This window comes from Comamonas endophytica (genome assembly GCF_023634805.2).
Taxonomy (GTDB): Bacteria; Pseudomonadota; Gammaproteobacteria; order Burkholderiales; family Burkholderiaceae_C; genus Comamonas; species Comamonas endophytica.
This window is the reverse complement of the sequence record NZ_CP106881.1, coordinates 288,358-344,872: the sequence shown is the minus strand read 5'-3', so window position 1 is coordinate 344,872 and position 56,515 is coordinate 288,358. Positions and strand designations below refer to the sequence as shown.

Here is a 56,515-nt window from a genome sequence, read left to right as displayed (position 1 = left end):
GTACTGGTTGTACTCTTCGTCCATGCAGACATACATCGGGTCGGCGAAGTAGGAGTAGGTGCACTCCTTCTTGTCCAGGATCACGTTGTCGATCTTGTCGTCGGCCTTGAACACGTTCTCGGTGCCCATGTTGCCCAGCAGGGCCTTGAGCTTCATGCGCACGGTGGCTGCGCCGCGGCCGCCGCGGGCGTATTCGGTCTTCAGGACGATCATCGGGTCCTTGCCGAACATGATCACATTGCCGGCGCGGATTTCTTGGGCGATTTTCATAGCTAGATTGCTGGAGGTTGTGCCGCTCAACGCGTCCAGCTGCCGCGGCCGGATGGCCTGCTGCATTGAAACATGTTCCGCGGCGGGGGGAGATACGAAACGCTGGTGTGGTCCAGCGGGAAACCGGTATTTTAGCTTTTTTCTGCCACAAACTGCTGCAGTTGGCTGATCAGATCGGCCACGACCCACCCGCGCGCGCGGGCGGATCGGGCGCAGTCGCGCCAGTCGGCCAGCATTTGCGCCGTCAGCACCGGCAGGCTGCCGTGCGTCGGCATGCCGTTCCAGTGGTGGTGGAACAACCGTAGCGACGGCGGGGCCTCTAGCCAGTCGAGAAAGGCTTCGAGCTTGGCATGGTGGGCATTGTCGTGCTGCGGGTAGATCTGCCAGACGAAGGCCTCGCCGGCCCAGAGCGCGCGCACCAGCGAGTCCTCGCCGCGCACCAGGTTCAGGTCGCTGGCCCAGAGCATCTCGTCGAAGGCAGGCTGTGCGCAGGGAGCGAGCCAGGTGATCGGGAGGGGTGCAGAAGGCGGCAGCGCGGCACGCACGGCTTCGGTGGCGCGCCCGGGCGTGACCAGAAGATGGCTGGGATCGCCGGACTGCAGTTGCGCAAGCAGTTGCGGCAGCGCTGGCGGCTCATAGCAAAACAGCGAGACCAAACGCGTGGAGGAGTCGATGCCGCGCGCTGTGCGCCAGGCCTCGCGGTCAAAGGCCGACTGGCGCTGGTCGAATGCGGCTTCACGCAGCAGCCCGCCGGTGCGCGGCGTGAAGCCGGGGTAGAAGAACCAGCGCGTGAGCCCCGCCGCGGGGCCGCTCATCAGCCGCGAGGGCAGGCGATGGCAACGCTCCACATAAGCCTCGGCGCTCAGGTATTCGAGGTTGATCCAGACCGGCGACTGCGCACCGCCCAGGGCCTGGCGCGCATGCCGCTGGGCAATCAATGCGAGAAACGGCTCGGGCAGCGTGCAGCCGAAGGCCTCGATCACGACATCGCCCGCGCCATCGGCGGGCAGCAGCGCAGGCTGGCCGGGCCAGGCATGTACGTTCAGGCCTGCCGGGTGGGGCGCAGGTGCCATCCAGGCCAGCGCGCTGGCGTCGTCAAGCCACAGCCGCACCTGCTCGCCGCGCGCGGCCAGCTCGGCGGCGGCGCGCCAGCAGACGCCCACATCACCGAAGTTGTCGATCACCTGGCAGAAGATATCCCAGCGGAGGGGGCGATTCGCGGTCATGTGAAGGCGGGCAGGGGCGGGGCGCCGATCGTACCGCTTTCGGTACGCCGATACGGGCACTTGCAAAGCTTGCCCTCGGCACGCGCCAGGCCCGCCACAATAGCGCCATGTCTGAAATGCATTCCGATGAATTGCTGGCCCAGGTCGCGGCCCTCCCTTCGCTGCCTGGCGTCTACCGCTACTTCGATGCCCAGGGCGGGCTGCTGTACGTAGGCAAGGCGCGCAACCTCAAGCGCCGCGTCGCCAACTATTTCCAGAAGAACCATGGCGGCACGCGCATCGGCCACATGGTCAGCAAGATCGTGCGCCTGGAGACCACCGTGGTGCGCTCCGAGGCCGAAGCGCTGCTGCTGGAAAACAACCTGATCAAGACCCAGCATCCCAAATACAACATCCTGTTTCGCGACGACAAGAGCTATCCCTACCTGAAGATCACCGGGGTGGCGGCGAACGACGGCGAGGGCGAGCCGCCCGGCCAGCGCTTTCCGCGCATGGCCTACTACCGCGGCGGCGTGGACCGCAAGAACCGCTATTTCGGGCCCTATCCCAGCGCCTGGGCGGTGAAGGAAACCATCCAGCTGCTGCAGAAGGTGTTCCGCCTGCGCACCTGCGAGGACACGGTGTTCGCCAACCGCTCGCGGCCCTGCCTGCTCTATCAGATCAAGCGCTGCACCGGGCCCTGCGTGGACCTGATCTCGCCCGAGGCCTATGCCATCGACGTGCGCAATGCCGAAGCCATGCTGCGCGGCGAGACCCAGTCGCTGCTCAAGCAGCTCGAGGAACGCATGCTGGCGCATTCGGAGGCGCTCGAGTTCGAGCAGGCGGCGGAGGTGCGCAACCAGGTGACGGCGCTGTCGCGGGTGCTGCACCAGCAGTCGATCGAGACCACCTCGGACAAGGACGTCGACATCCTCGCGGTGCGCGTGCAGGGCGGGCGCGCCTGCGTGAACCTGGCGATGGTGCGCGGCGGCCGCCATCTGGGCGACCGGCCGTACTTCCCCTCGCAGCTGGGCGATGCCGCGGCGGTTCAGGACGCCGAGGACGATGGCGAGGCGGCGGTGCAGCGGCCCGTCGAGGTACTGGTGCTCGAGGCCTTCCTGGCGCAGCACTACACCAGCGTGCCCGTGCCGCCGGTGCTGGTGCTGAGCCACCCTGTCGACAAGGCGCTGGTCAAGGCGCTGTCGGATTCCACCGGCGTGCGCGTTTCGGCGCTGCACCAGCCGCGCGAGCAGCGCCGCGCCTGGCTCGACATGGCGCAGCGCAATGCCGAGCTGCAGCTCGCGCGGCTGCTGGCCGAGGAGGGCTCGCAGCAGGCGCGCACGCGCGCGCTGGCCGAGGCGCTCGACCTGCCGACCCACGATCTCGACAGCCTGACCATCGAGTGCTTCGACATCTCCCACACCTCGGGCGAGGCGACCAAGGCCTCGTGCGTGGTGTTCCACCACCACAAGATGCAAAGCAGCGAATACCGGCGCTTCAACATCGAGGGCATCGTTGGCGGCGATGACTACGCGGCCATGCGCCAGGTGCTGATGCGCCGCTACGGCCGCGTGGCCGAGGCCCAGCGCGAGGCCGGCGGCGCCGAGCCGGCCGCGGGCCAGGCGCGGCTGCCCGATCTGGTGCTGGTCGACGGCGGTGTGGGCCAGGTCAGCATGGCGCGCGAGGTGTTCGAGGCGCTGGGGCTGGACCTGTCGCGCATCGTTGGCGTGGAGAAGGGCGACAAGCGCAAGGTGGGCCTGGAGGAGCTGGTGTTCGCCGACGGGCGCGAGAAGGTCTATCTGGGCAAGGATTCCGCGGCGCTGATGCTGGTGGCGCAGATCCGCGACGAGGCGCACCGCTTTGCCATCACCGGCATGCGCGCTGCGCGCGCCAAGGTGCGCATCGGCGGCGGCCAGCTCGAGGAGATCGCCGGCGTGGGCCCGAAGAAGCGCGCGCGCCTGCTGCAGCGCTTTGGCGGCGTGCGCGGCGTGGCCGATGCCAGCGTCGAGGACCTGATGAAGGTCGAGGGCATCTCGCGCGAACTGGCGGACACGATCTACAGGGCCCTGCACTGACCACGATGCCCATCAAGACCTTCGCCGCATGACACAATCGCGCTATGTTTCTGACCATCCCCACCTTGATGACCTGGACGCGCATCGTCGCGATACCTCTGATCGTGGGGGTGTTCTACACCCCCATGGATCCAGGGCTGCAAAACCTGCTGGCCACGGTCATGTTCGTGGTGTTCGCGGCAACCGACTGGCTTGACGGCTACCTGGCGCGCAAGCTCAACCAGACCTCCTCCTTCGGCGCCTTTCTCGACCCGGTGGCGGACAAGTTCCTGGTCTGCGCCTCGCTGCTGGTGCTGGTGCACCTGCAGCGCGCCGACGTGTTCGTCGCGCTGATCATCATCGGCCGCGAGATCGCCATCTCGGCGCTGCGCGAGTGGATGGCGCAGATCGGCGCCAGCAAGAGCGTGGCGGTGCACATGCTGGGCAAGCTCAAGACCACCGCGCAGATGGTGGCCATTCCCTTCCTGCTGTATGACGGGATGCTTTTCGGCGTGATGGACACCGGCGTCTGGGGCCATGTGCTGATCTGGATCGCGGCGGTGCTCACCGTGTGGTCGATGGCCTACTATCTGCAAAAGGCCGTGCCCGAGATCCGCGCGCGGGTGCAGCGCTAGGCAGCTGTCGCCCCGGGAAAGCCCTGCCGGGCGCGCGCCACAAAAAGCGCGGCCTGCGGCGGGAGGCCCCCCAATTGCAGCTAGAATCGCTGCTGCCGCTGGGATTGCAGCGGAGAACATTGACACTTGGAAGGTCGATGGCAGGCGCCGCAATGATGGGTTGCGCGCCGTCCATCCACCATTTCTCGAGAGGCCTGTTGTGAATAAGACCGAACTGATTGAGCACATCGCGAACAATGCCGACATCTCCAAGGCCGCCGCCGCGCGCGCTCTGGAATCGACCATCGAAGCCGTGAAGAAGACCCTCAAAAAGGGTGGTACAGTATCGCTCGTCGGTTTTGGAACCTTCACCGTGGGTGAGCGTTCCACGCGCACCGGCCGCAACCCCCGCACCGGCGCCACGATCGAGATCCAGGCCGCCAAGGTGCCGAAATTCCGTCCGGGCAAGGCATTGAAGGATGCGTTGAACTGACAAACAGTTGCGATGGGTGCTTAGCTCAGTCGGTAGAGCGGCTCCTTTACACGGAGTAGGTCGGCGGTTCGATCCCGTCAGCACCCACCATCAAACTCAATGAAAACAAGCACTTGGAGAGATCCAGGTGCTTTTTTCTTTTGTGTTGTAGCTTCCTGTGCAGCCAAGTCCGGTGAAAAGACTGGCCTGCCGTCGTGGTGAATAGCGCGCGAGGGCAGGTTCCTATACATTTTCATGAAAGCCGAATGCATGATTCGTAGATGTGAAGGAATGCATATGACAGAACCTGTCGAGCGCAAGTTGCATGGGGTGACTTTGCGCCCACTTGAACACTTTCCGCCCAAAGTACCGGTTGGTGAGAAAACGGCAGCACAGAAGGAAGAGATGTTGCGTGCCGTTCGCTTGGTGATAGCCAGGCACTGGCAAGTGCTGGAGGCATTGAAGAGCCGCTGATGCTCGACCCGGATTTCGTCATTTCCACCCATGACGAAATCATTGCCCGGTCGGGTGGACTTGCAGGATTGGCGCAGGCTGGGCACGGAGGAGTCGAAGCGGCGCTTCATCGAATAGCGCAGCACGTACATTACGCAGGGCTTGACAATGTCTTTGGCATCGCATCGCTCTACGGAGTTGCCATTGCGCGCGGTCATATATTCAATGACGGAAACAAGCGTACTGGACTTACCTGTACGCTTGCCTATCTTGAGCAAGAGGGATTCCACATGCCTGCTTGCGCGGCATTCGAGGAGGTCATGGTGGAGATCGCTCTAGGAAAGCTCGGCCCATCAGAGTTTGCGGTGTTCCTGTACAGCGCATGGCATCAGTCTCAAACAGCGCGCGTGGGCCAGCCATCATTTCCGCAATCGGAGGCGGTCGAACCTGCCCCTAAGCCGACCAAGACTTCAGGCATGAGGCGCTCAAGGCGCTGAAAGTGCGCGCTTGGCTTTCTGGCCCCATTGCGCAGTGGCGAGGCACAGTTGCATTTAGCAGCGTGCCGCCAGGGGCCATCGGGCGCAGCAGTTAGAATCTTCGCAGTTTCCTTCACCAAGGGGCTGGGTTCGTTGGCGGGCATGCGTTGGAGCGTTCAACAAGGGAATTCAAACCCTTTCTAGACACAATTCCACTGTCGGGCGTCGTTGGCACCGGCACCGTACTAAGGCGAACCCGGGTTCGCCTTTTTTCTTGCTTCCACAGAAAGATCGACTATGTTTGAAGCCATCCGCAAGCACTCCAGGTTCGTGATGATCTTGTTGTTCTTGCTGATCATTCCCTCGTTCATCTTCGTGGGCATCGACCAGAACTACTTCTCGGAATCCAGCCCGACGGTGGCGCGGGTCGATGGCCACGATATCAAGCAGTCCGACTGGGACAACGCGCACCGCATGGAAAGCGATCAGGTGCGCGCCGCGAACCCGGAAGTCGATGCCAAGCTGCTGGATTCGCCCCAGGCGCGCTATGCCACGCTCGAGCGCATGGTGCGCGACCGGGTGCTGGTGGCCGCGGCGCAGAAGATGCACCTGGTGGCCAGCGACGCGCAACTGGTGCGTAGCCTGCAGCAGATCCCGGCCATCGCGGCGCTCAAGCGCGCCGATGGCACGCTCGACGCCGAGGCCTACCGCGCCCTGGTCGGCGCGCAGGGCATGACGCCCGAGGGCTTCGAGGCCAATCTGCGCAACAACCTGTCGCTGAGCCAGGTGATGGGGCCGGCCATCAACTCCTCCTTCGTGACCGACAGCCAGCTCAAGCTGGCGATGGACGCGCTCTACCAGCGCCGCGAGGTGCAGGTGGCGCAGTTCCTGGCGCGCGATTTCGCGGCCAAGGTCGAGGCCACGCCCGAGGCGCTGCAGGCCTATTACAAGGCCCATCCCGACAAGTTCCAGCAGGCCGAGCAGGCCAGCGTGGAATATGTGGTGCTGGATACGGCGGCCGTGTTGTCGACCATGGAAGTCAACGAAGATGACCTGCGCACGTACTACCAGGAAAACCTGAGCCGCCTGGCGGGCCAGGAAGAGCGCCGCGCCAGCCACATCCTGATCAACGCCGGCAAGGACGTCTCGGCCGACGACCGCATGAAGGCGCGCGAACAGGCGCAGGCCCTGCTGGCGCAGCTGCGCAAGGATCCGCAGTCCTTTGCCGCGCTGGCCAAGCAGTCCTCGCAGGACAGCGGCACTGCGCAAAGCGGCGGCGACCTGGGCTTCTTCGCCCGCGGCGCCATGGTCAAGCCTTTCGAGGATGCAGCGTTTGCGCTGAAGAAGGGCGAGATCAGTGAAGTGGTCGAAAGCGATTTCGGCTTCCACATCATCCAGCTGACCGACATCAAGACCCCGCCCCAGCCGAGCTTTGCCGAAATCCGCCCGCGCCTGGAAAAGGAGCTCAAGGAGCAGCACGCGCAGCGCCGCTTCGCCGAAGTGGCCGAGCAGTTCGCCAATGGCGTCTACGAGCAGGCGGACAATCTGCAGGGCGTGGCCGACAAGCTCAAGCTGACGGTGCAAAAGGCCGACCGCGTGACGCGCGTCCCTAGCCCCGAGGCGCAAGGCGCGCTGGCCAACCCGCGTTTCCTGGAAGCGCTGTTCGCGCCTGAATCGATCGAATCCAAGCGCAACACCGATGCGATCGAGATCGGCTCCGGTGTGATGGCCGCCGGCCGCATCACCGCCTACTCGCCGGCCCACACGCTGGCCTTCGAGGAAGTGGCCGACAAGGTGCGCGCGCTGTATGTGGCGCAGCGGGCCGCGGAACTTGCGCGCGAGCAGGGCCAGGCACAGCTCAAGGCCTGGAAGGAACAGCCTGCTGGCGCGTCGCCTGGCGCCGCGCTCGGCAGTGCCGTGGTGATCGGCCGCGACGAGACGCAGAGCCTGCCGCGCGAAGTCATCGATGCCGCGCTGCACGCGCCCGTGAACGCGCTGCCCGCCTGGAGCGGTGTGGACCTTGGCAACCTCGGGTATGCCATCGTCAAGGTCAATGCCGTGGTCGAGCGCCCGGCCCAGGACGCGCAGATCGTTGCCGCACAGAAGCAGCAACTGGCCCAGTGGTGGTCGGGCGCCGAGGGCGCGGCCTACTACGAGATGCTCAAGTCGCGCTTCAAGGTGCAGATCAAGGTCGACCGGCCCTGAGATTTCATGCCGCCCGATGGACGAATTCGTGATCGGGTGGCATTTTCTCGGTTACAATGGATGCTTCTACGGTGGCTGTAGCTCAGTTGGTAGAGTCCAGGATTGTGATTCCTGTTGTCGTGGGTTCGAGCCCCATCAGCCACCCCAAATATTGAAAACGCCCCGAATGCAGGTTCGGGGCGTTTTTGTCTTGGGCGCATGCTTCATGGCATGCGCCGGTTCCTATTGAAGCGTGGCGAGAAACGCCGCCATGTCCTGCGCATCCTCGGGCGAGACGCCCAGCTGGGGCATGGCGGTGCCGGGCTTGACCTCTTGGGTATGGGTCAGCCAGCGGGCCAGGTTCTGCGGTGTGTTGGCCAGCGTGCCGGCAATCAGCGTGCGATTGCCAATGCCCTTGAGCGGCGGGCCCACATAGACATCCGATCCGGTGATGCCTGGAATGCTGTGGCAGGCATTGCACGCGTATTGGTGCAATGCCTGGCGGCCGCGCTCCACATCGGGGGAGAAGTCGGGCGCGGGCCGTGCCTGCGCCGCAGCATTGCGCTGGCCGCCGGCCGGGGCAGTGGTGGATTGGGTCCACTGGGCGTACTGCGTCGCATCGAGTTGCGGCAACTTCTGCATGAAGGCCACCAGCTCCCAAAGCTGTTCGTCGGGCAGACGGTATTGCCAGGCCGGCATGCCAGTCATCTTGATGCCGTGGCGCACCACCCAGTAGAGCTCGCGCGGGCGCCAGTGCTCCCGCGCATCGACCAGCGGTCCGGGCAGCGGTTGCATGCTCAGCCCGATGGCGGACTGTGCCACGCCCGGGGCCCCATGGCACTGCACACAGTTGCTGTGATAGCTGGCCGCACCGCGCAGCGCCATCTGCGGGTCGGTGAGCGGCGGTTCGTCGATGTTGCGGGCTTGGCGGCGCACCGACTGGCGCATCGCGGTCTCCATCAGCGAGTGCGTGAGCTGGATATGCTGGCGGGTGGCGGAAATATCATAGATTCCCGCATAGACCACCACGGCGGCGGTGAGGGCGGCTGTAAGACCGATTCCAATGGTCGTGACGGCAATGATCAGTAGCAGCTTGTTTTTTCGCATTTGCTGCGATTTTGCGTCAGTTGCACGCATTAGTGCGACAGAATGGATCAATGAGCCGCAAGTATGCCTTTTCACCTACGTTGCTGCCAATGCTGCTCGCGGGTCTTGCCTGTGCCTGCGCGGCAGCGCAAGGGCAAGACCGATCGACACCCGCGCCCGAGGCGCGCATCCTGATCGAGCGCGGCAAGGCGTTGCTGGGGCAGTACCAGTGCGGCGCCTGCCACACCATTCCCGAAGTGCCCATTTCCCGCGGCCCGGTGGCGCAGCCACTCGATGCCTGGAGCCAGCGCAGCTATATCGCGGGGCGGATCCCCAACACGCCGGCGATGCTGGCGCAATGGATCATGGCGCCGCAGGCGCTGGTGCCGGGCACTGCCATGCCCGACATGGGCGTTTCGGCAGAGGATGCCCGGGCCATGGCCGCTTTTCTCTTTTCGCTGGAATGAAGTCGGACGGCATGTTTTTTTCGGTGGGCGACGCCGCGCAGTCCATCGAGACCGTCACCTGGGTGCTGTTTGGCGGCGCGCTGGTGATCTTCACCGGCGTGATGCTGCTGCTGGCCTGGTCGCTGCGCAAGCGGTCGGGCGCGCTGCGCCCGCGGCTGTGGGTGCTGGGCGGCGGCGTGGTCTTTCCCGCCGTGGTGCTGGCGGCGCTGTTTTTCTGGCTCGTGCCGCGCATGCCGGCCTGGAAGCCCATACCCCCGGCCGACGCGCTGATCGTCACGGTGAAGGCGCACATGTGGTGGTGGGAGGTACGCTACCGCGATCCCGCGACCGGAGCCGATGTCATGGCGGCCAACGAGATCCGCATTCCCGTGGGCCGGCCGGTGTACTTCGCGCTGACCAGCGCCGATGTGATCCACAGCTTCTGGGTGCCGCAGCTGGCCGGCAAGATGGACATGCTGCCCGGGCGCATGCAGCATCTGCTGGTCACGGCCACCGAGCCCGGCACCTGGCGCGGCCAGTGCGCGGAGTTCTGCGGCGAGCAGCATGCGCAGATGGCGCTGCACGTGGTGGGGCTCGAGCCAGCCGCGTTCGACGCCTGGCTCGCGGCGCAGGCCCGGCCCGCGCCGGCGCCCGCCACGCAGCTGCTGCTGCTGGGGCGCGAAAGCTTCCTGGCCCAGCGCTGCAGCGCCTGCCACACGGTGCGCGGGGTGAGCGAGGAGGGCCGGCTCGGCCCCGATCTCACGCATTTCGGCAGCCGCCTGCACCTGGGCGCGGGCATGCTTGCCAACACACCCGAGGGCCGCGAACGCTGGCTCACGCATATACAGCAGATCAAGACCGGAGCCCGCATGCCTTCCTACGACCGCCTGGAACCTGAAACGCTCGAGGCGCTGGGCGAATGGCTGGGGTCGTTGCAATGAGCGAAACGACCGCAGATACGCTGCCCAATTCGCTGCCCCGGCCCGAGGGCGAGCTGCAGGCGCTGCAGCGCGCCTGGGAGCCGCCCAAGGGCTGGCGCCGCCTCTCGGCGGTGAACAACAGCCAGATCGGCGTGTATTACCTGGCGACGGCGCTGCTGTTTTTCGTGCTGGCCGGCATCCTGGCGCTGATCATGCGCGCGCAGCTGGCGCTGCCGGACGGCACCCTGGTCGATGCGAACCGCTACAACCAGCTGTTCACCATGCATGGCTCGGTGATGATGTTCCTGTTTGCCGTGCCGGTCGTGGAGGCGGTGGCCGTCTGGCTGCTGCCGAACATGCTGGGGGCGCGCGACCTGCCATTTCCGCGCCTTTCCGCCTACGCGTTCTGGGCCTATGCGATCGGCGGCTTGGCGTTCTTCATCACCATCTTCTTCGGCGCCTCGCCCGATGGCGGCTGGTTCATGTACCCGCCGCTGACCAGCAAGGAGTTCTCGCCGGGCATCGGCGCCGACTGGTGGCTGCTGGGCATCGGCTTCATCGAGATCTCGGCCATTGCCGGCGCCATCGAGCTGATCATCGGCATCCTGTTCACGCGCGCGCCGGGCATGCGGCTGATGCAGATGCCGATCTTCGCCTGGGCGGTACTGGTGGCGGCGCTGATGATCATCTTCGCGTTTCCGGCGCTGATCGCGGGCACGGTGCTGCTGGAGCTCGAGCGTGCCTTCGACTGGCCCTTCTTCATTCCCGCGCGCGGCGGCGACCCGCTGCTGTGGCAGCACCTGTTCTGGTTCTTCGGCCATCCCGAGGTCTACATCATCTTCCTGCCGGCGGCAGGCATGGTGACCATGATGGTGCCGGTGATGGCGCGCACCTCGCTGGTGGGCTATCGTGCGATCGTCTGGGCGCTGGTGGGCGTTGGCGTGATCAGCTTCGCGCTGTGGATGCACCACATGTTCACCGCCGGCCTGGGGCCGCTGGCGCTGTACGTGACCTCGATCGCCAGCTTTGCCGTCGCCATTCCGAGCGGCGTGCAGGTGTTTTCGTGGATCGCCACTTTCTGGAAGGGCCGCGTGCAGTCGAACGGGCCCTCGCTGTTCCTGCTGGGCTTTCATTTCATCTTCGTGCTGGGCGGGCTCACGGGCGTGATGCTGGCGGTGGTGCCCTTCGACTGGCAGGCGCACGACAGCTATTTCGTCGTGGCGCACCTACATTACGTGCTGATCGGCGGGCTGGTGTTTCCGCTGTTCGCGGGCATCTACTATTGGGCGCCGATCTACAACGGGCACCGGCTTTCGGAACGTGTGGCGCGCTGGAGCTTCTGGCTGATGTTCGGCGGCTTCAATCTGGCGTTTTTCCCCCAGCACATTGCGGGCTTGGCAGGCATGCCGCGGCGCGTCTATACCTATGCGGATGGGCTGGGCTGGACGCTGTGGAACCTGTTGTCCACGGCAGGCGCCTACGTGTTTGCCGCCGGCGTGCTGTGCTGCCTGGTGGATCTGGTGCGCACCTTGCGGCGGGGCGAGCGCGAACATGGCAATCCATGGAATGCCGATTCGCTGGAATGGCTGCCCCAGGGCGACTATGGCGTGCGCAGCATTCCGCAGATCGCGGCGCGCTCGCCGCTGTGGAAGCAGCCGGCGCTGGTGGAGGAGGTCCAGGCCGGGCGCCACTGGCTGCCGAACACGGTGTTCGGCGGGCGCGAAACGCTGGTCACGAGCCCGGTCGATGCACGCATCCGCCACATGCTGCGGCTGCCCGGCGATGGCTGGCCGCCCTTCATCGCGGCCGCGGGCACGGCGGGTTTCTTCCTGCTGCTGACGGTGTCCTGGATCATTCCGGCCTTGGTCTCGGCCGTGATTTCCCTGGCGGCCATGGTGTTCTGGCTCTGGGGCTCGGACCGGCCGCCGCAGCAGGCCACGGCCGAGATCGGCGAGGGCGTGAGCGTGCCCACGCTGGCCACCGGCCGCGCCTCGCATTCCTGGTGGGCGACGCTGATCCTGCTGGCCGTCGATGCCACGGTGTTTGCATCGTTCGGCTTCGCGCATATCCATGTGTCGATGGCGCTCGACGTCTGCCCGCCGCCGGGCGCGAGCCTCCCCGTGGGGCGGATGTGGCCCGCGGGGCTGCTGCTGGCCGCGTCGGCGCTGATGGTGTGGGCGCAGCGCAGCCTGGGCCGCAAGCCGCAGGCCCGGCTGCGGCTGATCGTGGCGCTGGCGATGTGCGCGGCGATCGGCGCCATCGGCCTGGATCTGGGCATGCATCTGCAGGAGGGGCTTTCGCCACGCGCCGATGCCTGGAGCGCCACCGTGGCGGCGCTGGTGTCGTGGCAGTGCTTCCACGCGCTGGTGCTGCTGGTCATGGGCAGCTATGTGCTGGCGCGCTCGTGGGCCGGCTGGCTGCGCCCCGACGCGCGCGCGACGCTCGACAACACGGCGCTGATGTTCCACGGCACGGTGGCGCAGGCCATCGTCGGCATGGCGCTGGTGCGCTGGCTGCCGAGCTGGATGGGAGGCTGACGGCGGGGCGGCAGGGCGCTGTTCCGGGCGCGATGTCATGAGGGTTAAATGTGCGCGGAACACCATGCGTGCTTTGCAACATCAAAGGCGACCCGTGAAACGCGTTCCCTACGTCCTCTCCCTGGGTCTCATCGTGTCCGCCGTGCTGACGGCTTGCGGTGGCGGCAATGGCGACGCCGTGGCCCCCGGCCCCGCACCGGCGCCAACGCCAAGCCCGCAGCCGATGGAACTCACCATCCTGCACATCAACGACCACCATTCCAACCTCGACAGCAAGAGCAAGACGCTGCAGCTCAGGACCACCGCCGGCGCCGCTGCCAGCGCCGTGGTGGCCGATGCCGGCGGTTTCCCGCGCGTGACGGCGGCCATCGAGGCGCTGGCCGCGCAGTCGGCCAATGTGCTGAAACTGCACGCCGGTGATGCGCAGACCGGCACGCTCTATTTCAACCGCGCCGGCGCCAATGGCGAAGCCGATGCGGCCATGATGAACACGGTGTGCTTCGACGCGTTCACGCTGGGCAACCATGAGTTCGACAAGGGCGACAGCAGCCTCAAGGGCTTCATCGACCTGCTGCACAAGGGCGCCTGCAAGACGCCGGTGCTCAGCGCCAATGTGAACTTCGGCGCCAATTCCGCGCTGCTGCCGGCCAAGGCGCCAGGCTACGTCAACAAGTCGACGGTGCTGCAGCGCGGCGGCCAGTCGATCGGCCTGGTCGGGCTGACCATCGCCGGCAAGACCAAGACCTCGTCCAGCCCGGACGCGGACACCCGCTTCGAGGACGAAACCGTGGCCGCGCAGCGCGAGATCGACGCGCTGCGCGCCCAGGGCATCAACAAGATCGTGGTCATGAGCCATATCGGCTACGACTACGACAAGACCGTGATCTCCAAGCTCGGCGGCGTGGATGTGGTGGTGGGTGCCGACTCGCACACGCTGCTCGGCCCCGCCAGCCTCGCGGCCTATGGCGTGGGCACGCCGGCCGGCGCCTACCCGACGCAGCTGACGAACAAGGACGGCAAGCAGGTGTGCCTGGTGCAGGCCTGGGAGTACAGCCAGGTGGTGGGTGAACTGAAGGTGTCCTTCGACGCCAACGGCGACGTGACGCGCTGCGCCGGCACGCCGCACGTGCTGATCGGCGACAGCTTCACCGTGGCCGGTGCGGCCGCCACCGAAGACCAGAAGGCCAGCATCCTGGCCGACGTGAACGCCAGCGGCTTCCTGCGCGTCACGGCGCCGAGCGCGGCTGCCGCAGCGGTGCTCAAGCCCTTCAAGGACAAGATCGACGTGTTCAGCAGGAGCCGGGTGGCGACGGCGCCGCAGGAACTGTGCTCGCGCCGCGTCCCGGGCGGCGCCGGCACCACCGACTACAGCCGCTCCAGCGCGGCCTGCAACGCGCAGGGCGACGTCAACGTGCATGGCGGCGACATCCAGCAGCTGGTGGCCCAGGCCTACCTGGAAGTGGCCAACGCGAACTACGGCGGCGCCGACATCACGCTGCAAAGCGGCGGCGGCGTGCGCGTGCCGCTCAGCGGCAACGTCACCGCCGCCAATGTCATCGAGGTGCTGCCCTTCGGCAACATGCTGTTCCGCCTCGACGTCACCGGCCAGGAAGTCAAGAGCATGCTGGAAGACGGCATGCAGGCGGTGTACGGCCCGGGCGGCACCACCGGCCCCTATCCCTACACCGGCGGCATGCGCTTCGATGTCAATGCCGGCCTGGCGCGCGGCAGCCGCGTGTCCCATATCGAAGTGCGCGACGCGGCGAGCGGCACGTGGAACCTGCTCGACATGGCGAAGACCTACAGGCTGTTCGTGCTGAGCTTCAACGCCACCGGCGGTGACGGCTACACGACGCTGGCCTCAGTGCCTGCCGCGCGCCGGCTCGATATCGGCGTGCTGGACGCCGACGTGTTCCAGAGCTACATCGACAGGCAGGCCAAGGATGCGTCGAGCGGACTGCCGGTGCTGCGCAAGCTCGACAAGTCGCTGTACAGCACCAGGTCGTACGTCCAGCCCTGAGCGGCCGCGGCGCCAGGCGTGTCCGCGGGCACGCCTGGCCGATCCTTGCTTCCGTCGACGCCCAGGGCGTCGATTTTCGTTTCCGAGGGCCGGACGCAGAGCTTGCGGTTGCGGCCTACAGCGGCGCCCGAAAGCGCCCCTCCATACTCGGCGCATGAACAAGCAAGCCCTCCCTCACTCCCTGCACTGGCTGAGCCTGCTGGCCCTGGCCGCCGGCATGTCCGCGGCCTCGGCGCAGCAGATCACCGGCCCTGGCCTTGGCGCCAACCCGCAGCTGCCCGCGCCGGACAAGGGCGGCCTGCTGCCGACCGTCAACATCGCCCCCGCATTGGGGTGGAACGAGGGGCAGATGCCGGTTGCGCCCGAAGGCTTCAGGGTCACGGCGCTGGCCGCGGGGCTGGACCATCCGCGCTGGCTGCATGTGCTGCCCAACGGCGACGTGCTGGTCGCGGAGAGCAACAAGCCCGAGCCCGAGGAGGGCGCGAAGAACGTCCATGCCGATGGCTTGCGCGGCAAGGCCATGGGCATGGTGCAAAAGCGCGCGGGCGCAGGTACGCCCAGCGCCAACCGCATCACGCTGCTGCGCGACGCCGATGGCGACGGCGTGGCGGAAACGCGCAGCATCTTCCTGCAGAATCTGGTCTCGCCCTATGGCATGGCGCTGGTGGGCAAGCAGCTGTTCATCGCCAATGCCAACGCCATCGTGAAGGTGCCCTACGAGACCGGGCAGACCACGATTTCGGCCACGCCGGTGAGGGTGACGGATCTGCCGGCGGGCGCCAACCACCACTGGACCAAGAACATCATCGCCAACGCCGACGGCAGCAAGCTCTACGCGACCGTGGGCTCCAACAGCAACATCGGCGACAACGGCATGGCCGCGGAAGAGGGCCGCGCCGCGATCTGGGAGGTGGACGTCGCCAGCGGCGCCAAGCGCCTGTTCGCCAGCGGCCTGCGCAATCCCAACGGCCTGGGCTGGGAGCCGCAGTCCAAGACGCTGTGGACCGTGGTGAACGAGCGCGACGAACTGGGCAACGACCTGGTGCCCGACTATCTGACCTCGGTCAAGGACGGCGCCTTCTATGGCTGGCCCTGGGCCTACTGGGGCCAGCATGTGGACGAGCGTGTGAAGCCGGCCAATCCGGACATGGTTGCCAAGTCCATTGCGCCCGACTACGGCCTGGGCTCGCACGTGGCGCCCCTGGGCATGGCGTTTTCCGACAGGCGCATGCCCGCGCCCTATGCCGAGGGGGTCTTCATCGGCCAGCATGGCTCGTGGAACCGCAAGGAGCTCGTGGGCTACAACGTGGTGTTCGTGCCCTTTGCCTCGGGGCGTCCTTCGGGGCCGCCGGTGCAGTTCCTCGGCGGCTTTCTCAACGACGAAGGCAAGGCGCGTGGCCGACCGGCGGGCGTGGCGCTCGATGCCAAGGGCGCGCTGCTGGTGGCCGACGATGTGGGCAACACCATCTGGCGCGTGGTGCGCGCCAAGTGAAGCCCTAGCGCAGGCGCCAGGCCTGCAGGCGAAAATCGAGCCAGAGCGCAGCCAGTACCGCCGCGCCGAACACCCAGGCGCCGAGCGCACCCGCCATGCCGCCCGACAGCAGCGTGCCGATGGTGCAGCCCAGTCCGGTCATCGCACCCCAACCGAGCAGCGTACCACCGATGATGCCGCGCAGCGCGTCGCGCCCTGTAGGCCGGCGCGGGGTGAATTGCCGGCTGGCCAGGGAAGCGACAAAGGCGCCGCCCACCAGCCCCGCCAGCACCAGCGCATTGGGCGTGGCCCAGCTTTCCTGCGGCAAGGTGGCGCAGCCGGCAAAGCCATCGAGGCCATCGAGCCGCTCGGGCACCCAGCCGCGCTGCTGCAGCGCGCCGCGCACCTGGCTGCCCAGCGTGGCCGTGACGCCGAGCGGGCGCATGCGCACGATGGTGGCGACGCTGATCAGGCCGACCAGCGCGCCGCCCAGCGCATAGTTCCATCTTCCTGTCCACAGTGACTGCCACAGGCTGCGCAGATCGCGTGCTTTTTGCGGCTGCATTGCAGGCGCGCCCGCGGACCGGCGTTGGACATGGCGCTGCCAGATCCACGCACACCACAGGGCCAGCGCGCCCAGCTGCAAAGCCAGCGCGCCGCCATAGCCCAGGTGCTGCGGCAGCCAGACGACCGGGGCATCGGCCACCGCAGCGCTGTACAGCGGGTTCCAGGTGTGAAAGCCGATGGCAAAGCCCAGCCCGGTGCCCAGCAACGCAAATGGCGCCACGGCCGAGCCCTCTGCCAGCCGGTACCAATGCGCGCTGATGCATGATCCAGAGACTGCCATGCCGGCGCCGAAAGCCAGCCCGGCCAGCACCAGCACCCAGCTGACGGGACCAATATGCATCTCCGGCGGCAGCTGGCCGGCCTGCGGGTTGGCGACCCAGCTGCTTTGAACGACGGTCATGCCGACCACCCCGATCGCCAAGGCCAGCGCGATGGCCAGGATGCCGCGAGGGTCGTCGCGCTGCAGCCAGTCGCGCGCATGGCAGTAGAAGCAAAAGCGGGTGCGCTGGAGCACCACGCCCAGGGCAATGCCTATGGACAGGGCGAAGACCAGGGTGCGGCCGGTGGGGAGGGTTTGGGCATGTTGGGAGAGGAGCCAGAGTCCGGCCAGCACGAAGGCTGCGGCCAGGGGTTGCCAGGTGGTGGGGATCATTGAGAAGGGCATGGGGAAAGCTTGAGGCCAGGGAGTCCATGGTTCGAGCCTTCGACAGGCTCAGGAGCAGCACGAACGCAGGAGGGCGACGGGCTTATCGGAAACCCGTCTTTACCGGTCGCCCTGAACGTGTCGCAGGGTGTACGGCTCCTCGATCCGACAGTTGCAGGTCTGCATTGCTCAAGAACAGGCCGCCGATGTTTCGAACGGCCCGGCCTTGTCACGAACAGCAGATCTACTTCGCCGCCCAGACCGTGCCCGCCGGGTTATTGATCGGCACCCCCACCGCATTCCCATACTCCGTCCACGACCCGTCATAGTTCTTCACGTCGTACCCCAGGATCTTGGACAGCGCGAACCAGGTGTGGCTCGAGCGCTCGCCGATGCGGCAGTAGGTGATCACCGGCTTGCTGCCGTCGATGCCCACGCCCGCGTAGAGCTTGCGCAGCTCTTCCTTGGGCTTGAAGGTGCCATCTTCCTGCACCGCCTGGCCCCAGGGCACGTTCACGGCGCCCGGAATATGGCCTGCACGGATCGCAAGTTCAGGCACGCCGGCCGGGGCGAAGATCTTGCCCTGGTATTCGTCGCCCGAGCGGATGTCGATCAGCTTTGCCTGAGACTTGCCCTCGGCCACCGCCAGGGCGTCGCTCAGGCGCGCGCGCAGATCGAGATTGACCTTGCCCACGCGGTAGTTCGTCGCCGCGTACTCGGCCGCGCGGTTGTTCAACGGGCGGCTCTCGGCCTCCCACTTCTTGCGTCCGCCATCGAGCAGCTTGACGTTCTTGACGCCATAGATGTCGAACACCCATGCGCCCCAGGCGGCAAACCAGTTGTTGGTGTCGCCATAGAGCACCACCGTGGTGTCGTCCTTCACGCCGGCCCTGGACAGCAGCTTCTCGAACTCCTGCTTGCCGACGATGTCGCGGCGTAGCTTGTCGTTGAGGTCGTTGTGCCAGGAGAGATTCACCGCGCCCGGAATGTGAGCGCGCTCGTAGAGCCCGGGGTTGACGCTGACCTCGATGACACGGATATCGCCGCGATTGAGGTTCTGCGCCAGCCACTCGGTAGTGACCAGCGGGCCCGTGGCCGCGCCGCCGCTGGCGGTATTGCCCAGTGCCGCGCCGGCGAGTGTGGCCAGCAGCACCGTGCTGCCCAGACGGATGGCAAAGGCGTGCAGGCCGGATGCAGGAACGGTCGTCGTCATGAGGGTCCTTGAAGGGTGAGGGCAGAGCTGCCGGAAAGATTCTTCGCGCCGGCTTCATGTCCGGCGCTTGCCAGCGAATGTAGAAGCGCCGGTTGCCGCGCCCAAGTGAGTTTTTGAAGCATGGATATGCGGCGCGCGCATAGGTATGCGCCCGGCTGCCTGGCGCCGCAGCGCGACTTCATGCAACTTGCCTTTGCAGATCGAAAACCACGCTATAATTCGAGTCTACGGTGGCTGTAGCTCAGTTGGTAGAGTCCAGGATTGTGATTCCTGTTGTCGTGGGTTCGAGCCCCATCAGCCACCCCAGACAAGAAAAAGGCCCTTGAGAAATCAAGGGCCTTTTTTCGTTGGCGAATGCGTCATTCGCTCCAGGCGAAGCGCTCGGTACCGCTCTTGCGCAGCATCATCACGCGGTCTTTGCTGGCCTTGCAGATCCATTCCTGGCGCGAGCGCTCGAGTTCGGCGGAGTCGGCAAACAGTGCATTGGGAGTCAGCACTGCTGCGAGCGCGCAGTGCGGCGCCCGCACCGATTCGTAGCGGATCCACTCGATGGAGGCTTCGATGGCGGCCTGCGCCAGTTGCTGGGTGGCGCTGTAATCCGCAGGGTGTTTCCACAGGGCGGAGCATCGCACCCAGGGCTCGGCCATCAGGTCGATGGCGTGCCCGCGCACCGAGGCATGGTAGAAGGTATGTTCCGTCACCAGCTCGCCATCCGCCACCAGACCCGCGCTGTCCTGGATGAAGCGCATGCGCCAATAGGCGATTTCCGAGCATGCGCCTTCCAGCGTGGAGGCGCCGTACCAAAGGCCGCTGCGCTGGCCCGGCCTGAAGCGCGAGGCATGCGGCGGGAAATAGCGAAACGGGCTGAGCAGCAGGTAGTGCCTGGCGCCCGGCACGCCCGGCGGCTTGCTGCCTTCGAGCAGCAACTCCAGCAGTTCGTGTTCCTGCAGCGTATCCACCAGCTTGAGGGAAGCCGCGATGTATTGCGTCTCGACGCCGCGCCAGGCAGGCGCCATGCCCAGTTCGGCCGCGTGCTGCATGAGCCACGCCGGCTCCCAGGCCGGTGCGCTCATGTGGCGGCACGCATGCCATCCAGGTAGGCAAGCGTCCGGACCAGGCCGTCGGCCTTGCGAATCAACTGGTGGGGCTGGCCCAGCAGCGCCTGGTTGTAGCTGGTCATCCAGTTCCTGCGCTTGCGCTCGTCGCCTCCCGTCAATGGGTCCAACGACCGAAAAACACGGATCAGCATCAATGCCAGCTCGCCTTCCTTGGAAGTCGGGCTGATGGGCCTGCCATTGGCTTTGAGACGGGATACCGTGGCCTCGCTGATGCCGATCACCGCTGCCAGTTCCGCGTTGTTCAGGCCCAGCTGTTCGGCCGCGCGCAGTGTGGCTTTGGTCAAGACAACGGCGGCATCAGGGGTAGGCTTGAGTGCGGGAAGCATGGGCTTTCTCCTGCCCTGACGGTCCAGGGCTTGCGCGAATGATAACAAAGTCTCGGAAATAGCAGTCATTTGAAAGGAATGACTGCATATCTTGCATTTGATGCCAAGCGCTACTTCTTCTTCAACCACCGGTCCGTGATCTCGCTGGCCTTCTTTTCCGTGCGCCGGTTGATTTCCGCGATTTCCTGCGGGCTGCGCGCGGCGGTCTGGCAGCGTTCGGCAACGCGGGGAAAGCGCTGGCGGCATTGCTGGGCCTGCTGCCTGGCCTTGTCCCAGCCCTCGGTTTCGCCATAGAACTTCACCGCATAGGGCATGCTCTCCTCGGCCTGCGCGAATTGCTGCATGCCGCGCTCGAGCACCCGCTTGGCGGCATCGCGCTGGCCGCTCTCCTTCAGGCGTGTGCTGCGTTCGGTGTAGAGCGCCCAGGCGCGGTCCGTGTCGGAGGCGAAGTTGGCCTCGAACAGGCTGCCCAGGTCGCGCGGCAGGCCGCGCACGGCGCCGGGCTGGGCGTGGGCGGCGGTATAGAGCGCGAACAGCGGCACGGCGTGGGTGGCGGTGGGCCCGGAAGCCGCCTGGCGCGCGAGCGCCACGGCACCTGGCGACTGGGGCGCCTCCATCGCCTGGTACGCGGCCTGGTAGTTCTTCAGGATGGCCTGGGTGCGCTTTTGCGCCAAGGCCGACTGCAGCGGGGCCTGGGCCGGTGTGCGCTCCTCGGCAATGGCCGGGTATTGATCGGCAAGCTCGGCCAGGATGTCCTGGCGCTTGACGGTATCGGGGTGGGAGCTGGTGAACTTGCCCAGCCAGCGGCCCAGATCGAAGCTGGCCTGGCTCACGCCGACGTTGAGCCCGGCCTGCAGATTGGCGCTGGCATCGTTGAGCGCCGCCGAGACCGCATTGTTGCTCTTGGGCGCCTCGCGCGCGACGCGCTCGCGGGTGCTGGCCTGGATCGCCTGCTTCAGCGCCTCCTGCTTTTGCAGCTCCAGCGCCTCGTTTTGCTGCTCCCAGCCGCCCAGCCGTTCGAGAAAGGCCTTGGTGCCATGCTCGTAGCTGTAGCCCAGCCGATGCGTGATGTGCAGCGCGAAGCGGTCGGCCGCGCTTTCCTGCGTCTGGCCATACAGCGCCGTGGTCAGCGTCTTGCCCAACGCGTACGAGGCCTGCAGCGTGTCGACCTGGTTCCAGCCCTGGGCCTGCGCGGTCTTGTAGGCAATGCCCAGGCCCAGCGAGGCAAAGCCGGCGGCCGTGTCGGCGCTGGCGATCGCGCCCTCGAGGCTGTGATAGTGCAGATAGACATGGCCGAACTCATGCGCCAGCAGCGCCACCAGTTCGTCCTCACTCTGCACCGATTGCAGCCAGGGCAGCGAGACATAGATGTTGCCGGCGCCGGTGGCGTAGGCGCTGAGCGAGGACTGCGCCAGCAGGTGCACCTCGCCGGGCCACTCGGGCACCAGCGCCGCGGCCTTGATGCGCGCCAGCAGGCCGTTGAGATAGCGCTGGGCCTCGGGCGCGTGCACCAGGCCGAAGCCACGCGCGCGCTGGTTCATCACGTCCTGGGCGGGATCGGGCCAGGCGCGGGCCTCGGGTGCGGGCAGGGGATCGAGCGGGCTGGCGGGTTTTTGCGCCAGGCCGGAGACGCCGGGCAGCTGGCTCAAAGCCGGCGGCATGGTTTCGCAGCCGGCGAGCAGCGCGGCCAGCAAGGCAAGGGGCCAGAGACGGCGGCGGGCATCACTTGCAGGCATTCTGTCCCACTCCGGGCGTGGCGATGGTGGGCTGGCTGTCCACGCGCTGGGTGGCGCAGCCGCCCTCGGCGCCGCGCAGGATGCGCACCTGCACGCCCTTGATCCAATGGTCCTGGCCGCCGACCGCCACGCGGTGGAAGCTGTTCTTCGATTCCTGGATCGTCAGCGGCAGGCCCAGTTCGGCCACCGCTGCCTGGCGCACCGGGGCCGCTGCGCCCGCGGAGGCAAACAGATCGACCGCCGCACGGCTGCTGGGGCTCGGCGCGACGATGCGGTCCTGAGCCTGCGCGCCGCAGGCGGCCACGGCCAGGCTGGCGGCAAGGAAGAAGGAAAGTTTCATTCACGGTCTCCAGTGGATTGAGGGGATGCGTTGTCGGGGCCCAGCAGCAGCCAGCGCAGGTGGGCCAGGTAGCCCAGGCCTTCGGCCACCAGCGTCATGCCGACGAGTTCCACGACCGGCAGCATGCCGATGCGCGAGAAATGCTGCAGCAGGGAAATCAGCGCCATGGCGGCAATCGCCTTGAGCGTGATGGCGCAGATCCAGCCCAGCACGGCCAGCGCGCACCAGGCCAGGCGCTGGCGCAGCGTCGAGGGTTCCTCCAGCGACAAGGCCAGGGCCGACCAGCGCTGCTGCCAGCGCGCAGTGCCCTGCCAGCGCCGGCGCAGCCGCGCGCGCGCCAGGTTCCAGCCCAGGTGCACGATGAACACCGCGGCCACGGCGGCCAGGCCCGGCAGCAGCAGGCCCCGGGGCGGCGGCATGCTCCATTCGGCGCTTTGCTTGTAGTCGTTGCCGTAGGTGAGGAAGTTGTCCAGCGCCATCGCATGCATGTGCACGCCGGCGATCCGGCCGTGCACCGGCGACTGCGCGAAGTCGTTGTATCCGCGGACCTGCGCGCCCACGAACAGGTACTTGCCCGAAACCTGCGCGGCCAGCGCCGATTCGTCCAGCTGCTCCACGTCGCTGAAGCTCAGCGTGCGGTGGTAGGGGCACAGCGGGCCCGCAGGCTCGTCCTCCCAGAGCTGGCGCAGCGCGCCGGGCACCAGGCTGGACCAGCGGCGTTCGCCGGGAAGGCAGTGGCGCGGGCCCGGCATGACCGCGGGCGCGGAGTTGTGCCCCCACACCAGCGCCATCGGCTGCGGATGCGCATCGCGCGCGATGGCGCCGACGTCCTCGGCCATGGCCAGCGCCGCGCTGCGGTAGGCGGGGTGCTTGGCCGGGTCCGGCGACGGACCCTCGACCCACTCGCTGCCGTTGAAATGCCGCTGCATCTGATAGCTCCACGCCACGGCATCGAGCGGATCGGGCACATAGTCCACGCCCACCAGCGTGTAGCAGCGGCCGGGCCCCTGGCTGGCCTGCATCAGCTCCGGCCGGATCGCCAGCCCGCCGCTTGCGGCATCGGCCAGCCCCGCCAGGAATACCGGGATGCCGCGCTCGCGCTGTATGGCGCAGAGCCGGTCGCGCAGCGCGGTCCAGCTCGGATCGGGGCGCTCCTGGCCAAAGGTGATGTCGATCATCAGCGCCTTCGGCGGCGGGCCGGGCAGGTCGACCAGGCGGCCCAGCCAGTCGGCATGCTCCTGGTAGCTTATGGGCCAGGCCGTGCCCAGGCCGTTCAGGAAGCGCTGGTCATAGAGAACGACGGTGATGTCATCGCGCGCCTGGCCGGGATAGGCCAGCTGCGCCGATACCGGCGCCTGGGCACGCGCCATGAAACGCGTGACGGCCATGCCCTGGGCGTTGATCTTGTCGCCCAGCCAGAGCATGCCAAAGGACACTGCCGCCAGCAGCACGAACCCCAGCAGCAGCGCCGCTGGGCCCGGAAGGTGCCAGCTTCCGCGGTCTGCGCCCAGCGCCAGCGCGTCGCGGACCATGGCGCCGTGCTTCGGGGAACGGGAGCGGGCGGGGGAGGGCAAACTGGACATGAGGCAAAGCGCGGCAAAATTCACCGGCCCCACAGGGGCCCGGCGAGACAGGCCCCAACCCATGGAGGTGCGGACCCAATGCGTGGTGGTATTGATACAAAAGTATCATAGCGAAACATCCGCCCCGGACGGAATGATTTCGCGCGTGGCGATGCTTCAAATGGGCGCCAGCGGCCGCGGCCCGCCAGGTGCAGCCACCGCAAGCGGCGCGCGCCGATGCGCCAGCGCGCGCTGGAACAGCGCCATGAAGCGCGGCGCGACCTTGGAGATATGGAATTGCCGCCCGGTCTCCTGCGCGGCCTGGCTGTAGCGCGCGCGGCGCACGGGGTCGGCGCGCAGCGCCTGGATGGCTTCGATCCAGGCATCGTCGTTGTCGGGCAGCAGCAGCCCGTTGACATCGTTTTGCACCAGCTCGGGCGTGAAGCCCCAGTTGGAGCCGATGACGCAGCCGCCGCGCGCAAGGATCTCCATCAGCCCCCAGTTGGCAACGCCATAGCGCAGCGGGTAGAGGAACAGGTCCACGCCGGCCAGCATCTCGGAAAACTCCGCGTAGGGCAGGCGCCCCGGAAATTCGACCACCTGCGCGCCTGGATAGACCTGCAGCAGATGGTCGCGAAAGCTCGCCACCTTGCCGCCGTAGCGGCGCTCGACCCACTGTTGCTCGTAGCCGTAGGTGGCGGCCGTGGGATCGCCGATGGCCAGGAAGCGCGTATTGCCGGCATGGCCCTCGCGCACCATGCGGTCCACCAGGCGCATATAGGTCTCGAAGCCCTTGGCGCTGGAGAGATCGCGCGCCGAGAACGCGATGGTGAAGGGCCGGTCGGGGTCCTGGGCCGCGGCAGTGCCGCGCAGCGGCGGCTGGATGTCGAAGCCCTCGAACTGCACCGCGATGCGCTCCTGCAGCAGCGGCGGAAACATGGAGCGCGCATGGGCGCTGGGCACGATGGTGAGGTCGCTGCACAGCACCTGGTGAAAGTGCAGCATCTCGGTGTTGCGGTCGGCCAGGCGCTGCGCCTCGTCGGGCGGGTAGAGCGCGTCGTTGCCGTGCGCGCGGTAGCTGGGGAACTCGATGTAGCTGACGATGGCCGCGTCGAGCTCCTCGTAGAGCCAGTTGGGCGCGCCCCACAGCGAGTGCGCCACCACGATGTCGATGGGCCGGCCCTGCGCCTTCTCGAAATCCCTGAGCGCCTTGAGCACGCCGCGGCAGATGCGCGCCGAGCGCTCGACCTTGCTCGAGTAGTAATAGCTCTGCGGGCCGACGATCTTGCCGTCGGGCTGGAAGGACAGCAGATGGTCGCAGTCCTTTTCATGGCTGGCCTTGTGGCCCGGCGTGGTCATGAACCAGCTGTCGGCCAGGCCGGTGGCGCGCAGGTGGCTGCACAGCAGGCTGTACTGGCTGGGATACACGGCGCCGACGAAAACAATCAGGGGTTTTTGCATGGTGGGAACTCGGGATACGGCATCAGAAGGGGCCGGCGGCGGCCCTGTCATTTCCAGCTTCGTCTTCGGTCTCGTTGGGCAGATACACCAGCGGCACCTCGGGCTCGCCATCGCTGATCTGGTACTTGCGCATCTTCTCCCACAGCACCTTGCGGCTGATGCCCAGCTGCTGCGCCGTGTTCTGGCGCTTCCAGTCGTTGGCGCCGAGCGCGGCGATGATGCGGTTGCGCTCCTCCAGGTCCCAATTGGCGCGGCTGGCTGGCTCGCCGCCGCCCGCGGGCAGCGGCACGGTGGTGGCAGACAGGCTCTGCGCCTGGCGCAGGATGCGCTCGGTGGCGCCGCCGCCCAGCCAGTCGCGGGTCTGGCGCGCGGCCACGCCGATGCGCTCGGCCAGGTTGCGCAGCTCGCGCACGTTGCCCGGGAAGTACATCTGCGCCACCGCGTCGAGAATGAAGAAGGGCGGCTCGCCCAGCTGGGCCAGCATCTCGTCGCCGATCACCTTGTGCAGGATGCTGGCGAAGATCGCCAGCTTGTCGGCCTCGCCGCGCTCCTCCAGGCTGGGCACCTGCAGCTCGACCACGGCCAGGCGGAAGAACAGGTCGGCGCGAAAGCGCCCGGCCTGCACCTGCTCGCGCAGCGGCTTGTTGGTGGCCGCGACCAGCCGGAAGTCCAGGCGCACCGGCGTGGCCGAGCCCAGGCGCGTGACGGTGCGCTCCTCCAGCACGCGCAGCAGCTTGACCTGCTGGTACAGCGGCAGGTCGGCGATCTCGTCGAGGAACAGCGTGCCGCCGCTGGCCTGCTCGAAAAAGCCCTTGTGCGCGGTCACGGCGCCGGTGAACGAGCCCTTGGCGTGGCCGAAGAACAGCGACTCGAACAGGCCATCGGGGATCGCACCGCAGTTCACCACGACAAACGGGCCCTGGCCGTAGTGCGTGTTGCGCACGTGCAGCCGCTCGGCGATGCGCTCCTTGCCGGTGCCGGTCTCGCCGCTGATCAGCACGCTGTGCTCGCAGTCGGCGAAGGTGTCGACGTCATTGAGCAGGCTCAGCATGCAGGGCGCGACGGCGATGATGTCGTCCGAGCGCTGGGGCTGGCTGTGCGCGCTCTGCAGGCGCTGCAGGATGCGCGCGAGCATGGCGCGCAGCTCGGCGCCGGTGAAGTCGAAGGGCAGCACATGCGAGTATTCGGTGGCGTAGCTGCCGGCCGTCGCGCCGCGCAGGTTGGAGCTGACCCAGAGCACCGGCATGCCGCCAAACGAGCCCTCGATGTGATGCCGGCTGTAGCGCGCGCCCTCGAGCACCGAGACGCTGACGATGGAGATCGCGTTGTGGCTCAGCGCCGCCGACGGCGGCGGGTTCATCCCGTCGGCGCGCACGACCTCCACATCCATGCTGAGCATGCAGCGCTCGACCCGCTCCGCGATATCGGCTTGGCCTTCCCAGACGTAGATGACCAAATCGTTCTGATTCACTATGGTTTTCCTCGCATTGCTTCAAAACACCAGCTCGGCGGTGTTGCAGTTGATATCGAGCGCCCTGACTTCGCTGCGGCCCAGCTCCAGCCCCAGCACCTGGTCCAGCAGGGGCGACAGGATGGCCCGGCCGACGCCGTTGAGCAGCGCCTTGAGCGGATCGAGGACCGGCTTGAGCAGCACGCACAGCGCGCCGTTGCAGGTGACGCTCGCCGAGGCCGTGTTCTTCAGCGAATCGACCAGCGCGTTGGCATCGGTCAGGTTCACCTGGGTGTGGTGCTGCTTGAGCAGGTTGTTCAGGTTCGCCAGCACGCAGCTGTTCCAGGCCAGCAGCGAGCTCAGCAGGCCGGCGCAGCTGGTGTAGCCATTGCCCAGGGTGCTCACGCCGACCAGGTCCAGCACGCCGTAGGTGGTGCTGGTGTAGGCCTTGAAGGCCTGCGAGAAAGTGCCGCTGCTCCATTCCGCAGGGGCGCAGATGACCAGCAGGCAGCTTCTGGGGATGGCATTGGCGAAGCTGAAATCGCTGGTCACGAGCCTGGCCAGGTAGCCGTCGGCGCCGGCGCTGCCGCGGCCATGCAGCAGCAGGTCGATGGCGGGATCGATGCGGTAGAAGCCGCCCGACTTGCTTTCCTCCAGATAGAGTTTGGCGAGCGCCTCGATCTGCGCGTCTCGGGTGGCCGTGGCCGAGCCTTCGGTGCTCATGCCTTGCCAGCCGGAATGCAGGATCGGTGGCGAAAACAGGCCGCCCAGCAGCTGGAAGATGGCATCTGCGAGCGAATCCAGCAGGTTGCCCGGCAGCAGCGGATTGCCGGGCGTGCCCAGCGCGTCGGTCCATTGCGACTCGCCCTTGGCGATGCCTTCGAGCTGCTGCCGCGAGGCCAGCGCGTCGACGCTGATGGGGCCGCGCACATCGAGCGACAGCGGGGTCTTGATCAGCAGGTTGTCCGGGTGCGCGGCGCCCAGCTCCGGGTAGCCGATGGTGATGCCGGCGATGCGCGAGGCCACGTCCATATCGAGCGTGGGCGGGTGGGCGCGGCAGTTCACGCCGTTGTCTTCCAGCAGCGTGCCGGTGGCGCTGACCCCCTCGACCCGGATCGGCAGGCGGATGCGCACGCCCAGCAGGTCCAGCAGATTGCCCAGCAGCGGCAGGCCCCTGGAGTCGATGTCGAGGTCCAGCCGCACCTGCGCGCTGTGGCCCGTGGTGCCCGGCGGGCCGACGGCGATGGTCGGCGGCTCGACCACCGTGAGGCCCAGCTTCACGCTGCCCAGCAGCGAGGTGTCCTGGATCTGCAGCGCATGGCCCTGCGCCGCGAGCATGATCGCGGTGTTGAGCACCGCGCCCAGGTTCACCTGCGCATCGAGCGCCGCCAGATTCGGCGAAGTGCTCTGTCCCAGCGACAGGAAGGTGAAGATGCCATGCGTGCCGGCGCTGGAATCCCCCAGCAGCGGGACCGTCGTGTCCAGCAGCCGCACGCCCTCGATGCGCAGCTCCCTGATGATGTCGATGGAGGCGCGCACGCCGGCCTCGAGCGTGTGGTCGGAAAGCACCGCCAGCGAGGCCTCGAGGATCTGCAGCAGGGTGAGGCTGTTGAGATCGGCCAGCTGCTGCGCCGTGAGCACGGCCAGGCCCTCGATGCCCAGATCCACGCCCAGCGCCTCGAGCAGGCCCGCAGGCGTGATGCGCGCATTGGCCAGCCCTTCGGAATCGAGCAGCGTGAGCTGGCCCACATCGAGCCCGATCAGCGTCAGCAGCCGGCCCAGCGCTGCATCGGGCTGCAGGTTCAGCAGCTGCGCGCCGACCTGGAACGCGCTGGCCGGGTCGGTGCGCTGGGCAATGGCCTCGGCACGCACGCGGCGGCTCCAGGGCCCGGGAACGAAGCGCGGCGACTCGCCTTCGAGCACCACCTGCGCGGCATTGATGCGTTCGCCACCGGCCAGGAAATGGCGCGGCCCGGGATGCCTGGCGGCATTCCATTCGCCGCAGCGCACGGCTTCGGCAGCCAGGTGCGGGCCGGAGGCGATGGGCGCCGGCCAGTTGCTCACCACGCTGCGCAGCCCGGCGGCCTCGCAGGCCGCCGTGTCGTTGGCGCCGCTGCCCTGGACCGCCTCGATGGCCGCGAGGTCGGCAATGCGCTGCAGGTCGCGCTTGGCATAGAAGGAATAGCCCAGATCGACGATGCCCAGGATCAGCAGCGTGACGGAGAGAAACAGCGCCAGCTGCACCATCAGGCTGCCGCGCTGGCGCCTGGCGCGCACATGTCGGGACATCATGCGGGGTCCTCCATTTCGCTGGCGCTGATGAAGCTGCGCGCGCGCAGCATCTCGGGCTCGATGAAGTTCAGCCCGCCCGCCGTGCCCAGCAGGGCCGGACGCGCGTAGGCCGCCTCCAGCGTCCAATGCCCGGTGCCCGTGGGCTGCAGCGTCACCGTGAGCCGGCCATCGACTTCGCTGCCCCCTCGCAGGTGGTGGCGCAGGGTAGCGCGGATGGAGCGCTGCGCCAGCTCGGTGGCGCGCGCCAGCATCTGGGCATCCGTGGGCCGGCTGCCGTCGGGCATGGGCAGGCGCGGGCGGTCGAGCAGGCGCGAGACCTGGCGCGCGCCGTCGCCGGTGGCGCGGACCAGCACCTGCTGGGTCTGCAGCACTTCCCAGAACGCCGCCAGGCCCAGCAGCATCGGCAGCATGACGAACAGCGCCAGCAGTGCGAGCTCGAGCGCCGCGATCCCGCGTTGCAGGCAGCGGGGCGGGGAAGGGGCAAGGCGGCGGGCCGGCATCTCAGAAACCCTTCTGGTCGACCAGCAGCTGTGCCTGCGCCTGCAGATCGGGCAGGCCCAGCTCCAGCAGGCCCAGCGTCAGCGAGGGCGTGAACGGGTGCCGGGCATAGGGCAGCGTCAGGCGCAGCTGCAGCATGCAGGGGGCATTGCGGTCGATATCGCATTCCATGGCCTCTGCGGCCATGCTGGCGGTGCAGCTGGCTTCGTCGCCCAGCCGGCAGACCATGAAGCTGAAGTTGTCGCCGTCGTCGATGCTGGCGCGCAGCTCGCCCGGCAGCCAGGCCAGATGGCCTTGCACGACTTCCAGCGCGCGCGCGCGGCGCGTCTCGCGGCTGTCCTGGAACTGCAGCGCGGCGCGCGCTCCATCCTCGGCTGCCCATTGCATCGACTCGCGCACCAGGAAGCCCAGGCCGAAACCGACGATCGCATACAGCAGCATGAAGAACACGACGAACACCAGCGCCCACTCCAGCGCGTAGACGCCGCGCTGGCGGCACGGCGCGGCGGTGGAGCGAAAGGAGCGTGGCGTGCGCAGCATGGCCGTATGCCTACTTCTGCAGGTCCAGCCCGGTGTTGTACTGCGCGGGAATCTCGGTCTCGAAGCTCTTCAGGTAGCGCTGGTAGCTGCGGCTGGCCTGATCGCCATCGATGGGGCGCGGATGGGTGCCGCGGGAGGCGCGCTGCAGCGCCCACAGCGCCTCGGTGGCCGTGCCGATCCCGATCTCGCGCGGGGCAGTGCGCGCCGCCGGCGCGGCGTCGGCCCTGGCGGGCATTGCCGCGGCAGGAGTGGTCTCGACCAATGCGACGTTCCCGCGCGCATCGGCATGGGCCGTGCCGATCAGCGCCAGGCCCAGCAGGGCGGGGGCCAGAAGCCGCCAACGGCCAGGGGATGGAAAGCGCGTTTGCATGAAAATCTCCTCAAGGCAGGGTGGAGCGCGGCTGATGCTGACTGGTCACCAGTGCCTGCTGGCGGGCGTTCACCGCCTGCTCGACGGCGGCAAGCCGCACCTGCAGGGCCTGCAGCGAGGTGTCGTCGATCAGCGGCGAGGCATTTGCCGCCGGTGGCTGTCGCAGGCGCTGCAGCAGCTGCGCGGCCTGCTCGCGCGCGCCGCTGGCGAGCCAGTAGAGCGCCAGGTTCAGCTGCACGCGCGCATTGGCTGGCGCCAGCTGCGCGGCCTGCAGCATGGGCAGCGCCGCGGCATCGAGCCGGCCGTCGAGCATGTGGGTGTAGGCCAGATCGGCCAGCAGGTCGGCGTCGATCGGGTCGAGCCGGCGCGCGTGCTCGAGCTGCTCCACCGCCGGCGCATAGCGCTGCTGGCTGGCAAACAGCAGTCCCAGCCCGCGGTGGGCACGCGCCTGCACCTGCGGGTCGGCTTCGCCCAGCAGCGCGCGGTAGGCCGTCTCGGCAGGCTGCGCCTGGCCGGTGTTGCGCAGCGCATCGGCGCGCCGCAGGCGGATCTGCGCGTTGCTGCCGTACTGGCGCTCGAAGGCGTCGGCATGCGCCAGCGAGGCATACCACTGGTTGGCCCGCTGCATCTGCGCGATCAGGTTCAGGTAGGTCTGCTGCGGATCGATCTGCGTCAGCCGCTCGGCTTGTTCCAGCTGCTGCTGCGCCTGCTGCGCCGTGCCGGGTTCCGGCGCGGCGCCATAGCCCTGCGGCGGCTTGGCGGCGCAGCCCGCGAGAAGCCAGGCCGCGGCGGCCAGCGCCAGCGCGCTGCTGCTGCGCCAGGGGCGTGGATGGCGTGCTTCGGCAAACATCTTCTATCTCCCTCCAATCGATGACAGCGAGCGGATCACCGCCGTGAAGCCCGGGCCGGCGGTGATGACCAGCAGCGCGGGCAGCAGGGTCAGCACCATGACGCCGGTCATCTTCACCGTGATGACGCCGATGCGCTGCTTGAAATCCGCCTGGCGCTTCTCGCGCAGGCGCAGGCTGAATTCCCTGAGCGGCTCCTGCACCGCGCCGCCATGCCGGTCGACCTGCACCAGCAGGTTGACGACGGCGCTCAGGTCGTCGTCCGCGCCCAGGTGCGCCAGGCGCTGCAGCGATTGCTCGCGCGTGCGGCCGCTGCCGTAGAGCCGGTTGGCCAGCGCCAGCTCGGCGCCGATCACGCGCAGCACGCTGTTGAATTCCGCGGCCAGGATCTGCAGGCTCTGGTCGATGCTCAGTCCCACGCCCTGCAGCAGCCGCAGCAGGTCCACGAACAGCGGCAGCTCCTCCACCACCTCGCGCCGCCGGCGCGTGGCGCGCGAGCGCAGCAGCCACTTGGGCAGCATCAGGCCGCAGCCGAAGGCCAGGAATCCCAGCAGCAACGCGCGCTGGCCGGTCGGCTGCAGCAGCAGCAGCGCCAGCATCGGCAGCAGCAGCGCCAGCACCACGCGGGCCATGACATAGAACAGCCCGCCGCGCGCGATCTCCAGGCCGGCCAGCTCCATCAGCTTGCGGTCCTCGTCGGCAAACAGCGCCCGTGCCAGGCCCGAATCCAGCCAGGCCGGCGGCTTGAGGCTGTCGGCCACCGACTGCGCCAGCGCCGCCTCGGCCTTGCCGCCGCCCTCGCCAGCAGGTGGCGCTGCCCCCGGCATGGGAAAGGGCGCGATCACCGCCGTGTCCGCCTCGCGCGCATGCAGCATCTCGTCCACGCGCGCCTCGGCCCGCGCCGAGCGGCGCAGCTGCCAGGCCAGCGCCGCGCCCAGCAGCAGCAGCCCGAGCGCGGCCAGCACCAGGCTGGCGATCCACAGGGGCCGGGCGGTCATGGCTGATCCTCGTGCAGCGGGTGCATGCGCGTCACCTCAGGCGCGCGAGGCGGTAGAGCAGCAGCGAGCCGCACACCTGCAGCCCGGCGGCCATGAACACCATCTGCCGGCCCGCGCTGTCGTGCCACATGCGCAGGAAGTAGCCCTCGTTGAGCAGCATGATCATCGCGCCCACCACGACCGGCAGCAGTGCCAGTATCCAGGCCGACATGCGCACTTCCGCCGACATCGCATGCAGCTCGCGTTCGGCGGACTGCCGATCGCGGATGTAGCTGGAGACGCGCTCGAGCACCATGTCAGCGCGCCCGCCGTAGCGCGTGCTCATGCGGAACACCGCCGCCAGCAGGCCGAATTCCGCCAGCCCCCAGGTGCGCTCGAGCTGCGCCATGGCCTGGCCCAGGTCGGGCGAGACGTTCAGCCCGGCCGAGGCCTGCTGCAGCGCGCCGCCCAGCGGCTGGGGCACGTTGGCGCTGGCGAACTGGAACGCCGCGGGCAGCGAGTTGCCTATGGACAGCAGCCGCACCAGGTTGTCGAGGAAACCCGGCAATTGGCCCAGGATGCGGGCGCGGCGCCGGCTCAGGCGCAACCAGATACCGAAGCTGCCCAGCGGCAGACACAGCGCCAGCGTCAGCGCGCCGGCCAGCGCGCCGCCCTGCAGCGCCGCGCCCAGCGCCAGCGCCAGCGCTGCCACTGCCAGCAGCCCCAGCGTGCGCGGCGCCATGCCCCAGGCCTTCCAGCGCAGCCGGTCCTTGAGCCGGCGCAGCATCTCCGAGCGGCCCTGGGGCCGCGCGGCCAGCGTCGGCGCGGCCGGCATTCCAGGCAGGCCTGGCGGCGCTGCGGCCTGCCATTCCCGCCGGATCTCCAGGCTGCGCTGCAGCGTGCTCTCGATGGCTTGCTGCGCCTTGCGGCGCCTTGCGCTGGCAAAAAGCCACAGCGCCAGCGCCAGCAGGCCGCTGGCCAGCGCGAACAGCAGCAGCACCGCAGGGGCCATTGCGCTCATCGCGCGCCTCCCGGCTGTGCCTGCTGCTGCGAGCGCCACCAGCTCAACAGCTTGGGTGAATGCGGCGAGATACCCATCGACACCCAGTGGTCGATCTCCTGCCCGTCGGCGCCGATCTGCGGCTCGTAGCGGTAGAGCTCCTGCATGGAAACGACGCTGTCCGACATGCCGGTGACCTCGGTGAGCGACAGGAGGCGGCGGCGGCCGTTGGACAGGCGCCCGATCTGCACGATGAAGTCCACCGCATTGGCGATCTGGCGCCGCAGGCTGGCCTCGCTGCCCTGGAAACCGGCGAACCCGGCCAGCATCTCGGCGCGGTACAGGCATTCGCGCGGGGAGCTCGCGTGGATGGTGCCCATCGAGCCGTCATGGCCGGTGTTCATGGCCTGCAGCAGGTCGAGCACCTCGCCGCTGCGCACCTCGCCGACGATGATGCGGTCGGGGCGCATGCGCAGGCTGTTGACCAGCAGGTCGCGGATGCTCACATGGCCCGTGCCGTCGAAGCCGCCGGGGCGGCTCTCCAGCCGCACCACATGGCTGTGGTTGAGCGACAGCTCCGCCGTGTCCTCGATGGTGACGATGCGCTCGCGGCTGGGGATGAAGGTGGCGAGGGCGTTGAGCAGCGAGGTCTTGCCCGAGCTGGTGCCGCCGCTGACGAGGATGTTGCAGCGTGCCTGCACCGCCATCTCCAGGATGCGGCAGATGTCGGCGCTGAAGGTGCCCAGCCCGACCAGCTCCTGCGGCGTCAGCGGGTCCTTGCGGAACTTGCGTATCGACACCGAGGGCCCGTCGATGGACAGCGGCGCGATGATGACATTGATGCGCCCGCCATCGGGCAGCCGCGCATCGACCATCGGACTCGATTCGTCCAGGCGCCGGCCCAGCGGCGCCAGGATGCGCCGCACGATACGCAGCACGTGTTCGTCGTCCTTGAAATGCGAGGTCTCGCGCGTGAGCATGCCGCCGCGCGACACATAGACCTCCTGGTAGCCGTTGATCAGGATGTCCTCGACGGCCGGGTCGTCGAGCAGCGTCTGCACCGGCCCCAGGCCCGTGAGCTCGCGCGTCAGCGCATTCGCCACCTGCAGCGCTTCCTGCTCGTTCACCGGCACGGCGTGCAGCCGGATATAGCTGTCGAGCTCGAGCGCGACGAACTGCGCGATGGCCGCGCGCGACCAGCGGCCGAACTCGGCACCCAGCTCCTCGATGCGGCTGAGCAGGTGCTCGTAGGCGTTGTTCTTGAGGTCGGCGAACAGCGCGCTGCTCTCGAATTCGGCAGCGCCGGCGTGCGCGGCGGGAGGGTAGGCCGGGGTCATCATGGGGCGTGGTTTCGCAGGCGTTGCAACAGGCGCGCCAGCGGGGTTGCGGAGGCAGCCCGGGGCTGCGCCGTTTCCGGGTGGTGGTCGGCCAGCAGGTGGTCCACCAGCTGGGCCACTGCCTGCACATAGGGCTCGCGCCGGCGCTGGGCGGGAAACAGCAGGCCCTGGTTGACGACCTCGGCCAGCTCGCGCCGGCGTTCGGGCAGCTGTGCCAGCAGCGGCAGCTGCAGCTGGCGCGCGATCTGCTGCGCGCTCAGTTCCAGGCGCCGGTCGTGGCGCCCGACGATCAGCCGCAGCCGCTCGCGCGGCACCGCAAGCTGCTGCAATTGCTGCAGCAGCTCGGCGGTGCCGACCACGCTGGCCACGCTCTGGTCGCAGACCACCCAGATCTCGCTGGCGCTGGGCAGCACGTCCTTGAGCATCTGCGGAGACTGGCATGCGCCCAGGTCCAGCACGATGTGGCGGAAGTAGTGGCCGAGCCGGTTGAGCAGCGCCTGCACCTCGCTGGACGGACAGTCGTGCGGCGCGCGCGCCAGCGTCAGCAGGCGCAGGCCGCTGGCGTGGCGCGCGATGGCGCTCTGGGCCATGCGGCGGTCCAGCCGGCGCTGCTGGTGCACGGCATCGGCGAAACCGAACTCGCCGGGAGTGTCGAGATAGATGGCGCAGTCGCCGCCGGGGTGGCCCAGCTCGATCAGCAGGCTGGCCAGCGCTTCCTGCGTGACGCCCTTGGCATCGGTGGACAGCGCGTCGCCCGCCGGATGCGCCGGCTGCTGCAACCGTGCCTGCAGATGCGTGCCCAGGTGCGCGGCCAGCAGGCTGCAGCCCAGGCCCGCGCGCGCCGAGATGATGGCGGTCTGCGGTGCGCGCGAGATGTGCAGGCCGGCGGATGGCGGGCTGGACAGGAGGTGGCGCACCACCTGCTGCGCGGTGTCGACGGAGCCGTCGATGTCGAGAAAATCCTGCACGCCGGTGCGCAGCGCCGCCAGCACGCACTGCGCGTGGCGCGTGCGCCCGATGGCCAGCCGCGGGATCTGCGGGTAGTGCTGCTGCAACTGGGCCGACAGGGCCACCGCGGCATCGATGCAGCAGGGATCGAACTGGATCAGCACGGCATAGGGCTGATGGTCTAGCACCAGGTCGGTCACCGCCTCCTGGAAGCGCGCGAGGTACAGCGACGAGCCCTTCATCACATGCTGCATCCAGGTATGGATCAGCGCGCCTTCGGAGAACCCCGCATGCACCAGCAGCAGCGGCACCCTCAGCCCGGAGAGGTCGGAGCCGGAGTCGGCGGCCGGCGGCGCCGGGGCCTCCCCGGCATGGGCCGCCCCGGCATGGGCCGCCCCACCGTACAGCGGCGCGGATGCGGGGAGGTCCGGCGGCGGTTTGCCCAGGGGCGCGACCTGCGGCAAGGAGGCGGGCGCACGTGCGGCCAGCAGGTCTTCAAGCGAGGGCGTGGCGGTCCTGTCGGCCGGCGTAGGCGAAACGAAGGGTTCTTTGCTCATGGCATCAGTACGAGAAACCCGGCAGTGCGGAGTGGGTGTAGGGGGCGCCGACCACATACGGCGCCCAGACCTGCGAGGCGTTGCGCGTTTGCTCGCGCGCGCCGGGCAGCAGGGCCTCAAGGGGGGTGTTGGCGGGCAGCGGGTGCACCAGTCGTGGCGTGACGATGATGAGCAGCTCGGTCTCTTCCTGCGAGTAGTTCAGGTTCTTGAAGAAGGTGCCCAGCACGGGCAGGTCGCCCAGCAGCGGCACCTTGTTCACGCTCGAGATCGTGGCGCGGTTGACCAGCCCGCCGATGATGAAGCTCTCGCCATCGGCCAGCTCGACCATGGTGTCGGCGCGGCGCGTGCGCACGGCGGGCACCGAGACGCCGCTGATCATCACCCCCTGGGTGTAGTCAAGATCGCTGGCCTCGGGCGCCACCTTGAGCGCGATGCGCTCGCTGGAAAGGACTGTGGGAGTGAGTTGCAGCTTGACGCCGAACTCCTTGTATTCGATGGCCACGTTGCCGTCGCGCCCCGGCACCGGAATGGGAATCTCGCCCCCCGCCAGGAAGCTCGCGCTCTGGCCGGTATGGGCCACGAGTGTCGGTTTGGCCAGCACCCGCGCCAGCCCGTTGCCTTCGAGAAAACCCAGCTGCGCGGTGATGCCGCTGCCGCTGAAGGCCTTGCCGAAGCCCAGCACCAGGTTCATGGCGCTGGCAATGGCCGACGAACCGTTGTCGGTGCCCGGGCCCGAGGAGCCGCTGCCGGTGCCGGCATTGCTGGAGCCGGGGGTATAGACGCCGAAGCGAAAGCCATGGTCGTTCGGCCCGCCGCTCGCGAGGTTCATCCCGGCGCGGCGCAGCGCCGATTTCTTGAATTCCACCACCTGCACATCGACCTGCACGGTGTTGCTGGGCACCCCGATCTCGGAGCGGTCGAGCACGGCGGTGTCCTTTGGAGCAGCAGTGCGCAGTTCGGCCAGCGCCTGTGCATGCTGCTGCACCGAGCCCAGGCGGCGCTCGAGCAGCAGCCGCGGCTGGGCCACCTGCACCTCGCGCGTCTGCGGCGCGCCCTGGGCGGGCCAGACCATGAGCGTGGTGCGCCCAGGCGCCTTGGGCGTCAGCAGCAGCTGCGCGCCGCGCGCGCCGGTGGCGGACAGGTCGCGCAGCAGCTTCACATCCAGCAGGTCGGGATCGCCCACCGCGATGCGCGCCACAGGGGCTTCTTCGCGCAGCAGGTGCTGCTGGCCCACCGTGAGGCCGAGCACCGAAGCCGCGGCCGGGGATGGCTGCGCCATGACGCACAGGGGATAAGCGACCAGAGCCACCCCGCCCGCCAGGCCCAGAAAAGTCAGTTGCGAAAGCATATTCATGGTGTTTGCTCGAGGTGCGGCGCGGCGTCAGTAGCGCACGGTCTGCACGTTGCTTCCCTGGTACAGCTCCACGGTCTGGTGGCGTGGGGCCTGCGGCTGCGGCGCGGCGGCGGCGCGCACGGCGGCGGGCCGCGCCGCGCCGCGGGGAGCGGCCGCGCCCGCTGCCAGGTCCTTGAAACGCAAGCCGGCATAGGCGCGGTCCGCCGCCTGCAGCGCGCTGCGGCCGGCCACCGGCTGCAGCGCCGTCGGCAGCGCCGCGAACAGCGCGGCGTCGGGCAGGGCGGTGTCGTCGGGGTGGCGCAGGGCCAGGGTCAGCTGGCCGTACTTCTCGGCCAGCGTCAGGCGCTGCACGTCTTCCAGCGGCACTGCCAGCACGGCGGTCTGGGCGTTGTCGGGGCGGGCGCCGGCGCGGCGCGCGCCAGCGTCTTGCTCCGCACGGCGCTGGGCATCGGCCACCGGCGGGTTCTCGACGCTGGCCGCGCCATAGGCCAGCACGCGCGTACGTGCCAGCAGCAGGCGGGTCTGGGTGTCGACCACGGCCTGATCGGTCTTGCCGTCCAGCGTGAAGAACACATCGACGAAATCGCCGGGGCGCACATGGTGGCCCGCGGCCATCGGCTCGCGGATGGCGACCGACACCGCGCGCTGGCCTTCTTCCAGCTGCAGCGCCAGGCCCTGGAGCAGTTGCTGCGCGAACAGCGGGGCATTGGCGGGCAGGGCCACGACGGTGGTGCGGCCCACGACGGCTTCGGTGCTGCCGAAGCCATGGGCCACGGCTGCGGGCAGCTCGGCCAGCTTAACATCCTCGGCCGTGAGGCGCTGGCCGGCTGCGATGTCCCGGGCAGCCACCACGGCGCCGTGTTTCTGCGCCGCTGCGCGGGGTGCGGCGGGCGCTGCGGCGCCTGCGGCCACGACAGGCCGGCTGGCGGGACGGCTCAGCACCCAGGCGCCGACGGCCAGGGCCAGGGCCACGATCAACAGCAGCCCGGCAAGAATCTTGGTGAGGTTCATGGCGTAGTTGCTTTGCAAACGTAATGCTTGGAGGAGTACGGATCCCGTGGCGGCGGCTGTGCAGGCGTCTTGTTCCGGGTGCGATGGCGCTGCATGCCGGTTCCTTCCTAGCGGCCCGGCACGGCTTCGCCGGCCAGCACCAGCCAGATGGCCGCGACGGCCATGTAGCCGGCGTAGGGAACGCTGCGCTGGATCGCGGCCCGGCCGGCAAACAGCGCGGGCGCTTCAGGCGCGCCGGCCGCGCCGAACGGCAGATGCGCCTGCAGCCACAGGCCCGTGGACGTCGCCCGCAGCCGGTGCCAGGCCAGCACCAGCACGCCATGCGCGCCGGCCAGCAGGCTGCCGCCGATCCAGATCGCCAGCAGAAGCGGCGACAGGCCGAACCACAGGCCGATGACCGCCGCGAATTTGACGTCGCCCGCGCCCATCCAGCGCAGCGCGTAGAAGGGCAGCAGCGCGGCGAACGCCGCCAGCATGCCCAGCAGTGCCTTCGCGGGAGAAACCGCAAAGGGCTGCATGTCCACGGCCAGGACCAGCATGCCCACGCCCAGCCCCAGCAACACCATCCAGTTGCGGACCTTGCGCAGGCGCAGGTCCATGACCACGATGGCGATCAGCCAGAGCAGGCACAGGGGCAGTGAAACGGCAGCGGGGTGCATGGCAACGGATGCTCAGCCGCCAGTGGCACCGCCCGTGCTGCCACCGCCCGTGCCCCCGCCGACGGCACCGGTGCCCAGTTGCTCGACGATGTACTCGAAAAATGCCTTGAGCCGCTCGCCGATCTGTCCGACGGAAGCAATGATCGCCACGGCGATCAGCCCCGCAATCAGCCCGTACTCGATGGCCGTTGCACCTTCTTCGTCATTCCAGAAGCGTTGGATGAGATTGGTCATGATGATTCCATTCACTAGTCACGCCCATGCAGAGGAAGCGGCGGGCGGGCGATGGGCTAGCGCTCGCTGCCGCAGGGGGAAAACGGGGGTCACCATCGCATTGCCTGGGTGAGGGAGGGGCCGGGCAATGCATGCAGCTTCGGGTCCAGACGCGTGTCCAGGCGCAGCTGCAGGCGCGGGGTGGTTGCGGGATGTTCGGTCGAATGGGGGGCACTGGCGGGCGCGGCGGCGGCCACGGCCGTGGCGGGCGCATCGAACAGCTGGTCCAGCCATTGCTCCGGCATCTGCGCCGGAAGCAGCTGGCCGGTGGTGCGGATCAGCCGCAGCGCATTGATATGCTGGTCGTAGCGGGCATCGGCCTCGTCGAGCATCAGGCGCTGCATCTCGAGCTGCGAATCCAGCACCTGCGACAGGCTGCCGCGGCCCACCTCCAGCAGCCGGCGGTAGCCATCGAACGCGGTGCGCGCCTCGCGCACCGCGCCCGTGAGCTGGGCGGCACGCTCGCGGCCCGCCTCCCAGCGGCCCCAGGCGGCGGAGGCGGTCTCGTTCACCTGGCGGCGCACGGCTTCGAATTGCGCCTCCTGGGCCTGCAGTTCATTGATCGCCTTGAGGATGCGATCGCGCAGCTCGAAGCCGTTGCCGAAGTTCCAGTTCAGCTCCACGCCATAGCGCGTGCCTTCGTTGTAGAGCACGCCCTTGGGATCATGCGTGTGCGCCACCACCCCGGCCAGCGTCGGGAAGCGCTGCGCCTTGCTGCGCTCGACCTCGGCCCTGGCGCGTTGGATCATGTGGCGCGACTCGCGCAGCTCGGAGCTGTGGTTTTGCGCGGCCTGCAGCGCCGCCGGCTCGTTGGCGGGCAGCCACTGCGCCGGCACCTGCAGCTCGGGCAGGGCAGCGCCGGGGGCATAGTTGAAGTAGCGCGTGAAGCGCGCCAGCGCATCCATGCGTTGCGATTGCAGGGCCTGCTGCTCGGCGAGCGCGCTGGCCTGGCGCGAGGCCGCGCGGCGCAGGTCGTTGCGGCCCACGGCGCCGAGCTCGGCGCGGCGCTGCTCGACATGCGCGAGCTGGCCGATGATGTCCGCGGATTCCGCCGCCACCTGCGCCTTGCGCTCGAAGCGGTGCAGCTCCAGCAGCGCCGTGAGCGCCTCGAGCAGCACGTTCTGGCGCGTGCTGTAGAGCACGCTGTCCTGCGCGGCTTCCATCTCCTCGGCCGAGCGGATGCCGGCGTTGATCGCCCCGCCATCGAGCAGGCTCATGCGCACCTCCGCGTTGACGGCCGTATAGGACTCGCGGCGCTGGCCCTGCGCCACCGAGGCCGTGCCCGACGAGGTGCCGACCTTGAAGCTGGGCCAGCGCGCGCCGCGCGCCGAGTTCAGGTCGTGGCCGGCGGATTCCAGCGCCGAGCGGGCCTTCAGCACATCCGGATGGGCCACCAGCATTTCCTGCAGTGCCTGCAGCAGCTGCCGCTGCGACTGGTTGCCCGCCAGCGAGCCGGGCGTGAGCTGCGGCGCCAGCTGCAGGGGCAGGGCGCTCGCGGCGGGGGGGCCGGCCTCGGCCGCCATCGGCTCCTGCGCCGCGGCCGCGATCGAGCAGGCCAGCATGCAACCCAAAAACCAGCCGGCGCGGGCGGCGCTGCGGGGTGTATGGGGAGGCAGGCTGGGCGTGCGCATCATGGCTCCCTGAAGGCTTCGCTCTGGATGTGCAGCACGGGACGCAGCAGGTACCAGATGAAGGGCTCATGCCCGACCAGCAGGTCCAGCTCGGCCTGCATGCCGGTGGTGATGCGGTTTTCGGTCCGACCGACCCAGGGCTGCTCGAGGCTGGCCTGGATGCGGAAATACGAGGGCGCGTCGGGCCGATTCGGATCGCGGTCTGCGTCGGCCGAGACCAGCCGCACCCGGCCCTGCACAAAGCCGTAACGCAGATAGTCGTAGGCCGTGATCTTGGCCTTGGTGGCCTGACCCACGTGGACATAGCCGCGGTCCGACGGGTTGAGCCGCGCCTCGACCACGACCTCGTCCTTGTCCGGCACGATCTCCAGGATCGGCTCGCCCGGCTTGACCACCCAGCCCGCGCCCGAGCTGCGCAGGCCCTTGACGATGCCGTCCGTGGGCGCCACCACCACGGTGCGGGTGCGCTGGCTCTGCGCGCGCGACAGGTCTTCCGACAGGCTCATCAGCTCGCGCTCGGTCTGCGCCAGCTCCTCGGAGGCGCGGCGGCGGAAGGCACCGCGCGTCTCCATCAGCTTGGCCTGCGCCTGCTCGACCTTGGCCTGGTTGCTCACCAGGCTCTGCCGTGCGGCCGCGAGGTCCGTGCGCACCGCTTCGAGCGCGCGCTGCTTGTCGATGACTTCGAGCTGGCCGATCAGCTGCTCGGCCGCCAGCTGGTTGGCGATCTGGGCTTCCTGTTCATACAGGCGCAGGCTGCTCTCGAGCCCCTGGATGCGCGCCCGCGTCTGCGCCACGTCGCCGCGTGCCTGCGCCAGCTGCGCCTCCGACGACGCCAGCGCGCCGCGGTGCTCCAGTGCGCGCGCGCTGAAGGCGCCCAGCTCGGAGCGCACGATGCGCGCATCGACCTCGGCGGGAAACTGATCGGCCTCGAGCTGCTGGCCCTGGCTCTCGGCGGTCAGGCGCGTGCGCACCGCCTGGGCGGTCGCGCTGCGCGCCGTGAGCTGCTCCAGGTTCAGGCTGGCGCCGCCCAGGTCGATGTCCAGGATCGGGTCGCCCTTGCCGATGGTCTGGCCCTCGCGCACATGCACGGCGGTGACGATGCCGCCCTCCAGGTGCTGCACGCTCTGCACGCGGTCGGAGGGAATGACCTGGCCGCTGGCCACGACCACGTTTTCCACGGGATAGAACAGGCCGAACAGCACCAGGCCCGCCACGACTGCCACCAGCACCCGTTGCCGGGTGAACAGGCCCGGGGGCTTGCTGAAGGGGCTGGCGCCGTCGCCGGCCGCCGCGGCACCGGCCGCCGCGGCATCATCCGCCGCGGCGCTGATGCGCTGCGCCTGGCGCAGCACTTCGGGAAGGTCTCGAGGGGCGTTCATGTCACACCACCTGGGATGTCTCTGGTGCAGCGGCGCTGTGCACTGGTGCGGATGGGGCGCTGGCGGCCGCAGCGCCAGTGGGTGGCGCCACGCCAAACAGCGCCGGCAGCATGTCTTCCGGCGTGCCGTGGTCGACCTGACCGTCGCCGCGCACATGGTAGACCTGCTGTGCGAGCGAGGCCACGCGCAGCGAGTGGGTCACCACCACCACCGTGTGCTTGGCCGAGATCTGGCGCAGCGTGTGCAGCAGCGCGGTCTCGCTTTCGAAATCGAGGTCGTTGCTGGGCTCGTCGAGAATCAGCACCGAGGGGTTGCGCAGGAACAGCTGGGCCAGCCCGAGCTTGCGCAGCTCGCCGGCCGACAGGCCCGCGCCGCCTTCGCCCAGCACCGTTTCATAGCCGTTGGGCAGCCGGCTGATGAAATCGTGCGCGCCCGAGAGCCGGCAGGCAATGAAGATGCGGTGGCTGTCGGCCTCGGGGTTGACCATGCGCAACGTGTCGATGATCGGGCCGCTGAACCAGTAGGACTGCTGGGGCAGGCACCCCACCCAGCGCCCCAGGTCGGCGCGCGAGAACTGCGCCATGTCGTACTCGTCGATGAACAGGCTGCCCTGGGTTGGCTGATAAAGCCCGGCCAGCAGCTTGGCCAGGGTCGACTTGCCCGCCCCATTGCGCCCCAGGATGGCGTGGATCCCGCCCGGGCCGATCTGCAGCGAGACCTGGTCCAGCGCGACATGGCCCGAAGGGTAATGGAAGCTGACGCCGTCCAGCCTGAAGCCGCCGCGCGGCCGCGGTGGCTCGACGCTCTGCGGCGCGGGCTCGAGCGGCTCGCGCAGCACCGCCTGCAGGCGCGCCGTCGCTTCGTTGGCGCGTGCCAGCGAGCGCCAGTTGCTGGCCAGCTGCGCAATCGGCCCGAGCGCCTTGCCCGACAGCAGGTTGACGGCCATCAGGCTGCCGATGCTCATCCATTGGGCGTTGATGGCGATGGCGCCCACGGTGATGACCGCGACGGAAAAGAAGGTCAGCAGCACATGGCTGGTCTCACGCGCGTTCTCGATATCGCCATTCTTGCGGAAGCTCTCGCCCAGCCAGCGGTCATAGCCGGCTTGCCAGGATTGGCGGGCTGCCGCGTCATAGCCCAGCACCTTGAGGGTCGAGCGCGCATTGCAGATCTCGGCCGTGCCCCGGTCCAGCTGGCGCGCCTGCTCGATTTCCTCGACGCGCGCGCTGCGCACCTCGTCGGCCCACCACCAGGCCAGCACGCCGAGGATCAGCATGGCCACCAGGATCACCGGCAGCACCGGCCAGGCGATGATGCCGATCACCACCAGCGCCAGCAGCGCCATCGGCAGGTCGAGCACCGAAGCCGCCAGGCCCCCCGACACGCAGGAACGCATGGCGCCTATGTCGCGGAACAGCTGCAGCCACTGGCTGGCCGCACGCCCTTCGAGCGTGAGCAGCGGATGGCGCAGCATGCAGTGCATCAGCGACTGCGAGACCTCGCGGTCGATGGTCGCGCCGGATTCGCGCAGCGCATGCGCGCGCCGCCGGCGCAGCCACAGCTCCAGTCCGAGAAAGCACAGCACGCCAGCGACCATCGCGGTCAGCGTGGCGATGCCGCCGCGGGATATCACCCGGTTATAGACCTGCAGGATGAAAATCGAGGGCAGCAGGCCCAGCAGGCTGATCGGCAGCGAAAGCCAGACGGCGCGGCGCAGATGCCGCGATGCGTGGTCGAAAGAATCCCGGATCGCCGTGCCATATCCCGACTTGGTGCCATTGAATGCGTCTTGCTCTTCGGCATTCAGCAAACGGCGTGGAAGCAGGTATTCAAGCATGGAGGCGGACGGTCTCGAGGAGTGGAAGGCACTGGGCCGGCCAAGGACGAAGCAAGGCGTTAAGCGAAGTTATGCGACTATTAACTTGATGATTTCGATAGATTTAAATAATAGACGGTCGTTGCAGTGACAGCTTGATGTTAATCATTGTTCCTATCAGTGTAATTCAGTAAACAGTTGTTTTTCAAATTCCATTCTCTCGCAGAAATTATTTTCCAACGCCAATTTCCGCCCATATGAAAATTTGATCTAATCAAATTATTTTTCGTTATAAGTGGCGCGGCGCCTCGATTGCCGGTGCGGTCGGGTCGACGACCGGCTCATGGGGGTACGGTGCGGGAGAATATGGGGGGATGGCGCCTGCAGTTAAGGACGAGAATCTCGTTCCTTTCTACTCCTTCGCACATTATTGGTATGCGGCTGGATGCGATTCGGCGCGTTTGACGGGGCGTCCCCCTTGCCTTATGCCGTTTTCATGGATATTGGATCCTGAAACGTTGCCCTGCTACGGTGCATGAACATGCGCCAAGACGATCGTGCACAAGGCGCGCATGCATGCCCTCCATGGCGTATGCGACGTGCCCTTGCCGCGCAAGGGCGCATGGTATTCGCGTCGAATCATGGAAAACCCCGATTTTCACATATCCATAAAGACGTCTTCCAGCGGCTTGACTGTTAATGCCAAACCATGGACCGCCCGCTTTGGATCCCAATATCCAGTGTAAACTATGATTTACTTATGTAAGTAAAAGTAATTCAACCTCGCAGGGTTTGGCTGTTTCCCACTAAATTGGTGGTGTTGTTAAGGGCTTCCAGCGCCGATGCCAGGCGCTCCACCTGATGTGCCAGTCTAACAAATGCCCCGTCCATTTCGCGGCTGGAAAGGTAGCGGGTGAATATCAGCAGGCACATGGCCGTCTTAATATAGGAAGCGTCGATCTGGGCTCGCAGCTGGCCCAGGTTTTTTTCCAGGCAGGCGAAGGCCAGCTCCAGTGCCTGGATCAACCCGGCGCGCGTCGCATCGCAATGCGCGGCATGGTGCCGGGCCAGCAGCAGCGCATAGCTCACGCAAAGCCGGTCGCAGCGCTCGTCGCTGCAGGCGCCGGCGTGGCGCTGGTGCAGGCCGCACGGGCCGCGGCAGCCATGCGGCCGCAGTCCCGGGAGCTCGGTCTGGACTCCATTGCCATCCACATGCAGGCCTTCGAGCCGCATCAGCAGATTCACCTCGGCAAGTGCCGGGAAGGCTGCGGCGCGGGCGCACGATTTCAGCCAGCTCTGCAGGCAGTCGGCACCGGCGTCAGGCAGCGCCACGGATGGAAGGAATTCCGCATGCTCCAGGCCGTCGTCGGCCAGCGCCCAGGTCGAGGCCGGTCCCCATTGACACAGCGGAGGAATGCGATCGCCGATCGAGACGATCTCGATCGGCCATTCGATGCGCAACTCCACCGCGCTGAGCTGGCGCATCCAGGCCCATTGGCGCACGCGCGTCGTGCCCTCGCGCCACGCGGCTTCCAGCGTGGCGCGGCGTACGAAGAACACGCATTCCTGCGCACCTTGTGCCGTCACGGTGAAAAACAGCACGCAGCAGGAATAGGGCTCCGCCAGCGGCGTGATGCGTTGCTTCAGGAACTGCAGGCTGGAGCTCAACTGCAGCGACAAGTGGACCAGAGGCTCCTGCAGCTGCGGGGCCGGCTGGGCAATGAGAGTGTGGCGACTGATCAAGGCGTTACGGCATTCAGGCATTCGAGGTCTAGCGGTATTCGAATTCCACGCGGCGGTTGCGCTGGTGCGCGGCTTCGGTGTTGGCCGGATCGGCAAGCTGCTCCTTGCCATAGCTCATGGCCTCGACGCGGTGGGCTTCCACGCCCAGCAGTTGCAGGCCCGAGCGCACCGCCTGCGCACGCTTTTGTCCCAGCGCCAGGTTGTATTCGATGCCGCCGCGTGCGTCGGTGTGGCCCTGGAGCACCAGCGACTGCTGCGGGTTGCTGCGCAGCCAGCGCGCGTGGCCTTCGAGCACCGAACGGTCCGCGGGCCTGACGGCGTAGGAGTCGTAGTCGAAGTAGACGATGTGCGCCACGTTTTCCGGCCCCTTGCGGCTTGGCTGGGGTTGCGCCACGACCTCGGCGACGCGCGAACCGGCGGCTGCGGGCGCAGGCACCGCCGCGGGGGGCTGCGGCTTGCCGAAAGCATAGTGCTGCGCGGTGCGCTGCGTGTTGCTGCCGGGGGCGCTGCTGCAGGCCGCCAGGACGCAGGCCAGCAGCAAGGTGGCGTGGATGTGGTGTTTGTCGTGCATGGAAATCCTTTCATGCCCATGCCGCTGGCCCGAAGGCCGCGGCATGGGCGCGGGGCGGCGTCATACGCCAGGGTGGGATATCAGGCCAGCAGGTTATGCTGCAGCGGCTGGGCCAGGATCGAGACCGCGTCGCCGGTGCCATCGGTGACGCTGCTGATGGCCAGCGCAACCGACTGGTCGGCCAGCTCGACGTTTGCCGTGACCTGCGCCGCACTGCTGCCCAGCAATCCGCCCAGCAGCCCGCCCGAGCCGGCGTTGCCGCCCAGCAGGCCGCCCACGAGACCTTCCGAGCCGGTCACGCCGGACAGGAGGCCGCCTTCGCTGCCCAGCACGCCGCCCAGCAAGCCGTCTTCACCGGTGACACCGGACAGCAGGCCGCCTTCGCCATCCAGCAGGCCGCCCACCACACCTTCCTCGCCGATGACGCCGGCAAGCAGGCCGTCATCGCCATCCAGCAGTCCGCCAAGGACGCCTTCCTCACCGGTGACACCGGACAGCAGGCCGCTTTCGTCATCCAGCAGGCTGCCCACCACGCCTTCCTCGCCGATGATGCCGGCAAGCAGGCCGTCCTCGCCATTCAGCAGTCCGCCCAGGACGCCTTCCTCACCGGTGACACCGGACAGCAGGCCGCCTTCGCCATCCAGCAGGCTGCCCACCACGCCTTCCTCGCCGATGACGCCGGCAAGCAGGCCGTCCTCGCCGTTCAGCAGGCCGCCAAGGACGCCTTCCTCGCCGGTAACACCGGACAGCAAACCGCCTTCGCCATCCAGCAGGCCGCCCACCACGCCTTCCTCGCCGGTCAGACCGGCAAGCAGGCCATCTTCGCTGCCCAGCAGGCCGCCGAGCACGCCTTCGTCACCGGTCAACCCGGGCAGAAGGCCTCCATCGCCGCCGAGGAGCCCGCCGCCGCCGCCAAGCAGCCCGCCCAGCAGGCCGTTGTCGCCCAGCACGCCTTCCACGATGCCGCCCAGACCGGTTCCGGTACCGCCGTTGTCGGAGATGCCGACGATCAGGTCATTCAGCACGCCGATCACCGGCTCCAGTCCCTCGCCAGGCACCTGCGTCAGGCCGTCCACGAGTTCCGTGAGCACGTTCAGCGGGCCGCCCTCGGCGCCGGTCAGGTCCTCGAGCGCGCCGGTGACCTGGGACAGGGTGCTGTCGCTGGGGTCGATCAGCGCATCGAGCAGACTGGTCACAGGCGCGGCCACCGTGCCGCCCAGCAGGTTGTCGACCACATCCTGCGCCGAGGTCACCAGGCCGGGACCTTCGGCGCCCGATCCGTTGCCGCCGGCCAGATTGCCCAGCAGGCTGCCCACACCCGCCAACGGTCCGCCTTCGGCCAGCAGGCCTCCCAGCGCACCGTTTTCGCCCAGGACGTTCTCGACGACATCCCGCAGCGCGCCTGCGCCATTGCCTTCTCCCGCGAGCTCAACGACCAGGCCATTGAGCGTTTCGATCAGCGGCTCCAGGCCTTCGCCGGGGATCGTTGCCAGTTCGTCGACCAGTTCGGTCAGAACGCCCAGCGGTCCGCCGTCGGCGGTGGTCAGGCTTTCCAGGGCCTCGGTGACCTGGGACAGCGTGCCGTCGTCAGGGTGCGTCAATGCGTTGAGCAGATCCGCCACCGGAGCCGCCACGGTGCCGCCCAGCAGGTTGTCGACCACATCCTGTGCCGATGTCACCAGGCCCGGGCCTTCGCTGCCCGATCCGCCGCCCGTGCCGCCCGCCAGGTTGCCCAGCAGGCCACCCACGCCGGCCAGCGGCCCGCCTTCAGCCAGCAGACCGCCCAGGGCGCCGTTCTCACCCAGCAGGTTCTGCACCGCATCCTGCAGCGCACCCGCGCCGTCGCCGGCGCTGGCCAGCTCGCCGACCAGGCCGTTGAGCGTTTCGATCAGCGGCTCGAGGCCTTCGCCGGGGATCGTCGCCAGTTCATCGACCAACTCGGTCAATACGCCCACCGCGCCGCCTTCGGCGCTGGTCAGGCTCTCCAGCGCCTCGGTGACGGCCGCCAGCGTGCCATCGTCCGGGTGCGTCAGAGCGTTGAGCAGATCCGCCACGGGTGCCGCCACGGTGCCGCCGGCCAGGTTGTCGACCACATTCTGGGTCGAGGTGACGAGGCCGTTACTGTCGGTGCCGCCGTTGTCGCCACCGCCGCTGCCGCCGGCAAGCAGGCCGCCCAGCAATCCACCCAGGCCGCCTTCACCCAGCGCCCCGCCCACGACATTGTTGACAAGCTCCTGCAGGCCGCCGCTACCCGAGGGTTGGGCCAGGCCGGCGAGCAGTTCGTTGAGCGTGAAAACCAGGGGCTCCAAGCCTTCATCCTGCGTATTGGCCAGGCCCTCGGCCAGCCGGGTCAGCGCTCCAAGGCCGCCTTCGGTATTGGTGAGGTTCTCCAGCATCTCCGTGACCGTGGACAGGGTGCTGCCTTCGGGGTCCACCAGCGAGTTGACGAGGTCGACCACCGGCGCGGCCACGGTGCCCAACAGAAGGCTGTCGACCACATCCTGGACGGTGGTGATCAGGCCGGTGCCTTCGGTCGGCACATCGGTGGGGTTGGTCGCTTCCGTCGGATCGGTCGTATCGGTCGTATCGGTAGTCTCCGAGGGATCGGTGGTATCGGTCGGATCGGTCGTATCCGTTGGGTCGGTCGTATCCGTTGGGTTGGTCGTATCCGTTGGATTGGTCGTATCCGTTGGACTGGTGGTATCGGTCGGGTTAGTCGTATCCGTTGGATTGGTGGTATCGGTCGGGTTAGTCGTATCCGTTGGATTGGTGGTATCCGTCGGGTTGGTGGTATCCGTCGGGTCGGTCGTATCCGTCGGGTTAGTCGTATCCGTTGGATTGGTGGTATCCGTCGGATTGGTGGTATCCGTCGGATTGGTCGTATCCGTCGGATTGGTCGTATCCGTCGGATCGGTGGTATCCGTCGGGTTGGTGGTATCCGTCGGGTTGGTGGTATCCGTCGGGTTGGTCGTATCCGTCGGGTTGGTCGTATCCGTGGGGTTGGTCGTATCCGTCGGGTTGGTGGTATCCGTCGGGTTGGTGGTATCCGTCGGGTTGGTCGTATCCGTCGGATTGGTCGTATCCGTCGGGTTGGTCGTATCGGTCGGATTGGTCGTATCCGTCGGATTGGTGGTATCCGTCGGATTGGTGGTATCCGTCGGGTTGGTCGTATCCGTCGGGTTGGTCGTATCCGTCGGGTTAGTCGTATCCGTCGGGTTAGTCGTATCCGTCGGGTTAGTCGTATCCGTCGGATTGGTGGTATCCGTCGGGTTGGTCGTATCCGTCGGGTTGGTCGTATCCGTCGGGTTGGTCGTATCCGTCGGGTTGGTGGTATCCGTCGGGTTGGTGGTATCCGTCGGGTTGGTGGTATCCGTCGGGTTGGTGGTATCCGTCGGGTTGGTCGTATCCGTCGGATTGGTCGTATCCGTCGGGTTGGTCGTATCGGTCGGATTGGTCGTATCCGTCGGATTGGTGGTATCCGTCGGGTTGGTGGTATCCGTTGGGTTGGTGGTATCCGTGGGATTGACAGGCGTCACGGGCCCCGTCCCTTCATCGTCGTCGCCATCGTCGGCGGCTGCGACCAGTGCGCCAGCGCCCAGGCCGGCCAGACCCGCCAGCAGATAGTCGCCCAGGACGGAACCGCCGGCTTCCGCGGATTCCTTATTGACCACCAGGCCCACGGCATCGGAGGCGTTGGCCGCGGCCACGTCCACATCGCCGGAGGCCAGGTCCAGCGACATGACACCCGTGCCTTCCTCGGTGGCATTGAACGTGAGCGTGGCTTCGGTGCCACCCGCGAAAGTGCCCACCAGCTGCTGGCCACCGCTGCCCGAGAACAATGCCTGTGCGCCGCCATCGGCAGGCACGCGGATCGTGTCGCCCAGCAGCAACTGGCTGCCGGGCTGCGCCGCCATGGCCTGGCCATCGCGGATGATCTGCACCCCGGGGGAGGCCTGGGACAGCACTGCGGGGCCCGTGGTCACGGCGGAAGGCGTCACCGCGCTGGAGGCTGCCGTGACGGGAGCCACGCCGGCAGCAGGCGGCGTTGCATTGAAGCTGCCGGTCTGGGCGAGATCCAGTTGTGCGAGGACGGTGCCGGAAGAGGGGGTTGCAGAGATTGTCATGGGTTCTTTCCAGTTGGTTGAACGTTCAATCGGTCAGTCGCTGGCTGCGCGGCGCAGCGCCTGTCTGGAAGTAACCGGGCAATATGCATGCCAGCGTGAAATCGGCGTTGGGAAAGCGCGCAAGTGGTTGTTTTTACTGGATTTCATGAAGAAAACAATGACCTGGGCACCATCCGTCGCGGCCCATGTTCCCCCTGTTGCGCCGGGTGTTACGGCCCATGTTCCGTAACGTCGCAGACATGTTCCGTAGCGCTGGCATGGCCCTTGCGCTGCGGGCGTGGCCAGGGACAACCGCTCCGGCCGCATGAAGGCCTTTTGACGGATGCGGCGATATACAATCCGGTGCTTCGCTACACTCCGGCACCAACCACTTGCCGGTCCGGTGCGGCCGGCCCTTGGCGGCTGGCCGGGTGCGCAGCTGTCTCAGTTCCCCCTCCCATTCATCGCGTAGAGAGAAGAGCGCCATATGCAGATTGCATCCGAAGTAGTGTCGCGCAAGCGCCGTGCGACTCCCCTGGGCTTTTCCCGTCCCATGCTGGCCGTGCTGCTGGGCTGGGGCCTTTGCACGGGCATGCCCGTGCACGCCGCCCGCGCGGTGGACGAGGTGGGCCGCCTGCTCGACCAGGGCAATGCCCGCGAGGCGGCGAGGCAGGCCGATATCCACCTCAAGCAAAATCCCGGCGATGTGGAGATGCGCTTCCTGCGGGGGGTGATCGCCACCGAGCAAAAGCAGAATGCGCAGGCCATCAAGATCTTTTCGGCACTGGTGCGCGAGTACCCCACCATGCCCGAGCCTTACAACAATCTGGCGGTGCTGTATGCAGCGGAGGGGCAGGAGCGCAAGGCAGCCGAATCGCTGGAGCAGGCGATCCGCACCAATCCCAGCTATACGACGGCCCATGAGAACCTGGGTGATCTGTATGCGCGCATGGCCAGCGAAGCCTATACCAAGGCGCTGCAGCTCGACGGTTCGCGCCAGACCATCCCCGCCAAGCTGGCGCTGATCACGCAGCTGGTGCCCGCGCCGCAGGGCACTTCCAAGACCGTGGTGGCACAGGCCGCCCCGACGGTCAGCGCCCCGGCGCCCGTGCCGGCCAAGGCGGCGCGCGCGGAGCCTGCCGAGCCCAAGCCGCAGGCCATGGCGGACAGGAAGCCGGCCGCCCTCGACACGCCGCCATCGGTGGTGGAGCCGAAACCTGCCGTGAAGAGTGCTGCGCCCGTGGCGGTTGCCCCTGCGCCCGCGCCGGTGCCGGCGGCTGCTCCCGCACGGGCGCCCGCGCCTGTTCCGGCACCGGTGCCTGTTGCGGCACCCGCACCGGCACCCGCACCGGCACCGGCACCGGCACCGGCCGCCGCCGCCGCGCCTCAGCCGGCCACGCCCAAACCCGCTCCCGCCTCGGAAGCCAAGCAGATCGCGGAGGCAAAACCCGCCACGCCCGCCAAGCCGGCGGTGGATCCCTACGTTGCCGAGGTCGAGTCCGCGGTCAAGGACTGGGCCGCGGCATGGGAAAAGCAGGACATGCAGCGCTACCTCGATGCCTACAGCGAGAAATTCACTCCCGCCAACGGCTCCAGCCTGGCGCAGTGGAAGGAGGGGCGCCGCGCGCGCATCGTCGGCAAGAGCGATATCTCGATCACGCTGCAGAACCTGCAGGTCTCGGTCGACGGCAGCCAGGCGACGGCGAGGTTCCGCCAGAACTACGATGCCGGCAGCCTCAAGACCACCACGCGCAAGACCCTTTCGATGGTCAACGAGCGCGGCCAATGGCGCATCGTGCGCGAAACCACGGGCGGTTGAAACCGATGTTCCTGGCGCCTGCCGCCTGTTGATTGCCAGAGGAAGATGACCAGGAATGTTCTTTAAAAGGCCGCTTTGCCAGGCATTGCTGCTGTGCCTGATCGGCAGCAGCATGGCATTTTCCGTTCAGGCGCAGCCGCAGAACTCGAAAAAGGCCGTCGGCGCCGCCAAGGCTGCCAAGGCCAGCAAGCGCACCGGTGCTGCGGCCCCGAAGCCGGCCAGCCGCGCCGGGCTTGCGGCGACGGCGGGCGTGGCGGCAGGTGCTGGTGCGGTGACCGCGCTGGCGGCTGCAAAGCCCGCGGCGCCGGCGCCTGCCTCGGCGGAAGCGCGCCTGCTGCAGGTCATCGACCTCGTCAGGCGCCAGGAGCTCGATGCCGCACTGCAGGCCGCAGCCCGGCTCACTGCAGACGTGCCCAATTTCCGCGCCGCACAGCTGGTCTATGCCGACCTGCTGCGCTTCAAGACCGGCCGCGCGACCAGCTGGGCCGGCGCGCCCGCCTCCGAGGTCACGGAGCTGCTGGTGAAGCATGTGGCGGTGGGTCATGCCGCGCTCGCGCCACCGCAGCAGCTGCAGGAGCAGGTGAACGGCCTGCAAACGGAAATCCAGCGCCGCGTACATGCCGCCAGCGCATTGCCGGCAGCCGCCAGCGTGCCGCGCGAGTTCCAGCGTCTGGGGGCTTCGGTGCGCCATGCCATCGCCATCGACGCCAGCAAATCCCGGCTCTATCTGTTTGCCCATGAAAAGGGCCAGCTGCGGCTGGTGCGCGATTTCTATGTGTCGATCGGCAAGCTGGGCATGGGCAAATCGCTGGAAGGCGACCAGAGGACACCGCAGGGGGTGTACTTCATCGGCCGCCAGATTCCCGGCGTGCGCCTGCCCGAGTTCTACGGCAAGGGGGCGCTGACCCTCAACTATCCCAATGACTGGGACCGCGCCATGAACCGCTCGGGTGACGGCATCTGGCTGCATGGAGCACCACCGGACCAGTTCGCGCGCCTGCCGGAGGCCAGCGACGGCTGCATCGTGCTGGCCAACCCGGACCTGATCGAGCTGATGAAGACGCTCGACCGCCAGACCCCGGTGCTGATCCGCGACAAGCTGCAGTGGGCTGGCCCCTCGGACCGTGCCCATGCCAAAGCCACCGAGTCCTTCGTGCGCGTGCTCGACGGCTGGCAGCAGGCCTGGAAGGCCGCCGATCCGCAGCTGCTGGCAAAGCTCTATGGCGGCGAGCCCGTGGCGGAACGCTTCCCCAAGGCCCGGCTCACGGAACTGTTTCGACTTGCCGACATTGCGGTGCAGGACCTCTCGGTTTATGCCTGGAAGGAAGCCAAGGGCGAGATCCGCATCGTGGAAATGCAGCTCGGCAGCCAGAAGGCTCGCAAGGCATTGGCCTTGCGCCAATACTGGCATCGCACCGGAGACCGCTGGGAAGTGCTGTCGGAAGAGGTCCGCGGCTGATACACAGGCGTGGGGCGAAGGACTTCAGGTGCCTTGGGCAGCGGTGTCTGCGGAGATTTTGCCTGCTGCAATCTATTTTTCACGATGCGGAAAAGAAAAATGCTGCGGCGCACAAAAAAATATCAATACAAGAAACTCCGTTTCTTGATATGAAAAATCTTCCTAAGTTGTTGATTCATAACGAATAAATATGTCTTATATAAGACATAAGACCGAGGCTGTAGCGCACAAAAAAATTTACATTGGTTTCCAAGGGCAGCAGGAATGCACCCTCCGTTTCATCAACCTTGGAGACCCAAATGCCTCAATCCCTGACGCAGCAACTGAGCCGTGAACAGCAAATCGCCGCCCTTGAAAAGGACTGGGCGCAGAACCCGCGCTGGAAGGGTGTCAGGCGCGGCTATACGGCAGCCGACGTGGTGCGCCTGCGCGGCAGCCTGCAGCCCGAGCACACCCTGGCCCAGCGCGGGGCCGAGAAGCTCTGGCAGAAGGTCAATGGCGGAGCCAGGAAGGGCTACGTGAACTCCTTTGGCGCGATCTCGGCGGGCCAGGCCATGCAGCAGGCCAAGGCCGGGCTCGAAGCGGTGTACCTCTCGGGATGGCAGGTCGCAGCAGACGGCAACAGCTCCGAGACCATGTATCCCGACCAGTCGCTCTATGCCTACGACTCGGTCCCAACCATGGTGCGCCGCATCAACAACACCTTCAAGCGTGCCGACGAGATCCAGTGGGCCCGCGGCCTGAACCCGGGCGATGCCGGGTTCATCGACTATTTCCTGCCCATCGTGGCCGATGCCGAGGCCGGCTTCGGCGGCGTACTCAACGCCTTCGAACTGATGAAGAACATGATTGCCGCCGGCGCCGCGGGCGTGCACTTCGAGGACCAGCTGGCGGCCGTGAAGAAATGCGGCCACATGGGCGGCAAGGTACTGGTGCCCACGCAGGAGGCCATGGAGAAGCTCAAGTCGGCACGCTTCGCCGCCGACGTGATGGGCGTGCCCACCTTGATCCTGGCGCGCACCGATGCCGAGGCTGCGAATCTGATCACCTCCGACCACGACGCCAACGACCAGCCCTTCCTGACCGGCGAGCGCACGCAGGAAGGCTTCTACCGCGTGCGCAACGGCCTCGAACAGGCCATCAGCCGCGGCGTGGCCTACGCCCCCTATGCCGATCTGGTGTGGTGCGAGACCGGCACCCCCGACCTGGGCTTCGCCCGCGAATTCGCCCAGGCCGTCCATGCCGCATGCCCCGGCAAGCTGCTGAGCTACAACTGCTCGCCTTCCTTCAACTGGAAGAAGAACCTCGACGACAGAACCATCGCCTCGTTCCAGGAAGAGCTCTCGGCGCTGGGCTACAAATACCAGTTCATCACCTTGGCCGGCATCCACATCAACTGGTTCAACACCTTCCAGTTCGCCCATGCCTACGCCAATGGCGAAGGCATGAAGCACTACGTGAACATGGTGCAGGAGCCGGAGTTCGCGGCGCGCGAGAAGGGCTACACCTTCGTGTCGCACCAGCAGGAGGTGGGAGCGGGGTACTTCGATGATGTGACAACCGTGATCCAAGGGGGCACGTCGAGCGTGAAGGCGCTTGCCGGGTCGACCGAGGAAGAGCAGTTTCACTGAGTCAACAGTTGCTGGCGCCGGCAAGAGCGCCTGAGCTGGACCCATTGAAAAACCCACCTGTGCCTTGGGGCATCGGGTGGGTTTTGCATGGAATGGATCGTCAGCTTGCCGTGATCTGCAACGGGCGCCGCAATATTTGCTCAGGCTCCGTGGTGCGCCTGCAAATGCACTTATGCCTTTTGCGAAAGGCAATGACTGAATATCGGCATGCTGGATATTGAGATTGATATCGCGATATCACGTCTGCGCGGGCTCTGCAGCCGCATGGGAAGAAACCGGCAGGCGCGTTTTATTTGGCAGTCACGGTCTCGGAAACCCCTGCCGCCGCCGAGTTGACAGGCTGTGCGGCCAGGACCGGCTGACCGTCTTTTTCCACCGAGCGGTCGAAGACCAGTGTTTGTCCAAACACCAGCTGGACCCAGGTGGGATAGGTATAAGCAGTTCCCTTGTTGTGGTCGATGATGGCGCCCACTCCGCCGCCGAGAATGATATTGCCCCACATTCCACCATTGGCCCGTGAAATGGCGCGTGCCTGGGCATCCGGGTTCTTGGGGTCCTTGCACAGAATGTCGAGATCCTTGCTGGAGCGTCGAATCTGGGTCGTATCGCCGGACTTCACGGTGAACGTCCCATAATCGTTGGAGAGTTTGCAGTCGGCCCCCGCTACCAATTCGCCCGAGGGCATCTTCGTTTCAACCTTGATGGGATGCGTTGAATCATTGATGACGGATGCGCAACCAGAACATGCAAGAACCACCGCCGATACCAAAATGCTTTTTTTCACAGTCTTCCCCTCTATGTTGGACCGGGGAATGTAACCGATAGTATCGACGTTTTTTCTGTTTGATCGCGATTTAAATGGCGACAGCGTTTTGTGCTGGATCAGGGCTGGTCTTGGGCAATCTGCCGTGCATAAACCGCGAGCACAATTCGCTCCGAATGCACCAGATAGTCACCGAGCGCCGCAGCCGCCTCGGCCATCTGGTTGGACTCGACCATCTCCATCAGGCGCAGGTTCATGTCCACATAGGGCGCATGCAGGAATTCGGGATCGTTGAGCAGCCCGAAGGCCAGG

The 56,515-nt window shown here is 67.4% G+C and carries 48 protein-coding genes and 3 tRNA genes (2 of these 51 running past the window's edge); 18 read left to right on the top strand and 33 right to left on the bottom strand.

Annotation, left to right across the window (positions count from 1 at the left end):
* Together efp and earP are read right to left on the bottom strand one after the other, a co-directional pair.
* Nucleotides 1-270, bottom strand: the 5' portion of a protein-coding gene (gene efp / locus M9799_RS01500; RefSeq protein WP_231042650.1) for an elongation factor P. It extends 285 nt beyond the left edge of the window; the window shows 270 of its 555 coding nt (coding positions 1-270); it begins with the start codon at nucleotides 268-270; its stop codon lies off the left edge, out of view.
* Nucleotides 271-401: 131 nt separating this feature from the next.
* Nucleotides 402-1,496: an elongation factor P maturation arginine rhamnosyltransferase EarP gene (gene earP, locus M9799_RS01495; RefSeq protein WP_231042649.1), complete on the bottom strand. Its 1,095-nt coding sequence runs from the start codon at nucleotides 1,494-1,496 to the stop codon at nucleotides 402-404.
* Nucleotides 1,497-1,603: 107 nt separating this feature from the next.
* Between earP and uvrC the strand changes: the two genes are divergently transcribed.
* From uvrC to M9799_RS01455, 8 genes are all read left to right on the top strand, one after another.
* Complete coding sequence (gene uvrC / locus M9799_RS01490; RefSeq protein ID WP_231042648.1) at nucleotides 1,604-3,550, top strand: excinuclease ABC subunit UvrC; 1,947 nt, start codon at nucleotides 1,604-1,606, stop codon at nucleotides 3,548-3,550.
* Between the two features lie 44 nt (nucleotides 3,551-3,594).
* A complete protein-coding gene (pgsA, locus tag M9799_RS01485) occupies nucleotides 3,595-4,164 on the top strand; it encodes a CDP-diacylglycerol--glycerol-3-phosphate 3-phosphatidyltransferase (RefSeq protein WP_231042647.1) in 570 nt (189 codons plus the stop codon).
* A 199-nt stretch (nucleotides 4,165-4,363) separates the two neighbouring features.
* Nucleotides 4,364-4,636 (top strand): HU family DNA-binding protein, encoded by a 273-nt coding sequence (locus M9799_RS01480; RefSeq protein WP_231042646.1) that lies wholly within the window; start codon nucleotides 4,364-4,366, stop codon nucleotides 4,634-4,636.
* A gap of 14 nt (nucleotides 4,637-4,650) precedes the next feature.
* A tRNA-Val gene (locus tag M9799_RS01475) sits at nucleotides 4,651-4,726 on the top strand.
* A 186-nt stretch (nucleotides 4,727-4,912) separates the two neighbouring features.
* Nucleotides 4,913-5,089, top strand: coding sequence for a hypothetical protein (locus M9799_RS01470; protein ID WP_231042645.1), 177 nt, complete (start codon nucleotides 4,913-4,915; stop codon nucleotides 5,087-5,089).
* Nucleotides 5,089-5,565 carry a type II toxin-antitoxin system death-on-curing family toxin gene (locus M9799_RS01465; protein ID WP_231042644.1) on the top strand — a complete coding sequence of 159 codons (477 nt, stop codon included), beginning with the start codon at nucleotides 5,089-5,091 and terminating at the stop codon, nucleotides 5,563-5,565. The genes M9799_RS01470 and M9799_RS01465 overlap by 1 nt, the downstream gene beginning before the upstream one ends.
* Nucleotides 5,566-5,841: 276 nt before the next feature.
* Nucleotides 5,842-7,749: a SurA N-terminal domain-containing protein gene (locus M9799_RS01460; RefSeq protein ID WP_231042643.1), complete on the top strand. Its 1,908-nt coding sequence runs from the start codon at nucleotides 5,842-5,844 to the stop codon at nucleotides 7,747-7,749.
* A 71-nt stretch (nucleotides 7,750-7,820) separates the two neighbouring features.
* Nucleotides 7,821-7,896: transfer RNA gene (locus M9799_RS01455), tRNA-His, on the top strand.
* A gap of 75 nt (nucleotides 7,897-7,971) precedes the next feature.
* On the opposite strand, the gene M9799_RS01450 is transcribed toward M9799_RS01455, so the two are convergent.
* Nucleotides 7,972-8,835 carry a c-type cytochrome gene (locus M9799_RS01450; protein WP_231042642.1) on the bottom strand — a complete coding sequence of 288 codons (864 nt, stop codon included), beginning with the start codon at nucleotides 8,833-8,835 and terminating at the stop codon, nucleotides 7,972-7,974.
* An 89-nt stretch (nucleotides 8,836-8,924) separates the two neighbouring features.
* On the opposite strand from M9799_RS01450, the gene M9799_RS01445 reads away from it, so the two are divergent.
* From M9799_RS01445 to M9799_RS01425, 5 genes are all read left to right on the top strand, one after another.
* A complete protein-coding gene (locus M9799_RS01445) occupies nucleotides 8,925-9,281 on the top strand; it encodes a c-type cytochrome (protein WP_231042641.1) in 357 nt (118 codons plus the stop codon).
* A gap of 11 nt (nucleotides 9,282-9,292) precedes the next feature.
* Nucleotides 9,293-10,201, top strand: a complete 909-nt coding sequence (locus M9799_RS01440) for a cytochrome c oxidase subunit II (protein ID WP_231042640.1) — start codon at nucleotides 9,293-9,295, stop codon at nucleotides 10,199-10,201.
* Nucleotides 10,198-12,717, top strand: coding sequence for a cytochrome c oxidase subunit I (ctaD, locus tag M9799_RS01435; protein ID WP_231042639.1), 2,520 nt, complete (start codon nucleotides 10,198-10,200; stop codon nucleotides 12,715-12,717). Before M9799_RS01440 ends, ctaD begins: the two co-directional genes overlap by 4 nt.
* A 64-nt stretch (nucleotides 12,718-12,781) precedes the next feature.
* The gene (locus M9799_RS01430) at nucleotides 12,782-14,737 is read left to right on the top strand and encodes a bifunctional metallophosphatase/5'-nucleotidase (RefSeq protein ID WP_422688755.1); all 1,956 of its coding nucleotides are present in this window, start codon (nucleotides 12,782-12,784) and stop codon (nucleotides 14,735-14,737) included.
* 154 nt (nucleotides 14,738-14,891) lie between these two features.
* Entirely contained in the window at nucleotides 14,892-16,229 is a 1,338-nt protein-coding gene (locus M9799_RS01425; RefSeq protein ID WP_422688753.1) for a PQQ-dependent sugar dehydrogenase, read from the top strand.
* A gap of 4 nt (nucleotides 16,230-16,233) precedes the next feature.
* Here the strand turns inward: M9799_RS01425 and M9799_RS01420 are convergent, their stop codons facing one another.
* Nucleotides 16,234-17,439 (bottom strand): YeeE/YedE family protein, encoded by a 1,206-nt coding sequence (locus M9799_RS01420; RefSeq protein WP_250621327.1) that lies wholly within the window; start codon nucleotides 17,437-17,439, stop codon nucleotides 16,234-16,236.
* 223 nt (nucleotides 17,440-17,662) lie between these two features.
* Complete coding sequence (locus tag M9799_RS01415; protein ID WP_231042636.1) at nucleotides 17,663-18,631, bottom strand: sulfurtransferase; 969 nt, start codon at nucleotides 18,629-18,631, stop codon at nucleotides 17,663-17,665.
* Between the two features lie 230 nt (nucleotides 18,632-18,861).
* On the opposite strand from M9799_RS01415, the gene M9799_RS01410 reads away from it, so the two are divergent.
* Nucleotides 18,862-18,937: transfer RNA gene (locus tag M9799_RS01410), tRNA-His, on the top strand.
* Nucleotides 18,938-18,990: 53 nt separating this feature from the next.
* Here M9799_RS01410 and M9799_RS01405 read toward each other — a convergent pair.
* From M9799_RS01405 to M9799_RS01280, 26 genes are all read right to left on the bottom strand, one after another.
* A complete protein-coding gene (locus M9799_RS01405) occupies nucleotides 18,991-19,704 on the bottom strand; it encodes an RES family NAD+ phosphorylase (protein ID WP_231042635.1) in 714 nt (237 codons plus the stop codon).
* Nucleotides 19,701-20,075, bottom strand: coding sequence for an antitoxin Xre-like helix-turn-helix domain-containing protein (locus M9799_RS01400; protein WP_231042634.1), 375 nt, complete (start codon nucleotides 20,073-20,075; stop codon nucleotides 19,701-19,703). Before M9799_RS01400 ends, M9799_RS01405 begins: the two co-directional genes overlap by 4 nt.
* A gap of 110 nt (nucleotides 20,076-20,185) precedes the next feature.
* Nucleotides 20,186-21,811 carry a M48 family metallopeptidase gene (locus M9799_RS01395; protein ID WP_231042633.1) on the bottom strand — a complete coding sequence of 542 codons (1,626 nt, stop codon included), beginning with the start codon at nucleotides 21,809-21,811 and terminating at the stop codon, nucleotides 20,186-20,188.
* Nucleotides 21,798-22,151, bottom strand: a complete 354-nt coding sequence (locus M9799_RS01390) for a hypothetical protein (protein ID WP_231042632.1) — start codon at nucleotides 22,149-22,151, stop codon at nucleotides 21,798-21,800. The genes M9799_RS01395 and M9799_RS01390 overlap by 14 nt, the downstream gene beginning before the upstream one ends.
* Nucleotides 22,148-23,683 carry a CHASE2 domain-containing protein gene (locus M9799_RS01385; RefSeq protein ID WP_231042631.1) on the bottom strand — a complete coding sequence of 512 codons (1,536 nt, stop codon included), beginning with the start codon at nucleotides 23,681-23,683 and terminating at the stop codon, nucleotides 22,148-22,150. The genes M9799_RS01390 and M9799_RS01385 overlap by 4 nt, the downstream gene beginning before the upstream one ends.
* 207 nt (nucleotides 23,684-23,890) lie before the next feature.
* Nucleotides 23,891-25,174, bottom strand: coding sequence for a glycosyltransferase (locus tag M9799_RS01380; RefSeq protein ID WP_231042630.1), 1,284 nt, complete (start codon nucleotides 25,172-25,174; stop codon nucleotides 23,891-23,893).
* A 22-nt stretch (nucleotides 25,175-25,196) separates the two neighbouring features.
* A complete protein-coding gene (locus tag M9799_RS01375; RefSeq protein WP_231042629.1) occupies nucleotides 25,197-26,645 on the bottom strand; it encodes a sigma 54-interacting transcriptional regulator in 1,449 nt (482 codons plus the stop codon).
* A 21-nt stretch (nucleotides 26,646-26,666) separates the two neighbouring features.
* The gene (locus M9799_RS01370; protein WP_231042628.1) at nucleotides 26,667-28,916 is read right to left on the bottom strand and encodes a TadG family pilus assembly protein; all 2,250 of its coding nucleotides are present in this window, start codon (nucleotides 28,914-28,916) and stop codon (nucleotides 26,667-26,669) included.
* On the bottom strand, nucleotides 28,913-29,416 hold the full coding sequence (locus M9799_RS01365) for a hypothetical protein (protein ID WP_231042627.1): 504 nt from the start codon (nucleotides 29,414-29,416) through the stop codon (nucleotides 28,913-28,915). Before M9799_RS01365 ends, M9799_RS01370 begins: the two co-directional genes overlap by 4 nt.
* Before the next feature lies 1 nt (nucleotide 29,417).
* Nucleotides 29,418-29,954: a TadE/TadG family type IV pilus assembly protein gene (locus tag M9799_RS01360; protein ID WP_231042626.1), complete on the bottom strand. Its 537-nt coding sequence runs from the start codon at nucleotides 29,952-29,954 to the stop codon at nucleotides 29,418-29,420.
* A gap of 10 nt (nucleotides 29,955-29,964) precedes the next feature.
* The gene (locus M9799_RS01355) at nucleotides 29,965-30,324 is read right to left on the bottom strand and encodes a DUF3613 domain-containing protein (RefSeq protein WP_231042625.1); all 360 of its coding nucleotides are present in this window, start codon (nucleotides 30,322-30,324) and stop codon (nucleotides 29,965-29,967) included.
* 10 nt (nucleotides 30,325-30,334) lie between these two features.
* Entirely contained in the window at nucleotides 30,335-31,174 is an 840-nt protein-coding gene (locus tag M9799_RS01350) for a tetratricopeptide repeat protein (RefSeq protein ID WP_231042624.1), read from the bottom strand.
* A gap of 3 nt (nucleotides 31,175-31,177) precedes the next feature.
* Nucleotides 31,178-32,170, bottom strand: coding sequence for a type II secretion system F family protein (locus M9799_RS01345; protein ID WP_231042623.1), 993 nt, complete (start codon nucleotides 32,168-32,170; stop codon nucleotides 31,178-31,180).
* 31 nt (nucleotides 32,171-32,201) lie between these two features.
* Entirely contained in the window at nucleotides 32,202-33,170 is a 969-nt protein-coding gene (locus M9799_RS01340; RefSeq protein WP_231042622.1) for a type II secretion system F family protein, read from the bottom strand.
* Nucleotides 33,167-34,489 (bottom strand): TadA family conjugal transfer-associated ATPase, encoded by a 1,323-nt coding sequence (locus tag M9799_RS01335; RefSeq protein ID WP_263725580.1) that lies wholly within the window; start codon nucleotides 34,487-34,489, stop codon nucleotides 33,167-33,169. The genes M9799_RS01340 and M9799_RS01335 overlap by 4 nt, the downstream gene beginning before the upstream one ends.
* Entirely contained in the window at nucleotides 34,486-35,991 is a 1,506-nt protein-coding gene (locus M9799_RS01330; protein WP_231042620.1) for a CpaE/TadZ family protein, read from the bottom strand. Before M9799_RS01330 ends, M9799_RS01335 begins: the two co-directional genes overlap by 4 nt.
* Nucleotides 35,992-35,995: 4 nt before the next feature.
* Nucleotides 35,996-37,345, bottom strand: coding sequence for a type II and III secretion system protein family protein (locus tag M9799_RS01325; protein ID WP_231042619.1), 1,350 nt, complete (start codon nucleotides 37,343-37,345; stop codon nucleotides 35,996-35,998).
* A 27-nt stretch (nucleotides 37,346-37,372) separates the two neighbouring features.
* Entirely contained in the window at nucleotides 37,373-38,356 is a 984-nt protein-coding gene (gene cpaB / locus M9799_RS01320; protein ID WP_231042618.1) for a Flp pilus assembly protein CpaB, read from the bottom strand.
* Nucleotides 38,357-38,463: 107 nt separating this feature from the next.
* Nucleotides 38,464-39,015, bottom strand: coding sequence for an A24 family peptidase (locus tag M9799_RS01315; protein WP_231042617.1), 552 nt, complete (start codon nucleotides 39,013-39,015; stop codon nucleotides 38,464-38,466).
* Between the two features lie 12 nt (nucleotides 39,016-39,027).
* Nucleotides 39,028-39,249, bottom strand: coding sequence for a Flp family type IVb pilin (locus tag M9799_RS01310; RefSeq protein ID WP_231042616.1), 222 nt, complete (start codon nucleotides 39,247-39,249; stop codon nucleotides 39,028-39,030).
* Nucleotides 39,250-39,338: 89 nt separating this feature from the next.
* Nucleotides 39,339-40,850: a TolC family protein gene (locus M9799_RS01305; RefSeq protein ID WP_231042615.1), complete on the bottom strand. Its 1,512-nt coding sequence runs from the start codon at nucleotides 40,848-40,850 to the stop codon at nucleotides 39,339-39,341.
* Between the two features lie 68 nt (nucleotides 40,851-40,918).
* Complete coding sequence (locus tag M9799_RS01300; RefSeq protein ID WP_231042614.1) at nucleotides 40,919-42,298, bottom strand: HlyD family type I secretion periplasmic adaptor subunit; 1,380 nt, start codon at nucleotides 42,296-42,298, stop codon at nucleotides 40,919-40,921.
* 1 nt (nucleotide 42,299) lies between these two features.
* Nucleotides 42,300-44,135 (bottom strand): peptidase domain-containing ABC transporter, encoded by a 1,836-nt coding sequence (locus M9799_RS01295; protein ID WP_231042613.1) that lies wholly within the window; start codon nucleotides 44,133-44,135, stop codon nucleotides 42,300-42,302.
* A gap of 756 nt (nucleotides 44,136-44,891) precedes the next feature.
* Complete coding sequence (locus M9799_RS01290) at nucleotides 44,892-45,857, bottom strand: hypothetical protein (protein ID WP_263725579.1); 966 nt, start codon at nucleotides 45,855-45,857, stop codon at nucleotides 44,892-44,894.
* 28 nt (nucleotides 45,858-45,885) lie between these two features.
* On the bottom strand, nucleotides 45,886-46,428 hold the full coding sequence (locus tag M9799_RS01285; protein WP_231042611.1) for an OmpA family protein: 543 nt from the start codon (nucleotides 46,426-46,428) through the stop codon (nucleotides 45,886-45,888).
* Between the two features lie 80 nt (nucleotides 46,429-46,508).
* A complete protein-coding gene (locus tag M9799_RS01280; RefSeq protein ID WP_231042610.1) occupies nucleotides 46,509-50,552 on the bottom strand; it encodes a hypothetical protein in 4,044 nt (1,347 codons plus the stop codon).
* On the opposite strand from M9799_RS01280, the gene M9799_RS01275 reads away from it, so the two are divergent.
* From M9799_RS01275 to aceA, 4 genes are all read left to right on the top strand, one after another.
* Nucleotides 50,551-50,781 carry a hypothetical protein gene (locus M9799_RS01275; RefSeq protein WP_231042609.1) on the top strand — a complete coding sequence of 77 codons (231 nt, stop codon included), beginning with the start codon at nucleotides 50,551-50,553 and terminating at the stop codon, nucleotides 50,779-50,781. The genes M9799_RS01280 and M9799_RS01275 overlap by 2 nt on opposite strands.
* 237 nt (nucleotides 50,782-51,018) lie before the next feature.
* Nucleotides 51,019-52,350 carry a nuclear transport factor 2 family protein gene (locus M9799_RS01270; RefSeq protein WP_231042608.1) on the top strand — a complete coding sequence of 444 codons (1,332 nt, stop codon included), beginning with the start codon at nucleotides 51,019-51,021 and terminating at the stop codon, nucleotides 52,348-52,350.
* A gap of 112 nt (nucleotides 52,351-52,462) precedes the next feature.
* Nucleotides 52,463-53,809 (top strand): L,D-transpeptidase family protein, encoded by a 1,347-nt coding sequence (locus tag M9799_RS01265; protein WP_231042607.1) that lies wholly within the window; start codon nucleotides 52,463-52,465, stop codon nucleotides 53,807-53,809.
* 299 nt (nucleotides 53,810-54,108) lie between these two features.
* Nucleotides 54,109-55,440, top strand: coding sequence for an isocitrate lyase (aceA, locus tag M9799_RS01260; RefSeq protein ID WP_231042606.1), 1,332 nt, complete (start codon nucleotides 54,109-54,111; stop codon nucleotides 55,438-55,440).
* Between the two features lie 289 nt (nucleotides 55,441-55,729).
* Here aceA and M9799_RS01255 read toward each other — a convergent pair whose 3' ends face one another.
* Both M9799_RS01255 and M9799_RS01250 read right to left on the bottom strand, forming a co-directional pair.
* Nucleotides 55,730-56,224, bottom strand: coding sequence for a hypothetical protein (locus M9799_RS01255; RefSeq protein WP_231042605.1), 495 nt, complete (start codon nucleotides 56,222-56,224; stop codon nucleotides 55,730-55,732).
* A 98-nt stretch (nucleotides 56,225-56,322) separates the two neighbouring features.
* Nucleotides 56,323-56,515 carry the final stretch of a GntR family transcriptional regulator gene (locus M9799_RS01250; RefSeq protein WP_231042604.1) on the bottom strand. It continues 488 nt past the right edge of the window, so the window shows 193 of its 681 coding nt (coding positions 489-681); the start codon falls outside the window, past its right edge; the stop codon is at nucleotides 56,323-56,325.

What these genes read in the sequence shown, in the direction of transcription:
- cpaB (WP_231042618.1), bottom strand. Translation starts at nt 38,356, where the DNA reads ATGAACCTCACCAAGATTCTTGCCGGGCTGCTGTTGATCGTGGCCCTG.
- M9799_RS01400 (WP_231042634.1), bottom strand. Translation starts at nt 20,075, where the DNA reads ATGCTTCCCGCACTCAAGCCTACCCCTGATGCCGCCGTTGTCTTGACC.
- M9799_RS01335 (WP_263725580.1), bottom strand. Translation starts at nt 34,489, where the DNA reads ATGATGACCCCGGCCTACCCTCCCGCCGCGCACGCCGGCGCTGCCGAA.
- M9799_RS01395 (WP_231042633.1), bottom strand. Translation starts at nt 21,811, where the DNA reads ATGCCTGCAAGTGATGCCCGCCGCCGTCTCTGGCCCCTTGCCTTGCTG.
- M9799_RS01465 (WP_231042644.1), top strand. Translation starts at nt 5,089, where the DNA reads ATGCTCGACCCGGATTTCGTCATTTCCACCCATGACGAAATCATTGCC.
- M9799_RS01345 (WP_231042623.1), bottom strand. Translation starts at nt 32,170, where the DNA reads ATGACCGCCCGGCCCCTGTGGATCGCCAGCCTGGTGCTGGCCGCGCTC.
- M9799_RS01430 (WP_422688755.1), top strand. Translation starts at nt 12,782, where the DNA reads ATGCGTGCTTTGCAACATCAAAGGCGACCCGTGAAACGCGTTCCCTAC.
- M9799_RS01340 (WP_231042622.1), bottom strand. Translation starts at nt 33,170, where the DNA reads ATGAGCGCAATGGCCCCTGCGGTGCTGCTGCTGTTCGCGCTGGCCAGC.
- M9799_RS01380 (WP_231042630.1), bottom strand. Translation starts at nt 25,174, where the DNA reads ATGCAAAAACCCCTGATTGTTTTCGTCGGCGCCGTGTATCCCAGCCAG.
- M9799_RS01365 (WP_231042627.1), bottom strand. Translation starts at nt 29,416, where the DNA reads ATGCCGGCCCGCCGCCTTGCCCCTTCCCCGCCCCGCTGCCTGCAACGC.
- M9799_RS01265 (WP_231042607.1), top strand. Translation starts at nt 52,463, where the DNA reads ATGGCATTTTCCGTTCAGGCGCAGCCGCAGAACTCGAAAAAGGCCGTC.
- M9799_RS01305 (WP_231042615.1), bottom strand. Translation starts at nt 40,850, where the DNA reads ATGCTGGCCTGCTCGATCGCGGCCGCGGCGCAGGAGCCGATGGCGGCC.
- M9799_RS01350 (WP_231042624.1), bottom strand. Translation starts at nt 31,174, where the DNA reads ATGTTTGCCGAAGCACGCCATCCACGCCCCTGGCGCAGCAGCAGCGCG.
- M9799_RS01420 (WP_250621327.1), bottom strand. Translation starts at nt 17,439, where the DNA reads ATGCCCTTCTCAATGATCCCCACCACCTGGCAACCCCTGGCCGCAGCC.
- M9799_RS01310 (WP_231042616.1), bottom strand. Translation starts at nt 39,249, where the DNA reads ATGACCAATCTCATCCAACGCTTCTGGAATGACGAAGAAGGTGCAACG.
- M9799_RS01370 (WP_231042628.1), bottom strand. Translation starts at nt 28,916, where the DNA reads ATGATGTCCCGACATGTGCGCGCCAGGCGCCAGCGCGGCAGCCTGATG.
- uvrC (WP_231042648.1), top strand. Translation starts at nt 1,604, where the DNA reads ATGTCTGAAATGCATTCCGATGAATTGCTGGCCCAGGTCGCGGCCCTC.
- ctaD (WP_231042639.1), top strand. Translation starts at nt 10,198, where the DNA reads ATGAGCGAAACGACCGCAGATACGCTGCCCAATTCGCTGCCCCGGCCC.
- M9799_RS01425 (WP_422688753.1), top strand. Translation starts at nt 14,892, where the DNA reads ATGAACAAGCAAGCCCTCCCTCACTCCCTGCACTGGCTGAGCCTGCTG.
- M9799_RS01445 (WP_231042641.1), top strand. Translation starts at nt 8,925, where the DNA reads ATGCTGCTCGCGGGTCTTGCCTGTGCCTGCGCGGCAGCGCAAGGGCAA.
- M9799_RS01360 (WP_231042626.1), bottom strand. Translation starts at nt 29,954, where the DNA reads ATGCTGCGCACGCCACGCTCCTTTCGCTCCACCGCCGCGCCGTGCCGC.
- M9799_RS01385 (WP_231042631.1), bottom strand. Translation starts at nt 23,683, where the DNA reads ATGGTCCGCGACGCGCTGGCGCTGGGCGCAGACCGCGGAAGCTGGCAC.
- M9799_RS01470 (WP_231042645.1), top strand. Translation starts at nt 4,913, where the DNA reads ATGACAGAACCTGTCGAGCGCAAGTTGCATGGGGTGACTTTGCGCCCA.
- M9799_RS01295 (WP_231042613.1), bottom strand. Translation starts at nt 44,135, where the DNA reads ATGCTTGAATACCTGCTTCCACGCCGTTTGCTGAATGCCGAAGAGCAA.
- M9799_RS01355 (WP_231042625.1), bottom strand. Translation starts at nt 30,324, where the DNA reads ATGCAAACGCGCTTTCCATCCCCTGGCCGTTGGCGGCTTCTGGCCCCC.
- M9799_RS01415 (WP_231042636.1), bottom strand. Translation starts at nt 18,631, where the DNA reads ATGACGACGACCGTTCCTGCATCCGGCCTGCACGCCTTTGCCATCCGT.
- M9799_RS01315 (WP_231042617.1), bottom strand. Translation starts at nt 39,015, where the DNA reads ATGCACCCCGCTGCCGTTTCACTGCCCCTGTGCCTGCTCTGGCTGATC.
- earP (WP_231042649.1), bottom strand. Translation starts at nt 1,496, where the DNA reads ATGACCGCGAATCGCCCCCTCCGCTGGGATATCTTCTGCCAGGTGATC.
- pgsA (WP_231042647.1), top strand. Translation starts at nt 3,595, where the DNA reads ATGTTTCTGACCATCCCCACCTTGATGACCTGGACGCGCATCGTCGCG.
- M9799_RS01405 (WP_231042635.1), bottom strand. Translation starts at nt 19,704, where the DNA reads ATGAGCGCACCGGCCTGGGAGCCGGCGTGGCTCATGCAGCACGCGGCC.
- M9799_RS01275 (WP_231042609.1), top strand. Translation starts at nt 50,551, where the DNA reads ATGGGTTCTTTCCAGTTGGTTGAACGTTCAATCGGTCAGTCGCTGGCT.
- M9799_RS01285 (WP_231042611.1), bottom strand. Translation starts at nt 46,428, where the DNA reads ATGCACGACAAACACCACATCCACGCCACCTTGCTGCTGGCCTGCGTC.
- M9799_RS01390 (WP_231042632.1), bottom strand. Translation starts at nt 22,151, where the DNA reads ATGAAACTTTCCTTCTTCCTTGCCGCCAGCCTGGCCGTGGCCGCCTGC.
- M9799_RS01460 (WP_231042643.1), top strand. Translation starts at nt 5,842, where the DNA reads ATGTTTGAAGCCATCCGCAAGCACTCCAGGTTCGTGATGATCTTGTTG.
- M9799_RS01450 (WP_231042642.1), bottom strand. Translation starts at nt 8,835, where the DNA reads ATGCGAAAAAACAAGCTGCTACTGATCATTGCCGTCACGACCATTGGA.
- aceA (WP_231042606.1), top strand. Translation starts at nt 54,109, where the DNA reads ATGCCTCAATCCCTGACGCAGCAACTGAGCCGTGAACAGCAAATCGCC.
- M9799_RS01300 (WP_231042614.1), bottom strand. Translation starts at nt 42,298, where the DNA reads ATGAACGCCCCTCGAGACCTTCCCGAAGTGCTGCGCCAGGCGCAGCGC.
- M9799_RS01330 (WP_231042620.1), bottom strand. Translation starts at nt 35,991, where the DNA reads ATGAGCAAAGAACCCTTCGTTTCGCCTACGCCGGCCGACAGGACCGCC.
- M9799_RS01325 (WP_231042619.1), bottom strand. Translation starts at nt 37,345, where the DNA reads ATGAATATGCTTTCGCAACTGACTTTTCTGGGCCTGGCGGGCGGGGTG.
- M9799_RS01270 (WP_231042608.1), top strand. Translation starts at nt 51,019, where the DNA reads ATGCAGATTGCATCCGAAGTAGTGTCGCGCAAGCGCCGTGCGACTCCC.
- M9799_RS01440 (WP_231042640.1), top strand. Translation starts at nt 9,293, where the DNA reads ATGTTTTTTTCGGTGGGCGACGCCGCGCAGTCCATCGAGACCGTCACC.
- M9799_RS01280 (WP_231042610.1), bottom strand. Translation starts at nt 50,552, where the DNA reads ATGACAATCTCTGCAACCCCCTCTTCCGGCACCGTCCTCGCACAACTG.